45 protein-coding genes (2 of these 45 only partly in view) are annotated in these 57,671 nt (G+C 65.3%); 20 read left to right on the forward strand and 25 right to left on the reverse strand.

The features are described from left to right. The 4 genes in view from H292_RS0121170 to H292_RS0121185 are tightly spaced (each overlapping or abutting the next) and all read right to left on the reverse strand, a layout consistent with a single transcriptional unit that may run on beyond the window. On the reverse strand, positions 1-1,112 hold the 5' portion of the coding sequence (locus tag H292_RS0121170; protein ID WP_019665500.1) for an acyl-CoA carboxylase subunit beta. It extends 487 nt beyond the left edge of the window; the window shows 1,112 of its 1,599 coding nt (coding positions 1-1,112); its start codon is at positions 1,110-1,112; its stop codon lies off the left edge, out of view. Beyond that, the gene (locus tag H292_RS0121175) at positions 1,109-2,257 is read right to left on the reverse strand and encodes an acyl-CoA dehydrogenase family protein (protein WP_019665501.1); all 1,149 of its coding nucleotides are present in this window, start codon (positions 2,255-2,257) and stop codon (positions 1,109-1,111) included. The genes H292_RS0121170 and H292_RS0121175 overlap by 4 nt, the downstream gene beginning before the upstream one ends. Next, positions 2,254-3,954, reverse strand: coding sequence for an acyclic terpene utilization AtuA family protein (locus tag H292_RS0121180; protein WP_020112658.1), 1,701 nt, complete (start codon positions 3,952-3,954; stop codon positions 2,254-2,256). The genes H292_RS0121175 and H292_RS0121180 overlap by 4 nt, the downstream gene beginning before the upstream one ends. Beyond that, positions 3,951-4,748 carry a TIGR03084 family metal-binding protein gene (locus tag H292_RS0121185; RefSeq protein ID WP_019665503.1) on the reverse strand — a complete coding sequence of 266 codons (798 nt, stop codon included), beginning with the start codon at positions 4,746-4,748 and terminating at the stop codon, positions 3,951-3,953. Before H292_RS0121185 ends, H292_RS0121180 begins: the two co-directional genes overlap by 4 nt. A 92-nt stretch (positions 4,749-4,840) precedes the next feature. Here H292_RS0121185 and H292_RS0121190 point away from each other — a divergent pair, with 92 nt between their 5' ends. Beyond that, entirely contained in the window at positions 4,841-5,896 is a 1,056-nt protein-coding gene (locus H292_RS0121190) for an endonuclease/exonuclease/phosphatase family protein (protein WP_020112659.1), read from the forward strand. Between the two features lies 1 nt (position 5,897). Here H292_RS0121190 and H292_RS0121195 read toward each other — a convergent pair whose 3' ends face one another. After that, positions 5,898-6,356, reverse strand: a complete 459-nt coding sequence (locus H292_RS0121195) for a MarR family winged helix-turn-helix transcriptional regulator (RefSeq protein ID WP_020112660.1) — start codon at positions 6,354-6,356, stop codon at positions 5,898-5,900. Between the two features lie 61 nt (positions 6,357-6,417). Here H292_RS0121195 and H292_RS0121200 point away from each other — a divergent pair, with 61 nt between their 5' ends. Both H292_RS0121200 and H292_RS0121205 read left to right on the forward strand, forming a co-directional pair. Further along, on the forward strand, positions 6,418-6,822 hold the full coding sequence (locus H292_RS0121200; RefSeq protein ID WP_020112661.1) for a VOC family protein: 405 nt from the start codon (positions 6,418-6,420) through the stop codon (positions 6,820-6,822). 38 nt (positions 6,823-6,860) lie between these two features. Next, positions 6,861-7,538, forward strand: a complete 678-nt coding sequence (locus H292_RS0121205) for a haloacid dehalogenase type II (RefSeq protein WP_019665507.1) — start codon at positions 6,861-6,863, stop codon at positions 7,536-7,538. A gap of 20 nt (positions 7,539-7,558) precedes the next feature. Here H292_RS0121205 and H292_RS0121210 read toward each other — a convergent pair whose 3' ends face one another. Next, positions 7,559-8,038, reverse strand: a complete 480-nt coding sequence (locus H292_RS0121210; protein ID WP_020112662.1) for a DUF4188 domain-containing protein — start codon at positions 8,036-8,038, stop codon at positions 7,559-7,561. 84 nt (positions 8,039-8,122) lie between these two features. Here H292_RS0121210 and H292_RS0121215 point away from each other — a divergent pair, with 84 nt between their 5' ends. Together H292_RS0121215 and H292_RS0121225 are read left to right on the forward strand one after the other, a co-directional pair. Next, positions 8,123-8,776: a MerR family transcriptional regulator gene (locus H292_RS0121215; RefSeq protein ID WP_019665509.1), complete on the forward strand. Its 654-nt coding sequence runs from the start codon at positions 8,123-8,125 to the stop codon at positions 8,774-8,776. Between the two features lie 291 nt (positions 8,777-9,067). Beyond that, positions 9,068-10,804, forward strand: a complete 1,737-nt coding sequence (locus H292_RS0121225; RefSeq protein ID WP_027498962.1) for an HNH endonuclease signature motif containing protein — start codon at positions 9,068-9,070, stop codon at positions 10,802-10,804. Between the two features lie 43 nt (positions 10,805-10,847). Here the strand turns inward: H292_RS0121225 and H292_RS0121230 are convergent, their stop codons facing one another. Next, on the reverse strand, positions 10,848-12,941 hold the full coding sequence (locus tag H292_RS0121230; protein WP_442978573.1) for an ArnT family glycosyltransferase: 2,094 nt from the start codon (positions 12,939-12,941) through the stop codon (positions 10,848-10,850). Positions 12,942-13,053: 112 nt separating this feature from the next. Further along, positions 13,054-13,449, reverse strand: coding sequence for a hypothetical protein (locus tag H292_RS0121235; RefSeq protein ID WP_020112663.1), 396 nt, complete (start codon positions 13,447-13,449; stop codon positions 13,054-13,056). Positions 13,450-13,513: 64 nt separating this feature from the next. Between H292_RS0121235 and H292_RS0121240 the strand changes: the two genes are divergently transcribed. Together H292_RS0121240 and H292_RS0121245 are read left to right on the forward strand one after the other, a co-directional pair. Next, positions 13,514-13,912 carry a helix-turn-helix transcriptional regulator gene (locus H292_RS0121240; protein ID WP_230594049.1) on the forward strand — a complete coding sequence of 133 codons (399 nt, stop codon included), beginning with the start codon at positions 13,514-13,516 and terminating at the stop codon, positions 13,910-13,912. Next, positions 13,909-15,441, forward strand: a complete 1,533-nt coding sequence (locus H292_RS0121245) for an adenylate/guanylate cyclase domain-containing protein (protein ID WP_020112664.1) — start codon at positions 13,909-13,911, stop codon at positions 15,439-15,441. Before H292_RS0121240 ends, H292_RS0121245 begins: the two co-directional genes overlap by 4 nt. A 21-nt stretch (positions 15,442-15,462) precedes the next feature. On the opposite strand, the gene H292_RS0121250 is transcribed toward H292_RS0121245, so the two are convergent. Beyond that, positions 15,463-16,749 carry an MFS transporter gene (locus tag H292_RS0121250; protein WP_020112665.1) on the reverse strand — a complete coding sequence of 429 codons (1,287 nt, stop codon included), beginning with the start codon at positions 16,747-16,749 and terminating at the stop codon, positions 15,463-15,465. Between the two features lie 67 nt (positions 16,750-16,816). On the opposite strand from H292_RS0121250, the gene aroQ reads away from it, so the two are divergent. Genes aroQ through H292_RS0121265 form a run of 3 tightly spaced genes read left to right on the forward strand, consistent with a single transcriptional unit; the run spans position 16,817 to position 18,620 of the window. Then, positions 16,817-17,251 carry a type II 3-dehydroquinate dehydratase gene (gene aroQ, locus H292_RS0121255; protein WP_170947486.1) on the forward strand — a complete coding sequence of 145 codons (435 nt, stop codon included), beginning with the start codon at positions 16,817-16,819 and terminating at the stop codon, positions 17,249-17,251. A gap of 57 nt (positions 17,252-17,308) precedes the next feature. Further along, a complete protein-coding gene (locus H292_RS0121260; RefSeq protein WP_019665517.1) occupies positions 17,309-18,046 on the forward strand; it encodes a DsbA family protein in 738 nt (245 codons plus the stop codon). Positions 18,047-18,050: 4 nt separating this feature from the next. Next, positions 18,051-18,620, forward strand: coding sequence for a vitamin K epoxide reductase family protein (locus tag H292_RS0121265; RefSeq protein ID WP_019665518.1), 570 nt, complete (start codon positions 18,051-18,053; stop codon positions 18,618-18,620). Here H292_RS0121265 and H292_RS0121270 read toward each other — a convergent pair. Next, positions 18,617-19,012, reverse strand: coding sequence for a RidA family protein (locus tag H292_RS0121270; protein ID WP_019665519.1), 396 nt, complete (start codon positions 19,010-19,012; stop codon positions 18,617-18,619). The genes H292_RS0121265 and H292_RS0121270 overlap by 4 nt on opposite strands. Positions 19,013-19,220: 208 nt before the next feature. On the opposite strand from H292_RS0121270, the gene H292_RS0121275 reads away from it, so the two are divergent. Next, a complete protein-coding gene (locus tag H292_RS0121275) occupies positions 19,221-20,654 on the forward strand; it encodes a C40 family peptidase (RefSeq protein WP_020112666.1) in 1,434 nt (477 codons plus the stop codon). A gap of 28 nt (positions 20,655-20,682) precedes the next feature. After that, positions 20,683-21,477, forward strand: coding sequence for an acyl-[acyl-carrier-protein] thioesterase (locus tag H292_RS0121280; protein WP_019665521.1), 795 nt, complete (start codon positions 20,683-20,685; stop codon positions 21,475-21,477). Here the strand turns inward: H292_RS0121280 and H292_RS0121285 are convergent. The 6 genes from H292_RS0121285 to H292_RS0121310 are packed head-to-tail and all read right to left on the reverse strand — an operon-like array spanning position 21,390 to position 26,893. Further along, positions 21,390-22,799, reverse strand: a complete 1,410-nt coding sequence (locus tag H292_RS0121285; RefSeq protein ID WP_019665522.1) for an AMP-binding protein — start codon at positions 22,797-22,799, stop codon at positions 21,390-21,392. The genes H292_RS0121280 and H292_RS0121285 overlap by 88 nt on opposite strands. A 15-nt stretch (positions 22,800-22,814) precedes the next feature. Next, on the reverse strand, positions 22,815-23,414 hold the full coding sequence (locus tag H292_RS0121290) for an energy-coupling factor transporter transmembrane component T family protein (protein WP_019665523.1): 600 nt from the start codon (positions 23,412-23,414) through the stop codon (positions 22,815-22,817). After that, entirely contained in the window at positions 23,411-24,091 is a 681-nt protein-coding gene (locus H292_RS0121295; protein ID WP_019665524.1) for an energy-coupling factor ABC transporter ATP-binding protein, read from the reverse strand. Before H292_RS0121295 ends, H292_RS0121290 begins: the two co-directional genes overlap by 4 nt. Further along, positions 24,088-25,221, reverse strand: coding sequence for a thiolase family protein (locus tag H292_RS0121300; RefSeq protein ID WP_019665525.1), 1,134 nt, complete (start codon positions 25,219-25,221; stop codon positions 24,088-24,090). The genes H292_RS0121295 and H292_RS0121300 overlap by 4 nt, the downstream gene beginning before the upstream one ends. Next, complete coding sequence (locus H292_RS0121305; RefSeq protein ID WP_019665526.1) at positions 25,218-26,366, reverse strand: AMP-binding protein; 1,149 nt, start codon at positions 26,364-26,366, stop codon at positions 25,218-25,220. Before H292_RS0121305 ends, H292_RS0121300 begins: the two co-directional genes overlap by 4 nt. Then, complete coding sequence (locus H292_RS0121310; RefSeq protein WP_019665527.1) at positions 26,363-26,893, reverse strand: biotin transporter BioY; 531 nt, start codon at positions 26,891-26,893, stop codon at positions 26,363-26,365. Before H292_RS0121310 ends, H292_RS0121305 begins: the two co-directional genes overlap by 4 nt. A 152-nt stretch (positions 26,894-27,045) precedes the next feature. On the opposite strand from H292_RS0121310, the gene H292_RS0121315 reads away from it, so the two are divergent. Then, positions 27,046-27,537 (forward strand): SixA phosphatase family protein, encoded by a 492-nt coding sequence (locus H292_RS0121315; RefSeq protein ID WP_019665528.1) that lies wholly within the window; start codon positions 27,046-27,048, stop codon positions 27,535-27,537. Positions 27,538-27,543: 6 nt separating this feature from the next. Here H292_RS0121315 and H292_RS0121320 read toward each other — a convergent pair whose 3' ends face one another. Both H292_RS0121320 and H292_RS0121325 read right to left on the reverse strand, forming a co-directional pair. Next, entirely contained in the window at positions 27,544-27,747 is a 204-nt protein-coding gene (locus H292_RS0121320) for a hypothetical protein (protein WP_019665529.1), read from the reverse strand. Between the two features lie 100 nt (positions 27,748-27,847). Further along, positions 27,848-28,816 (reverse strand): MsnO8 family LLM class oxidoreductase, encoded by a 969-nt coding sequence (locus H292_RS0121325; RefSeq protein WP_026347864.1) that lies wholly within the window; start codon positions 28,814-28,816, stop codon positions 27,848-27,850. 98 nt (positions 28,817-28,914) lie between these two features. Between H292_RS0121325 and H292_RS0121330 the strand changes: the two genes are divergently transcribed. Then, positions 28,915-29,280 (forward strand): VOC family protein, encoded by a 366-nt coding sequence (locus H292_RS0121330; RefSeq protein WP_026347865.1) that lies wholly within the window; start codon positions 28,915-28,917, stop codon positions 29,278-29,280. A gap of 130 nt (positions 29,281-29,410) precedes the next feature. Next, positions 29,411-31,033, forward strand: a complete 1,623-nt coding sequence (locus H292_RS0121335) for a GMC oxidoreductase (protein ID WP_019665532.1) — start codon at positions 29,411-29,413, stop codon at positions 31,031-31,033. A gap of 23 nt (positions 31,034-31,056) precedes the next feature. Here the strand turns inward: H292_RS0121335 and H292_RS0121340 are convergent, their stop codons facing one another. Next, the gene (locus tag H292_RS0121340; protein WP_020112667.1) at positions 31,057-32,664 is read right to left on the reverse strand and encodes an alkaline phosphatase D family protein; all 1,608 of its coding nucleotides are present in this window, start codon (positions 32,662-32,664) and stop codon (positions 31,057-31,059) included. 101 nt (positions 32,665-32,765) lie between these two features. On the opposite strand from H292_RS0121340, the gene H292_RS0121345 reads away from it, so the two are divergent. After that, positions 32,766-33,182: a VOC family protein gene (locus H292_RS0121345; RefSeq protein ID WP_019665534.1), complete on the forward strand. Its 417-nt coding sequence runs from the start codon at positions 32,766-32,768 to the stop codon at positions 33,180-33,182. Between the two features lie 76 nt (positions 33,183-33,258). On the opposite strand, the gene H292_RS0121350 is transcribed toward H292_RS0121345, so the two are convergent. Then, the gene (locus H292_RS0121350) at positions 33,259-37,215 is read right to left on the reverse strand and encodes a DNA-directed RNA polymerase subunit beta' (RefSeq protein WP_019665535.1); all 3,957 of its coding nucleotides are present in this window, start codon (positions 37,213-37,215) and stop codon (positions 33,259-33,261) included. 116 nt (positions 37,216-37,331) lie between these two features. After that, positions 37,332-40,838 (reverse strand): DNA-directed RNA polymerase subunit beta, encoded by a 3,507-nt coding sequence (gene rpoB, locus H292_RS0121355; RefSeq protein WP_019665536.1) that lies wholly within the window; start codon positions 40,836-40,838, stop codon positions 37,332-37,334. Between the two features lie 1,069 nt (positions 40,839-41,907). On the opposite strand from rpoB, the gene H292_RS0121365 reads away from it, so the two are divergent. Continuing rightward, positions 41,908-48,408 carry a type I polyketide synthase gene (locus H292_RS0121365; protein WP_020112669.1) on the forward strand — a complete coding sequence of 2,167 codons (6,501 nt, stop codon included), beginning with the start codon at positions 41,908-41,910 and terminating at the stop codon, positions 48,406-48,408. A 1-nt stretch (position 48,409) separates the two neighbouring features. After that, positions 48,410-49,765 carry an aminotransferase class I/II-fold pyridoxal phosphate-dependent enzyme gene (locus H292_RS0121370; RefSeq protein ID WP_019665539.1) on the forward strand — a complete coding sequence of 452 codons (1,356 nt, stop codon included), beginning with the start codon at positions 48,410-48,412 and terminating at the stop codon, positions 49,763-49,765. Between the two features lie 10 nt (positions 49,766-49,775). Here H292_RS0121370 and H292_RS0121375 read toward each other — a convergent pair whose 3' ends face one another. Beyond that, positions 49,776-50,762, reverse strand: a complete 987-nt coding sequence (locus tag H292_RS0121375) for a 3-oxoacyl-ACP synthase III family protein (RefSeq protein ID WP_230620900.1) — start codon at positions 50,760-50,762, stop codon at positions 49,776-49,778. 356 nt (positions 50,763-51,118) lie between these two features. Here H292_RS0121375 and H292_RS0121380 point away from each other — a divergent pair, with 356 nt between their 5' ends. Beyond that, entirely contained in the window at positions 51,119-53,221 is a 2,103-nt protein-coding gene (locus tag H292_RS0121380; RefSeq protein ID WP_019665541.1) for an MMPL family transporter, read from the forward strand. Then, complete coding sequence (locus H292_RS0121385; RefSeq protein ID WP_019665542.1) at positions 53,211-53,837, forward strand: N-acetyltransferase; 627 nt, start codon at positions 53,211-53,213, stop codon at positions 53,835-53,837. Before H292_RS0121380 ends, H292_RS0121385 begins: the two co-directional genes overlap by 11 nt. Positions 53,838-53,937: 100 nt before the next feature. Here H292_RS0121385 and H292_RS0121395 read toward each other — a convergent pair whose 3' ends face one another. From H292_RS0121395 to H292_RS0121405, 3 genes are all read right to left on the reverse strand, one after another. Then, a complete protein-coding gene (locus H292_RS0121395) occupies positions 53,938-56,517 on the reverse strand; it encodes an aminotransferase class III-fold pyridoxal phosphate-dependent enzyme (RefSeq protein ID WP_019665543.1) in 2,580 nt (859 codons plus the stop codon). Positions 56,518-56,748: 231 nt separating this feature from the next. Next, positions 56,749-57,606 carry a hypothetical protein gene (locus H292_RS0121400; protein WP_019665544.1) on the reverse strand — a complete coding sequence of 286 codons (858 nt, stop codon included), beginning with the start codon at positions 57,604-57,606 and terminating at the stop codon, positions 56,749-56,751. A 52-nt stretch (positions 57,607-57,658) separates the two neighbouring features. Continuing rightward, a protein-coding gene (locus H292_RS0121405; RefSeq protein ID WP_019665545.1) for a hypothetical protein crosses the window boundary here: on the reverse strand, positions 57,659-57,671 show its end. The gene runs 734 nt beyond the window's last position; 13 of the gene's 747 nt are visible here — the last part of the coding sequence; its start codon lies off the right edge, out of view; it ends in the stop codon at positions 57,659-57,661.

Consider the following 57,671-nt stretch of genomic DNA (forward strand, 5'->3'; position numbering starts at 1 on the left):
TTGTGCAGGAACAACAACGGCGTGTTCGATCGATTGGCAAGTTGAATGAACTGGGTTGCCTTCTGCGATTCTTCGCTGAACAGGACGCCACGTGCGTTGGCGAGGATGCCGATGGGGTAGCCGTGCAGTTCGGCCCAGCCGGTCACCAGCGACCCGCCGTACATCGGCTTGAACTCGTCGAAATCGCTGCCGTCGACGATGCGTGCGATGACCTCACGGGGATCGAACGGAATCTTCAAGTCGGTCGGCACGATGCCGAGCAGGTCCTCGGGATCGGCGAGTGGTTCGATGACCTCTGCTCGCGGTTCCGGGCCCTTCTTCTTCCAGTTGAGTCTCTTGACGATGCTGCGACCGATGCGGATGGCGTCCTGCTCGTCGACCGCGAAGTAGTCGGCGAGACCGGACTTTCGGGCATGCATCTCGGCGCCGCCGAGGGATTCGTCGTCGGAGTCCTCACCGGTCGCCATCTTGACCAGTGGCGGTCCGGCCAGGAAAACCTTGGAGCGTTCCTTGATCATGACGACGTGATCCGACATGCCGGGAATGTAGGCACCGCCGGCGGTGGAGTTGCCGAAAACCAGGGCAATCGTCGGAATTCCTTTGGCGGACAATTGCGTCAGGTCACGGAACATGCGTCCGCCTGGAATGAACACCTCCTTCTGAGTCGGCAGGTCGGCACCACCGGACTCGACGAGGGAGATGACCGGCAACCGGTTCTGCGTCGCGATGTCGTTGGCCCGGAAACCCTTCTTGAGGGTCCACGGGTTGCTGGCACCGCCGCGCACCGTCGGATCGTTGGCGACGATGAGGCATTCGACACCGCTGACGACGCCGATGCCCATGACCGTGCTCGCACCGACAGGAAAGTCGCTGCCCCACGCGGCAAGTGGGCACAGCTCGAGGAACGCCGAGTCCTCGTCGATCAGTAGTTCTATTCGTTCACGCGCCAGGAGTTTGCCGCGCTTGCGGTGCCGCTCGACGTATTTCTCACCGCCACCGAGAAGCGCTTTACCGTGCTCGACGTCGATCTCCGCCAGCTTGGTGTTCATCGCCTCGGCGGCACCGGTGAATTGCTCCGACGCGGTGTCGAGGGTGGACTTCAGCACGCTCATGCCTGGTACCCCAATCGTTTTGCAGCCAGTCCGGTCAGGATCTCGGTGGTGCCTCCGCCGATACCGAGGATGCGCATGTCGCGGTACTGACGTTCGACTTCGCTCTCCCGCATGTAGCCGAGGCCGCCGAACAACTGGACGGCCTGGTTCGCGACCCATTCGCCGGATTCGACGGCAGTGTTCTTGGCAAAGCACACTTCGGCGATGAAGTCGTTGTTCTCGGTCATGGACCGTTCGACGATGCTGCGGGTGTAGACCCGCGCGATGTCGATCTTGCGCGCCATCTCGGTGACGGTGTTCTGTACGGATTGCCGTTTGATGAGCGGCTTTCCGAACGTCTCGCGGTCGCGAACCCACTGCAGCGTCAGGTCGAGGCACCGCTGAGCGCTCGAATAGGCCTGCGCGGCGAGCGCGATGCGTTCGGTCAGGAACGCCTGCGCGATCTGCGCGAAGCCCGTGTTCTCCGCGCCCACCAGATTGCTCACGGGCACCCGGGCGTCGACGAAGGAGAGCTCGGCCGTGTCCGACGCCCGCCAGCCCATCTTGTCCAGCTTGCTCGTCACCTCGAATCCAGGCGTGCCCTTCTCCACGACCAGAAGCGAGACCCCTCCGGCGCCGTCACCGCCGGTGCGGACCGCCGTCACCACGAAATCTGCGCGGCACCCCGACGTGATGTACGTCTTCGCACCGTTGACGACGTAGTGATCGCCGTCCTTGACGGCCCTCGTCCGCAGATGTCCGACGTCGGATCCGCCGCCCGGTTCGGTGATCGCGAGCGATCCGATCTTCTCGCCTGCGAGGGTAGGGCGTACCCACTTCTCGATCTGGTCCGGATCACCCGCGGCCACCAAGTGCGGCAACGCAATTCCGCTGGTGAACAGCGAAGCGAAGAGTCCTCCCGACGCGCCTGCCTGGTGCATTTCCTCGCAGATGACCACAGCGTCGGCGAGGTCTCCCCCGTCGCCGCCGACCTCCTCGGGAAAGCCCGCTCCGATGAGACCGAGAGCCGCAGCTTTACGGTGGAGATCGCGTGGGAGTTCACCGTCCGACTCCCACTGGTTCAAGTGCGGCAGGATGTCCTGTTCGACGAAACTGCGCACGGTCTTGCGGAGCTGTTCACGCTCCGGCGTGGTCCACACGGTCATATCTGTCCTTGGAATACGAGAGTTTCGGGAATGGCGATGTGCCGGGACCTGAGCCATTCGCCCAACCCCTTGGCCTGTGGATCGAATCGTGCCTGCGATGCGACGCCTTGGCCGAGGATGCCTTCGATGACGAAGTTGAGGGCCTTGAGGTGCGGCAGCACATGCCGGGTGACGGTGAGGTCTGCGGCTTCGGGGAGCAGCGACTTCAGTTCTTCGACGGTGAGAGCGTGGGCCAGCCAGGCGAATTCGTCGTCGCTGCGCACCCACACTCCGACGTTCGCGTTGCCGCCTTTGTCGCCGCTTCGTGCGGCGGCGACGGTACCGAGTGGCACTGTGATCGTCGACTCGCCAGGTCGTTTCGGTGGAAGTCCGGGCTCCGGGAGCGGTTCGAGTACTTCAGTGTCGGTGGCCGGTGGAATGTCGACCCGGGTGCCGTCGGCGAGGGTGACCGTGTGCGGTACCTCGCCTGCATCGACGTATCCGGCGGTGAAGACACCGAACGGCGCACCGTGTCCGGGCGGCGCGGTCAACGAGAAGCCGGGATAGCTGGCGAGAGCGAGCTCCACTGCTACCGATGAGAACTGGCGGCCGACGATGTTCGGATCACTGTCGCGGGCCACGCACCTCAGGAGCGCGCTTGCGGTTTCCTCGGTGGGCGCGTCGGGCTTGTCGGTCCGCACCAGCGTCCATTCGAGTTCCTTGGGTCTGGTCGGCAGCCAGGATTCGAATTGCTTCTGCGCGAGTTCGGCTTTCGCGTCGATGTCGAGACCGGTCAGAACGAGGGTGAACTCGTTGCGGAATCCGCCGAGCGAGTTGAGCGAGACCTTCAGCGTGGGCGGCGGGGCCTCGCCCTTCACCTGGGAGATCCTGACGCGGTCGCTGGACTCCTGAGTCAGTACAGCGGTGTCGATACGAGCTGTGACGTCGGGGTTCGCGTATCGCCCGCCGGTGATTTCGTAGAGCAACTGCGCGGTGACTGTTCCGACGCTGACTGCGCCGCCGGTGCCGTCGTGCTTGGTGATGACCGACGATCCGTCGGCATGGATCTCGGCGATCGGGAACCCGGGACGTCCCATGTCGGCGATCTCGGTGAAGAACGAGTAGTTGCCACCGGTCGCCTGGGTGCCGCACTCGATGACGTGACCGGCCACCACGGCACCGGCCAGAGCGTCGTAGTCGGTTCTGTTCCAACCGAAGTGGTACGCCGCGGGGCCGACGATGACCGAGGCGTCGGTGACGCGGCCGGTGACGACGACGTCGGCGCCGGACTTCAGCGCTTCGACGATTCCCCACGCGCCGAGGTACGCGTTGGCGGTGAGAGGGCTACCCAGGCCGAGCTCGTCCGCGCGGGACAGGAGATCGTCGCCGTCGACGTACGCGATCTTCGCAACGGAGTCGAGCTGGGTCAGCGCGTCGGCGAGGCCTTTCGGGTTGAGTCCGCCGGCGTTCGCGACGATCTTCACGCCCCTGTCGAGAGCGAGACCGAGGCAGTCCTCTGCCTGGCGGAGAAAGGTTTTGGCGTATCCGCGGGATGCGTCCTTCATGCGATCGCGGCCGAGGATGAGCATCGTGAGTTCGGCGAGGTAGTCGCCGGTGAGGTAGTCGAGTTCACCACCTTCGAGCATCTCCCGCATCGCGGAGAGTCGGTCACCGTAGAAACCGGAACAGTTGCCGATTCTGACGTGGGGGGTACTCATTTCTGGGATCGTCCTGGTCCTGGAGGGCCTGCGAAGGCTTGGGCGATGGTGAGCCAGTGCTGGGCGTCGGCGCCCTCGGCGTGGACGTCGAGGTCGTCGCGATGGGCGCGCTGAGTGACGAGCAGGCAGAAGTCCGCCGCCGAGCCGGTGACGCGCTGAGACGCGTCACCGGGGCCCCAGGTCCAGAGCTCACCCAAGGGGGAGGTCAGCTCGACCCGGAACGGCTCGGTCGGCGGGGTCTGTTGGTTGACGGCGTACGCGAAGTCGCGGGTTCTGACTCCGATGTGCGCGACGCCTCTGATGCGCTCGGTGGGCTCGCGGCGGACGCCGAGTGCGTCGGCGACGTCCTGTCCGTGTGCCCACGTCTCCATCAGTCGTGCCGTCGCCATCGAGGCCGCGCTCATCGGCGGTCCGAACCACGGAATCTTCACTCCGGCGGGCACCGTCGCGAGGGCATCCGTCATTGCGTGACGACGTGAGCGCCAAGTTTCGAGGAGGTCGGGCCGCCGCGCTTCCTCCTCGGCCGCGACGTCGACGAAACCGGTCGGATCGGACCAGGCCTGCTTCAGAACGATGTCGAACTCGGCTTTGGCGCGATCGTCTCCTGCGGCACCCGACGTCGTGCGCTCGGCGACATTGTCCGTCCAGGACAGATGACCTATCTGATGGGCGACGGTCCAGCCCTCGGCGGGCGTGAGCGTCGACCATTGTTGGTCGGTCAGGTCGCTGACCAGGGCGTCGAGGTCGTCACCCTCGGCGCGGAGGTCATCGATGATCGAGTCGAGGTCGGCCATGGGAACAGCTTCACACCACACCGCGTAAAAAGCAAGCATGCCTGCTTGTTAATTTACGTGTTGTTCAGACAACGTCGGTACGGTCTCCGATCGTGAAGACCGCCGGACTTGCCGCAGCCCTACTTGCCACTAGACTACTCGCCGGATGTTCGACGCCGGGAGCGAGCGACGCCGAGCCCCGTCAGGTACGCGTCGCGACGTTCAATGCAAGCCTCAACCGACCCGCCGAGGGACAACTGGCCACCGAACTGCACGGCGAGAACGCGCAGGCCCGAGCCGTCGCCGACGTGATCGACCACAATTCGCCGGATGTTCTGTTGATCAACGAATTCGACTATTCGCCCGAGGCACTGGATCTGTTTCGTGAGAACTACCTGGGTGGCGCGTACCCCTACTCCTTCACGGCACCCGTGAACACCGGCGTCGACTCCGGACTCGACCTCGATTCCGACGGTGCTACCGGAGGACCGAACGACGCATTCGGTTTCGGGCAGTTTCCCGGCCAGTACGGCATGGTCGTGCTGTCGAAGTTCCCGATCGACACCTCCGACGTCCGGACATTCCAGAACTTCCTGTGGAAGGACATGCCGGATTCGCTTCTGCCTCGCGACTACTACGGCGCGAACTCGGACGCACTGCGCTTGTCGAGCAAGTCTCACTGGGACGTGCCCGTCGACATCGACGGCAAGACCGTGCACATTCTGGCGTCGCACCCGACTCCCCCGTCGTTCGACGGACCGGAGGACCGCAACGGAAAACGCAATCACGACGAGATCCGCCTCACCGCCGACTACATCGACGGCGCTGGATACCTGTACGACGACAACGGCGTTCGCGGAGGCTTGACGCAGAACGCATCGTTCGTCGTTCTGGGCGACCAGAACAGCGATCCGGTCGACGGCGACTCGGTAGCAGGGTCGATTCAGCAATTGCTCGACAACCCCCGCATCCAGGATCCGGCGCCGACGTCGGGAGCCGACGGCAACACCGATACCGCCGACTTTTCCGACCCGACTCCCGGCGACCTACGCGTCGACTACGCATTGCCGTCGGCTGACCTGACCGTCACGGGCTCGGAGGTCTTCTGGCCGACCGATGCCTCGCACCCCTCGGATCACCGAATGGTGTGGGTGGATCTGAAGCTCTGACTCAGGATGCGTCTCCGCGGTCGTTGAGCGATCGGATCATTCCGCCGAGGAGCCGGAACGCCGTCTCGCGTTCGTCGCCGGACATACCGGCCAGCATCCGGTCCTCCACGGACCTGACCGCGGCAGTCGCCTTCTCGAGCTCCCGCCGGCCGCGTTCGGTGAGCCGGGCCGGAAGGGCCTTTCCGACGGGAGCCTCCGTCGGCCTGACGACGACCCCGTCCCGTTCGAGAGCCTGCAACAGCACGTTCATCGATTGCCTGGTGACGAAGGCGCCGCGGGCGAGTTCGGAGTTGGACAGGCCCGGCCGCTGAGCGAGCAGTTCGAGGCACGAGTAGTGCGTCACGCTCATCCCGAGCGGCCGAAGGACTTCGTCCATCGCGGCCCGCAGGACACTGGACGCTTCCTTCAGCAGGTACCCCAACGAGGTGTTCAGGTCGATCCCTCGGTCGGCTTGACTCATGTCAGCATTCTGACATAGATTCGTTCGTGTCAGATAACTGACACACGTCGAAGGAGTTTCCATGGTAGTCACCGGTCCCGATTTCATCTCCCTCCAAGTAAGCGACCTCGCCGCATCGCAGGCGTTCTACGAGAAGTACCTCGGCCTCGTGCGTTCGCCCGCCGGCCCACCCCACGCCGTGGTCTTCGAGACCACTCCCATCGCTTTCGCTCTGCGGGAGATCGTCGCCGGAACCGATCTCGCCTCCGCGGACCGGCCGGGCATCGGCGCCGCAATCTGGCTGCACGCCAACGACGTTCAATCCATCCACGACACCCTCGTAGCGGACCAGGAGCGGAGTGCGCAGAGCGACCCCGACAGCAACACTCAGGTCATCGTGTCGGAACCCATCGACGGCCCCTTCGGCCGCACCTTCACCTTCGCCGACCCCGACGGCTACCACATCACCCTCCACGATCGCGCCTGACGGTTCGGCCAGGGCTCTCGTCGGTACCATCGATGCCCATGGGGGTCTACGACGCGTATGTCTTCGACATTCAGGGCACACTGTTCGACTTCTTCGGGCCGGTAGCCGACGCCTTGTCCGAATGGGTGGACGACGAAGTCGTCGGCGATGCAGTGCGAGCCTGGCGTCAGGACTATTTCGAGCGAACGTCCACCCTGACGCAGTCGGCCGAGCATTGGCAGCCGGTGCAGAACGTCTACCGAGACGGCCTGGATTCGGTCGCGAAAAAACTCGGGCTACAGATCCCTTCTCCTGCCCGGACGGCGTTGGCCGATACATGGAAGAACCTGCGGCCGTGGCCCGATTCAGTGGACGGCCTGCGAGATCTACGACAGACCTCGGTCGTCGCGAGCTTGTCCAACACCGACATGGCGACCATGGTGCATCTGTTCAAGCGAGCCGGGATGGACTGGGACGCAGTGCTGACCGCCGAAGTGTTCGGCGCTTTCAAGCCGGCTTCTTTCCTGTACGAGCGAACGTGTCGTTACCTCGGGGTCGAACCCGACCGTGCAGCGATGGTCGCATCACACCCGTACGACCTCCGGGCCGCCAGGGCCGTCGGCATGAAGACCGTGTTCGTTCATCGCCCGTTGGAATTCGGCCGAATCGATCATTCGGTGGACGATGCGAGGGGCGAGTTCGACCACAGAATCGACAGCATTGCGGACATGCCCTGACGCAGGATGCCGTCGCACAGTCACTTCGAGATTCGCGCCCTTGCTGATTCGGTTCGTTTTCCGACGACGACGGAAGTTCCCGCGGCAGCCAAACCCATGATGGGCATGTTCGAGTAGATCGACTCGTGACTGCCGGGGCCCACCCGATAGGTCTCGTGATAAGCGCCGACGTCACCGCTACTGCCGACTCTGGTGTTGAACGCCCTCCACGACGGCAAGTGTGGATCACTCGGGTTCCGGGCGAACGCCTCGAGCCGATCGAAGCTCCGCCAGTACTGGACCACCGTTACCGTACGTCCGCCGAAGGACAGGCGAGCGCCCAAGAGCCCCTTCTCCGGATGCTTCCTCAACTCGCGCAACATTTTCGGCATGGCGACGAACGGCGGAAACCACTTGTGCACCTTCCACAGCTTGTTTATCCGCATGCCGATGAGAAAGACGACGAAATCGCCGTCCATCGAGGCCGTGTAGCGGCCGGCTTGCACTCCGTTGCGGTTCACGATGTCGAACCTCCAGACTATGGATAGAGGAACTATCTGTAATAGATAGTGATACTCTCCGTTCGTGAAGTCAAGGGTGCTCGGATGAGGATCTCCGAGCTGAGCAAGCACTCCGGCGTGTCGACAGCCTCCATCAAGTTCTACCTGCGCGAGGGCCTCCTCCCCGCAGGCAAGCAGACCGCACCCAATCAGGCCGACTACAACGACCAGCACGTACGACGGTTGCGCCTCATCCGCGCCTTGATCGACGTCGGCGGACTCTCCATTTCCGTCGCCCGCGCCACTTTGGCAACGATCGATCACGAATCAGCCTCCGCTCACGACACGTTCGGAGCCGTGATGCACGGGCTGGACGACATCGACCCCGACGACGCGGCACCGGACGTCGCCCGAACCTACGACGAAGTGCGAGAATGGATTTCCGCGCGTGATTGGCACGTGGATCCTGCGGCTCCCGCTCCCTTCAGGCTGGCAGAACTCGTGGCGACGTTGAGACGCTTCGACTTCCCGATCGACTTGAACTACTTCGACGACGTGGCCGACGCTGCCGAGGCAACTGCCTGGGGTGAGGTGAACTACGCCCGTACGCGACCGGACCGCGCCTCCGCCGTGGAGGCCATGGCCATAGGAACCGTCGTGATCGGACAGGCCGTGAACGAGATACGCCGAATTACACTCGAAGCCATCAGCTTTCGTATTCAGAACACCGGCAATGACCCTCGGCCCGTTACGCCATGACCCAGCCACCCGCAGTAGAGTTCGCCTTCCCCGGTCCGCTGCGCGACTCCCTCGTGAAGACTGTCCTCGACGGCAAGAAGACATCGACGACGACACGAAAGTAGTTCTGGAATCCTTTCGACTGATCCAGCCCCGCTAGTCGAACGGCGCCTTGTAGGCATTTTTGTCGGTGTCGTGCGCTAGTAGATCGAACTTCGAAAACGGTTGCCCCGCAAACCGAAAGGCCTTGCAGTCGAACAGAACGGGCGGTATATTCGAACATACGTTCCCATGAACCGGGGGGTTCACCACATGCCACACACCACCACGCCCAGCAGATACGCCCGCTACCTGGGCCCGCACACACCACCCACCATCGACCCAACACTCCTGACCGAACTTGCCGACGCAGCCAGAGAAGAAAACAAAGCTTGCGCACGCAAAGTCGCCCACGCCGCACGCATCTGGGAAACCTGCATCGAACAGACCGTCCACATCGGCGAACGCATCACCGACGCCGGCAACTACGCATCCTCCGAAACCGCAGCCGCACTCGGCTGCTCGAAAACAGTCGCAGACACCTACTCCGACATCGGAATGGACCTGCGCCTACGCCTCCCACACATCAAAGCAGCCTTCGACGCCGGAGACCTCGATCTACCCCGAGTACGCGCCATCCACCGCGTCACCGGCCCCTACAGCACCCCCGCCGTCGAACACGCACAAACCGACATCCTCACCGCCGCACTACACCTGTCCCCCGGACCACTCGCCACCGAAATCAACGCCATCATGCACCGCTGCGCACCCGACGAAGCCGCACAACTACGCGCGGACCTCACCCGCCTGACCACAGTGAAATACCGCGACAAAGACATGATCGCCACCATCGAAGCCGACCTCGAAGCCGCAGACGCCGCCGCCAGCTGGCAACGCATCAACGAAGTAGCCGACACCCTCTGCCCCCGCGACCCCCGTACCCGAGGACAACGCCGCGCCGCCGCGTACACCGCCCTCATGCGCAGCGAAACCCACATCGCCTGCACCTGCGAACCCGACGACGACCACCCCTGCACCGCCAACCCCGAACCCCCCGACCGCCGCCGACCCCTCACCACCGTCACCATCGACATCGACACCCTCCTGCGCCTCGCCGACCTCCCCGCCTACCTCGCCGACCACGGCACCATCGACGCCGACTACGCCCGACAACTAGCCCACAACAGCGACCTGCAGATCCTCATCACCGAAGCCCTCGACCTCGCCCACGAACTAGGCCACATCACCAACCCCAACCCCGACAACAACGCCGACGCCGCACGAGACACAGATCCCGAGCCCACACGCACACCACGCCCCACCGCACACCCGACGTTCCATCCACTCGGACGCGGCCGACGACGCCGAGGACTCGACCTCCCCACACCGCCGGCCCCACACCCCTCCCGCACACCCACCGACACCGACACCGACACCCCGGCCGGACAGTACGAAGGCCGATACACACTCATCGCCGCACTCGAATCCGCCATCGAAACCAACCCCGCATTGGCAGTCCCGCTCTACCCCGACGGCCACGGCGGACTCACCACCCCACCACCCGGCGCACTGACCTACCGACCCGGCGCCTCGCTCGCAGACCTCGTCCGACACCGCGACCGCACCTGCCGCCACCCCGGATGCGACGTCCCCGCAGCCGGCTGCGAGATCGACCACGTCATTGCCTTCGACCACCGCGACCCCACCCGCGGCGGCTGGACCATCCTCACCAACCTCCACTGCCTCTGCAGGTACCACCACTCCCTCAAGACCATGGGCGCCTGGACACCCACCATGCTCGCCGGAGCCGCCGAACACTGGCAATCGAACTCCGGTACCACCGCAGTCACCCTCCCCGGAAACACCTACGGAACAACCGACCTCGCCGCACAATCACTCATCCCCCACATACCCCGCAAACGCAGACCCATCATCACCACCAACAACAACACGGCAAACAACACCCACACCCCAACGACAAATGACACCGACGACCCCGCACCGTTCTGAACGGTGCAGGGGCTCGGACGAATCGGCGTCCATGGACTGTCGGTCAGCCTGTGTATCCGCTCATGTCGTACACGGTGACGCCATCGACGGTAGTGGCGGTGAAGTTCGCTGCGACCCACTCCGCGATGTCGGACGATGTGGACTGCGAGTTACCACCACCGGGCATGCCGCCGCCCATTCCGCCGCCTCGGCCACCGGAAATGTAGTACTTGACTTCGTGATTCGAGACGTAGGAGATGAACTGATCGAGAGTCGGCGCGGGATCACTGCTCCACCCTCCGATAGCGATGACCGCTGTGTCCGTGGCCAACTCGTAGGTCGCGGCTGTCTGCGATCCGTTCACCGCAGCGGACCACTTGGTGTCGGCCGACTCGAGCAGAGCGTTCACCTGATCACTGGAAGCGGAACCTCCACCCATACCGGGGCCACCAGCCATGACACCTGCTTCGTCTCCGGCCACCGGACTGTCCGGGACTTGGCCGGCGGCACCTGCACCGTCACCATCGGTTGTTGCGGCAGCACCGGGCATACCACCCTCTGGGATCCCACCCGAGGGAACCGCGCCGTCAGACATACCGCCACCCGGCATACCTCCACCCGGGGTACCGCCGCCCATGCCGGAGTCCGAGACGGCACCGACGGGACCCGCGGTGGGGATGGATCCGCTGTGGACGGTGGACGAGGTGGCGATGGCATACGACGCACCGCCGCCGAGACCTGCGATCGAGCCGACGAGGGCAGCGATGACGGCGAGTACACGGAACCGACCCGCACCGAGGATCGCGACAGCAGCGACGACGGTTCCGAGCAACAGGATCCACTTCAGAGCGGGCAGCCAGTCAGCGTTGCGGTGCAGCAGAACCCAGGCCCATCCGCCTGCCGCGAGCATCATCGACGCCAGACCGAGACGCGCCCACACGGATTCGCGTGCGATCCACAATGCATAGCCGCCGGTCCCGACCATGCCTGCAACAGCCGGCGCGAGGGCCACCGTGTAGTACGGGTGGATGGTTCCGGACATGTAACTGAAGATCGAACCCGTCACCAGGAACCAACCGCCCCACAGAACGAGCGAAGCGCGCAGCAGATCGGTGCGCGGTGCGCGTCCCCGAGCAATGAGCCCGAACACCAGTGCCACCAACGCGGCGGGGATCAGCCACGAGATCTGGATGCCCATCTCACTACCGAACAGCCGGTCCAGTCCCGTGCTGCCGCCGAAACTGGAACCCGCGGCCCCTCCCATTCCACCGCCGCCCATTCCGCCACCGGCATTGCCGTCGGATCCGAAGATGCGGCCGAGTCCGTTGTAGCCGAGCACCAGATCCATGACGGTGTTGTCCGTCGAACCTCCGATGTACGGGCGCGCATCGGCGGGCCAGAGCGCAACGGTCAGAACCCACCACCCGGCTCCGGCGACGAGCGCGGCGAACGCACCGACGAGATGCAGCAACCGAGCACCCAGACGCGCCTGCCCTGCAACCAGGTACGTCAACCCGAAGGCCGGGAGCACCAGCAGACCCTGGAGCATCTTGGTCAGGAACGCGAAACCCAGCGCGACGCCGGCGAACGCGAGCCACATCGCCGCTCGGCGACCGACAGACGTCTGCAGGGCGCGCACGACGAAGTATCCGCCGATCGACATCAGCAACACCAGCAGTGCATCGGGATTGTCGAACTGGAACATCAACGCCGCCCCCGGCGTCGACGCCAAGACCGCACCCGCCAGGAGCCCTGCCGTGGGCGCGGCGACCCGCTTGACTGCGGCGTAGACGACGGCGACCGCACCCACACCCATCAATGCCTGCGGCACCAGAAGGCTGGCGCTGGAGAACCCGAAGATCCGAGCCGACAATCCCATCACCCACAGCGATGCGGGCGGCTTGTCGACGGTGATGAAGTTCTCCGAGTCGAGCGAACCGAAGAACCACGCAGTCCAGTCCTTCGAACCAGCCTGCGCCGCAGCGGCATAGAAGGTGTTGGCGTATCCGCTGGCGGTCAGGTTCCACAGGTACAGCACGGCGGTCGCCGCAAGGAGCACGCCCAGCACTACGTGGTGGCGGTTCGGCGCATACCTCGCAGCCTTACGATGCCGAGGTTGCGGTTCCGCTGGTGTCGGCGGCAGAAGTGTTGTGGTCACGAAAAGGTCCTCCGTCGGTAGTGTCGAGGACCAGAGTGACCGGGCCGGGTTCGTCCCCGCTGGGAACAACCTCGAGAAATGCTGTGAAGGACCGCAGACAAGGTCGAACGCGTCAGACACCGTCCAGAGGGGTGATGACCGCGATACGGCGAGCTCCATCGGCGTCGAGCACGATCTGGTAGGCGTTGCGCTCCACGCCGACGGAGTTGCCGCCGGAATCGAGGTTCTCGAGCAGCAGATGTCCCACCCAGATCCCGTTGCCCTCGATGTCGGTCACGATGTCCTTCGCTCGGACGCCCTGGATTCCGCGGGATCGGTAGAACTGCTGCCCCTGGCTGAAGAAGTCACGCGTCTGCTGTGGATCGGTGACGGCGAGGCAGCCGCGAGGCGACACCGCGAGAGCTGGATAGTGGTAGATGTCCGCGAGGGCGTCGATGTCGCCCGAGGACAGGTAACCGGTGTAGCGGTCGAAGAAGTCCTCTATCGATTCGGTGCTGGTGGAGGTCATGAACGGAGAACCTACGGTTGATTACCGCCACGCCGGTGACGGTAATCGGAAAGAATCTCCGATTGTGCCCCGCGAAACGAGCTCCGACTCACGCGACAACCACCTGACGCTGCGACGCGTGGTGCGTCAGCAACGTCTCATCGAAATCCTGGCCGACTCGCCACTGCCCGTACCGACGGAAGATCTGGCCGAGAAACTACAGGTCAGCGCCAGAACCGTGGAACGCGACCGCCGCCGTCTCGTCGAATCCGGCGTCCCGATCGTGTCGGTACCGGGAACAGGCGGCGGCAGCCGACTTCCCAGCCACGACAAGCCTGCTCCCCTGCATTTGTCGTTCGAGGAGATCGCCGCGTTGATCGCGGCCCTCGCCGCGCTCGGGCCGACGGAAACCGACAGCGCACAGTCCGCGATGACCGCCCTCGTCGCAGCAATCACCCCGTCGCAGCCTCGGGGACTGCGGTGACCGCCCGGCAAGCCCGACGTGTCGCCGTCAAGTACGGGGCATCGCTGATCGCGTTGAACATCGCCGCTGCGGTGCAGGTGATCTTCGTCGTGGCGTTGCTCGCGAGATCCGAGACCGCGACGGTCGGCAGCATTCTGACCGACCCCGCATTCAGCGCATTCCGATGGATCGTCCCGCTCGGCATCACGGTCGGAGCCCTCGCAGGCATCGTGCTGATCCTGCCCACCCTGCGGTGGTTCGCACACGAGGACATCCCGACGGTCGAGCAATCGAAACGTGCGACACGGATTCCGCTGCACCACACCGCGTCGCACCTCGCGCTGTGGCTGGCATTCGGGTTCTCCATGGCAGCGTTGACGCACGACGCGGAACACGACGTGACGGTACTCATCGTCATCGGCACCGTGTTCGGTGCGGTCACCACCGCCGGAACCGGATACCTGTTGACCGAGAGGTCACTGCGTCCCGTCACCGTGCTGGCGTCGACGGGCACCCCGGCGCGACGTGAACTGAGCGTGCTCGCACGACTGATCCTCACCTGGTTGGTGTGCACGGCCATTCCGGTGGCAGCGATCACGCTGATCGTCATCGTGCACTCGACCGGAAAGCCCGTCGCAATCCCCGCCCCGATCGAACTGCCCATCCTCATCGTCTCCGCAATCGCACTCGGCACCGGACTCCGCGGAACCATCCTCGTCGCACGATCGGTGTCCGAGCCGGTGCGAGAAGTAAGCCAAGGGATGACGGAGATCGAGAAGGGACGGACCGACGTAGCCGTCCCGGTCTACGACTCCTCGGAGATCGGGAACCTGCAACGCGGGTTCAACAGCATGTCGCGCGGACTCACCGAACGTGAACGACTACGAGACCTCTTCGGCCGACACGTCGGCACCCAGGTCGCCTCGAGAGCACTCGAACAATCCGACTTCCCCCGCGGCGACGTCCAGTACGCCGCTGTCCTGTTCATCGATCTCGTCGGGTCGACGGCCTTCGCCGTCGACCATCCGCCCGAACGCGTCGCCGAAGTACTCAACGAATTCCTCGCCATCGTCGTCGACACCGTCGACGACAACCTCGGCTTCATCAACAAATTCGAAGGCGACGCCGCACTCGCCGTCTTCGGCGCGCCCCAACCCATCGACAATCCGGCTGCCGCCGCCTTGAAAGCTGCCCGACGCCTACGCCTCGCACTCGGATCCCTCGACACCCGCACCACCCCCGGTCACTCCGCCGGAAACCCAGCCGGCGCCGCTCCTATGGACTTCGGGATCGGCGTTGCTGCAGGTGATGTGTTCGCCGGGGACATCGGAGCACTGCAGCGATACGAGTACACCGTCATCGGAGAGCCGGTGAACTGCGCAGCGAGGTTGTCCGATCTCGCCAAACTCGCGCCGGGCAGAGTGCTGGTCAGCAGCCGACTCGTCGACGACGCAGGCGCGGACGAAGCGCGTCACTGGCAGTCGACCGGGCCGGTGGAGCTGCGCGGATATCAGACGCCGGTCGAGGTCTCGGCGGTCTCCGACGCTTAGCGGTCCCGGCGGCTCCGCGGCTCAGCGGTCCCGGAAGCGCTGGAGGATTTCGCGCATCGTGTGCGGGTAGATACCCTCGTCGGCGAGCTGCCTGCGGGTCTTGCGACGGGTCAGCACGACGCCGGTGATCGCGACGATCCACACCGGGTACTGGACGAGGAACGCGACCCGGAAGCCCTCGAACGTGTAGCCACCGAACGCGTCGAGGATCCATCCGATCGATGCGATGACCAGAAGCGACGCGGTGAATCCGCCGATGTTGACCATGCCCTGCGCGGTGCCGAGGTTGGCGCTCGGATTGAAGGTACGTGCGTAGTCGAATCCGATGACCGAACCGGGTCCGCCGACGGAGATCACGACCACCAGGACGACCAGCAGCCACAGCGGAGCAGGACCGGGAAGTGCCAGCACGACTGCCCACATCGCCGCATTGCTGATCATGATGGCGAGCACCATCCACGACCGTCGCATCGGATATCGCCCGGTGAGGATGCCGAGCCCGACGCCGGAGAACACTGCTGCCACCACCGAGATCGACAGCAGCGCGCCGGCCGTCGACGACGACAACCCCTGCGCCGACGTCAGGTACGGGATACCCCACAACAACGCGAACACGGTGATCGAGAACTGCGTACCGGTGTGGGAGAAGAACCCGAGCCGCGTCCCGGGGCGCTTCCACACCTGCGCGATGGTCGCGAACGTCTCACGCACCGACGTCGCCTTCTCGGTGATCTCGGTGCCGGGAGGTGAATCACGAACCAGGGCGAGCGTCAGGACCAAGGCGACGAGTCCCAGCGACGCAGCGCTGCCGAACGCGACCGTCCACCCCGGACCGTTGAGCAGTACGAGGAACGGCACCGCGGACAGGATCTGTCCCATCTGGCCGAGCAGACCCGTCAGCTGGGACACGATGGGAACCTGCCTCGGCGGGAACCACTGCGGGACCAGACGCAACACCGAGATGAACGTCAGAGCATCCCCGACTCCGACGAACGCACGCGCCGTCACAGCCAGGGGAAGCGAATCGGTGAATGCCAGTACCAGTTGCGCGACGGTCATCAGCAGCGCGCCGAGTGCGATCATCTTCCGAGACCCGACGCGATCCAGCACCACACCAGCGGGTATCTGCATCGCCGCGTAGACGACGACCTGAAGAACGACGAACGACGACAGCAGTGACGGACTGATCACGAACCTGTCGGCGGCGTCGAGCCCTGCGACACCGAAGGCGGTGCGGTGCAGCACGGCGACGATGTATGCGAAGACACCGACACCCCAGACCACCCACACGCTTCTCACTGCCCACATTCTGCCCGGTGCCCTGTGCAAGGATCGAATCCGACAGGACGCGACGAAGACGAAAGTGAGCAAGCCCATGGCCGACCCCATCCTGGTGTTGAACGGACCGAACCTGAACATGCTCGGAACGCGTCAGCCAGAGGTGTACGGCCACGAGACGATTGCCGACGTCGTCGCACTGTGCGAGAAGACCGCCGCCGCGCACGGACGAACCGTCCGAGCCGAGCAGTCCAACCACGAGGGCCACCTGATCGACTGGATCCACGAAGCACGGGGGCGCGTGTCGGGAATCGTCATCAACCCCGGTGGCCTCACCCACACTTCCGTCGCCCTCCGCGACGCTCTGGTGATCCCGGAAGTACCGATCATCGAGGTCCACATCAGCAACGTTCACGCGCGAGAAGAGTTCCGTCACCACTCGTTCGTCTCCCCCATCGCATCCGGGGTCATCGCCGGACTCGGAATTGCGGGCTACGGATTCGCCATCGAACGGCTCGTCTCTCTCACCTAGTCCTCAGGTTCACCTGCATATGCTGGGTCGAGCATTTCGGCTGAACGAGGGATATCGGTGAGCAAAGACAGGGCGAGCAACAACAGCAAGAAGAAGGCACAGGCAGCTGCGGCGGCACTGCAGGGCAAGAAGGACAAACAGCGCCGCACCCTGATCCAGGTCGGCGTCGCCGTCGTTCTCGTGGCGCTGATCGCCGTCATCGGCTTCAACATCGCGTCGAAGAATTCCGACGACACCACCGCAACCCCGGCTGCCACGCCGTCGGTCGTCACCGAGGACGGTGCGATCCGCATCGGTGACCCGAATGCCTCCGTCGTCGTCACCGCCGTCGAGGATTTCCAGTGCCCAGCCTGCAAGCAGTTCGAGGCGATCTCCGGCGACACCCTCTCCGAGCTCGTGGCCGACAACACCATTGCCGTCGACTACAAGCCGATCGCAATCCTGGACCGAATGTCGTCGACGAACTACTCGACGCGCGCAGCCAATGCGGGCATGTGCGTCGCGCAGGCCGACATCTCCAAGTGGCCTGCATGGCACAAGGCCATGTTCGAGCAGCAGCCCGCCGAGGGCGGCGCAGGCCTCAGCGACGACGACCTGAACGGAATCGCCCGGACACTTCAGGTCGACGTCGGCAGCTGCATCACCGACGGCACCTACACCGATTACGTCGCCAGCCAGACGCAGAACGTCATCGACTCCGGCGTCACCGGGACCCCGACCGTCTCGGTCAACGGCACCGTCGTCGACGTCCCGACGCCGGACAACCTGCGGGCCGCGATCACCGCGGCACAGTAGAGCAGTGCCCACCAGCAAGGTCACCGCCTGGGTCCTCACGGTCGGCGGCGTACTCGGACTCCTCGCGGCACTGACCCTGACGATCGAACGATTCAAACTGCTCGAGGATTCGTCCTACGTGCCGTCGTGCAGCTTGAATCCGGTGTTGTCGTGCGGTTCGGTGATGACCACCGATCAGGCCGCACTGTTCGGGTTTCCCAATCCCATCATCGGGATCGTCGCCTTCACGGTGGTACTCGTCACCGGAATCCTGACCCTCGCGAAGGTCGCACTACCGCACTGGTACTGGCTCGGACTGTCGCTGGGCACCCTGCTCGGCGAGGTGTTCATCCACTGGTTGATCGACCAGAGCCTCTACGAGATCGGCGCACTGTGCCCCTACTGCATGGTCGTCTGGGCAGTCACGATGCCGATATTCGTCGTCACGCTGTCCCAACTCGTCGACCGCGAGCGCGCAGGCACCGTCCCGAGGCTGCTGCTCGAATGGCGTTGGACGATCCTCGCGCTCTGGTACGCCGTGGTGATCGCCCTCGTCGGCATCAGGTTCTCGGACTACTGGTCGACGCTCGTCTAAAGGGCCGCGACGGCGTCGATCTCGATCAGCAACTCCGGCATCGCAAGCCGAACGATTTCGACGACGGTCTGAGCGGGCCTGGTCTCGGGAAACAACTCACCGAGAACCGCGGTGTAGGTGTCGAGGTGTGCCATGTCGACGAAGTACACGGTCAGCTTGACCACGTTCTCCAAGGCTCCACCGGCTGCATCGACGATCAGGCGAATGTTCTCGAACGCCAGACGAATCTGCGCCTCGACATCCCCGATTCCCGCGAACTGACCGTCCGCCGTGATCGCCGTCTGGCCCGACAGATACAGCGTCGTCGACGCGTTCTCCACCGCAACACACTGAGACAACAACTGAGCGCCGGGATCCCACACGCTCACGGGTGACACCACTCGCTTGTCCATTCGTGTCTCCTCTCGTCCGCACCGCCAACCTACGCACCGCCAACCTACGCACCGATGCCGCAATGGAAGATGCGACGCGTAGGTTGCGTCCGCGCATTCCGAACCACGGAGCGCCGTCGCAGGGCATGATGATGTGAGCCACCTCACGCGGGGATGAGTGGGCATGGAAGCATTTTGGGGAGAGACGCACAGCACCAGGAGTTGTTACATGGCAGGCGATCCGATCGCAGTCATCGTGGCCGTCATCGTGTCCGCAGCGGGGGCGGCAGCAGGGACCGACCTTCCCCCACCGATCCAGGACGGAGCTGCGGGCGTCGCCGAATCCGCGGAGAACGCCGCACCCGGTCTGCAACAGCAACTCGACGACCTTCTCGGGGCCCTTCCCGACGATCAGCGCGACGACGCCTCCGCCATGCTCGACGATGCCGCGGCCGCGATCGAATCCGCGGCCGACCCGATGCTTCCGGACGAGCCGGACACCGAAAAGACCGAGGAGACCGAACCGGCGGACGCGGGCGCCGCGACGGACGCACCGCCCACACCGCCTCTGGCGCAGGTGCCCGTCGCCTCGGTGACGAGCTCGCCCATCACATCGCTCGGAGCCCTGATACCGAGCGCGAGCGGCGCCCTGCAGTTCGGTACGTCGACGTATTCACTGGGCGATCTGGTGTCCCAGACTGCGTTCATGCCCGCCGCCGAGGCACTTCGGCGTGCGCTGTTCCCCGGGGTACCCGCCACGTTCACCGGAGTGTCCGCGTCGCCTATCGGTGCGATCACCGCGTTCGTTCCCTGGCTCATGAAGGCCGGGGCCATCTGCGACGGCGTGGGGGCACCCGTCATTGCCGCGCTGTACGCCGCGGAGAACGGGTTCCGGCACGGTCCGACGGCCCCGGTGTCCTCGAGTGGGGCACGTGGCCCCGGGCAGTTCATGCCGGGAACGTGGGCGACCTACGGCAAGGACGCCGACGGTGACGGTGTGGCCGACATCAACGGAATCGCGGATTCGGTGATGGCGTCGGGAAACATGTTGTGCGACATCCACAGTCAGGTCTCGCAGTGGAAGTCCGAGGGCAGGGTCAGTGGTGACACCCTCGACTTGACCATCGCCGGGTACAACGCGGGTGCGGGCGCAGTCCTTCGTTCCGGCGGGATGCCCTCCGGTACACCGGATTACGAGAACCAGACGAAGCCGTACGTCGCGAAGATCCGGGCGACGGAAATGCAGTTCTCCGCGATACTGAACCCGTTCTCCGCCCTGGACATTGCCGGTGCAGGCGCGAACGCCGTACGGTCCGCCATGAACTATCTCGGCCTGCCGTACGTGTGGGGCGGCGGCAACATCAACGGACCGTCGGGCGGCGGGTTCGACTGCTCCGGTCTGACGTCCTACGCCATCTTCAAGGCGTCCGGCGGCAAGGTGACCCTCCCGCGGACGTCGGAGACGCAGTGGAACGTCGGCACCGAAATCCCGCTCGGGCTGGCTCAGCCCGGCGACCTGCTGTTCGGCAACTGGCAGGCGGGTGGTCCCGGGCACGTCGCAATTTACGTCGGCAACGGGCAGATGGTGCACGCGCCCACCTTCGGCGACGTCGTCAAGATCGGGCCGGTGTTCGACGGAATGAAGGCGCGCCGGGTCCTGTGACACGCTCGGCCGGGTAGGTTCGTTCACCATGACCGACGGAACCAGCGCAACGCAGCGGAGCCCCGAACCTGTCGGCTTCGACGACCCTCTTGCTCCGGCGCCGGCCGACGGCGAGGGCTTCGAGACCAACTGGACCGTCCGCACCGGAGACGTCGACCCGAACAACCGCCTGCGGTTCGACGGTATGGCCCGCTACCTGCAGGACATCGGGTCGGACAATCTCGATGCCACCTCGCTCGGCGTCACGGACCCGTTCTGGATCGTGCGGCGCACGGTCATCGACGTGCACACCCCGGTCGAGTTCCCGGACCGAGTGCACATGAGACGGTGGTGCTCGTCGATGTCGACGAGGTGGTCGAACATGCGCGTGAACATCACCACCGACAAGGGCGCGTCCATCGAGACCGAGGGATTCTGGATCAACATCAGTGCCAGTACCGGTATGCCCACCCGGATCAGCGACGAGGCCTTGGCCCTGCTGGCACGCACCACCGACGAGCATCGGTTGCGGTGGAAGGCCTGGCTGACCGAGCCGGTGCCGTCACCCGCGCACACCGACGTGCAGTTTCCCTTGCGCGCCACCGACATCGACCCGTTCAACCACGTCAACAACGCCGCGTACTGGCACGCCGTCGAGGAACTGTTGGTCGATCACGCCGATCTGTTGCACGCCCCGCACCGGGCCGTCATCGAGTATCTCTCCCCCATTCTGGCGGGCGACCACGTGACCATTCGTCACCGCTTCGAGGGCGGCGCGCTCACCGTGTGGTTCGTCGTCGACGATGCGGTGCGCTCCGTCGCGAAGGTCGCCCCGAGGGCCTGACGGTCCAGCTTGCCGCGCGGTGTGCGGGGCAGGGCGGGCACCACGAGGATCCGCGTCGGCACACTGGGGGCGGGCAGGGCCTCACGCAACGACCGACGGATGCGCTCGACGGGCGGTGCGCCCGCGCTCACGACGAGTGCGAGCGCGGGTACCTCACCGAATCGTGCGTCGGGAATCGCAACGACTCCCGCTTCGAGAACACCGGAGATGCTCAGGGCTGCATGCTCGATCGGCGCGAGCTCGACATTGAGCCCTCCCCGGATCAGCGTCTCGGAATCACGACCGAACAGAGTCAGCGACGACCCGTCCACACTTCCTCTGTCTCCCACCGTCATCCAGCCGTCGACCGGTCCGCCTGCGAGTCCCCCGTCGGTCAGGTACCCGTCGAACACCATGTCACTGCGCACGTGAACGACACCGTCGACGATCCGCGCCTCGACACCGTCGAACAGTGTGCCCGCACCGGGATTCACGCCGCGATCGTAGGACACGAAGCTCAGCTCCGAGGCGCCGTAGAAGTGAACGAGCGACGCGTTCGGCAGCACGTTCTGCAGTGTTCGACGCCCCGACTCCGGCCAGCGGGCCGCACTGGAGAGCACTTCACGCACACTCCCTACCGGGCCGACATCGGCGCGCACGACGTCCCACGCGATCGTCGGCACCGAATAGAGATGCGTCGCGCCACTGTTCAGTGCGTCGACCACGGGCCGGACGTCGACGGCCGCACCCCGTGTCAGCCCGTGCAGCGCGCCGTACAGGAAATGCGTGTGGTCCAGCACCCCCGGCGTCGACACGCGATCTCCCCGCCGAACGTCGAACACGGCGTCGCTGCGGTCCAGCGTCCTGGCCCACGAACGCTGGTTCCGTACGAAGAGCTTGGGCTCACCGGTGCTTCCCGACGTGATCCCGACCAGGAGTTCACCGCCCTCGGTGGGACTCCCGTGCGGCCCCCGCCCGTCCAGACCGACGACCGGGTCGGGCCAGCCGAGCGATGCCACCCGTCGATGCTGTTGCTGCGCAGCGATCACCACGTCCGGGGCGGCGAGCTCGACGACCCTGCCGAACTGACCGGGCAGCAAGTGCCTGTGCAACAACACCACACCGATTCCCGACGCCATCGCCGCGGTCACCGCGACGAGCGAGCCGACGTCCGACGTCGGAAGAACCGCGACGCGTCGCATGCCGTTCATCCCGGCACCGGTGCGGCGGACCCGTTCCCAGAAATCGCCGTACGTCACCGATTCCCGACGGTCGACGACGGCGATCGCCTCGGGATTCTCGCGTGCGTGACCGGCGATGCGGTCGGTGAGTAGCGGGCTCACGCGCTGATCGCCCCGCTAATCGTCGACGCCACGAGCGACGAGGGCATCGCCCATCGCGTCGGCGGTGCGGAGTGCGCGAACCAGGACGGGCGTGGCGAGTGCAGTCATGGACCACTGCAATCCGCGCGCTTTGCGCGCCTCGGACACCTCGTGCACGATGGTGGCCAGCACCGGGATGCACCTGATGGCGAGGGCGAGCATCAGACCGATGCGGTCGGGGTCGACACCGAACCGCCGAAGTGGCCCGAGCGCGCGAGTGACGGTGTCCAGCATGTCCGTCACTCGGGTCGTCAACGTGACGAGTGCGGCGAGGGCAACGGAGATCACGAGCACTCCGCACACCACCACCGCGCGTTTCCAGTCGGTGATGATCACCTGGAAGACACCGATGATCAGCACCATCCACAGCACGGGACGTAGCTGCGCCGTAGCAAGTTTCAGCGGAATACGTGCCACGCCGAACAACCCGGCCACGACGAGTGCGATCACCCCGACGTCCACGGGGGTGCGCGCGAAGATCGTGGCGAGGATGATCGACGCCAGCAGGAGCAGCAGCTTGGTACCCGCAGGCAACCGATGCAGCAGAGAGTTCCCCGGCCGGTACAGCCCGATCACAGGACCAACTCCCGATATGCCGGAACCGCCGCGTCGGGGGTGCCGTCGAACGCAACAACACCGTCGTCGACGACGATGACGCGCTCGAACGACTCGAGAAGAGCGAGCTGGTGAGTGACGACGATGACCTGCTGATCGATGGAGTCCAACGCGTCGGCGACGACTCGGGCGTTGCGGAGATCGAGCAGAGTGGTCGGCTCGTCGGCGACGACGACCTCCGGCCTGCGGATCAGGACGGCTCCGATTGCCAGGAGCTGTTTCTGACCGCCGGACAGTAGATGCGCGGGGTGCTCGGCGTGTCCGTCGAGGCGGAACCTCGTCAGTATGTCCTGGACTCGCTCGGCGATCTCGGGCTTGCTCAGTCCCGATCTGCGGAGCGAGAACGCGAGATCCTCCGCGACCGTGGGCATGACGATCTGCGTGTCCGGGTCGGTGAAGACGAACCCCACCTTCTTACGGACCTGGGCGCCCTTCTTCGCTGCGTCGATGCCGTCGACGGTCACTGTCCCGGACGTCGGCGCGAGCAACCCGTTGATCGTCCGCGCCAGCGTCGACTTGCCGGATCCGTTGGACCCGATGATGCCCACACGGCGCTCGGTGATGGTGAGATCGACGCCCCGCAACACTTCTCGCTCACCGAAGGCGTGACGAACCTGCTCGAACACGATCTCGCTCATTGCACACGCTCCACGATCATTGCTACTCCCTGGCCGCCGCCGATGGCGCACGCGGCCAATCCCAGTTCCGGCCCGTCCGACGCGAACATCCGAGTCGCCAACCGCACGAGCAGGATTGCGCCCGACGCACCCCACGGGTGCCCCATCGCAATGGCACCGCCCTGCGGGCACAGCAGATCCTCGTCGATGTCCAGTTCGTCGGCGACTGCGAGTACGACGGATGCGAACGCCTCGGTGATCTCGACGACCCCGACATCGGACAGCGCAACTCCGCTACGGCGCAACACTTTCTCGATGGCGGGAACCGGGCCGAGACCGGGCAGCGACGGATCCGACCCCGCCACCGCGGATCCGAGAACACGCAGCGCTGGTAAGCCGTGTGCACCCGCCTGCGTCGCCACGGCGAGAACGGCTGCGCCGTCGGAGATTCCGCACGAGTTGCCCGCGGTCGCGGTGCCGTCCGGCGTGAATGCCGGACGGAGTCGGCTCAACCTGGCCTCGGTCATGTTCGATCGAATTCGTTGATCGCGGTCGACGCCTGCTATCGGAACGATCTCGGACGAGAACTCCGTCTGCGCGGCCAGCGCATGCGAACGTGCCGCATAGGCGTCCTGACGTTCTCGGCTGATCCCTCGAATCCTGGCGAGATCGTCCGCCGCGACTCCCATGTCGGGGTCGGGGAAACCGGGAGGAGCAAACGGGGCACGGGTGTAGCGCTCGCGCGTCTCCGGCCAGAGTCTCCACGGTGCGGTGCTGGCGGATTCGACGCCGCCGGCCAGGATCAGGTCGTCCTCGCCGCTGCGGATTCGGGCGGCGGCGAGTGCGACCGCGTCGAGGCCGGAACCGCACTGCCGGTCCACGGTCACGCCGGGCACGTCGACGCCGAGCCCGGCGGCCAGGGATGCGATTCGCGCCGGGTCGCCGCCGGGGCCGAGGCAGTTGCCGAGGACGACGTCGTCCACCTGGTCCGGTGCCCCGGCGTCGCGCAGCGTATCGAGCACGGCGGTGAGGACCGGTGCCGCGAGATCCGTCGTGGTCAGCCGGGAGAATCCGTGGCCGGCGTTGCCGATCGGTGTTCGACGTGGGGCAACGAGGACCGGCGCAGCAGCCTTGTACGCAGACCGACTCATGGCAACGAGTCTCTCACTCGGGCGCGGGCGATCTTTCCGCTGCCGGTGCGAGGTAGACGGTCGACGACAACCCATCGCCTCGGGACTGCTTCCTTCTGGAGTGCGGCGCGAGCACGGGCCTTGACGGAATCGAGGACGACCGGGTCGTCCAGTTCGAGGACGGCAGTCACCGTCGCCCCGAGGACCGTATGTGGTGTCCCGACGACCGCCGACGCGCGCACTCCGTCGATCGCGTCGAGCAGTCTTTCGACGTCCTCGGCGATGACCGTCGTGCCACCGACGTCGACGGCGGCGTCCCCTCGGCCGTGAACGACGAGTTCGCCGTCCGACCCGAGATCGGCCAGGTCCCCGACGCCGACCCATTCGTCGGCACCGAGAACGCGGTACGGCGACCTGACGTACAGCAGGCCGTCGCGGATCTCCGCGTCCACACCTGGAAGCAACCGCAGCGGCTCCGGGACCACGCGGGTAGCGACGAGCGACAGTTCGGCCGCCCCGTAGTACTCGACCACACGGAGATGTCGTCGATCGAATCGGTCGTTCCTGCCGGCTCCACTCCAGCCCTCGGCTGCCCCGGAATCGAAAGTCGTGCCTGCTACGACTGCGAGGCGCAGTTCCGGGGCGGTCTCGACGAGAGTTCGGAGGACCGCGGGCACTGCGTGAGCGACCGTCGCGCCACGCGGATCGTCGGTGACGCACGCACCGACCCACAGGGCGTGGACGGCGGCGAACAAGTGCATGGTCGCGTGCAACGGACCGGTGACGAGCACCCGGTCGGACTCGACGATTCCGGTGACGGATGTGAACTCGTCGAAGCTGTCCGTCCAGGACCGCACGGTGCGAGCAAGCGGCCGAGGCCTACCCGTCGACCCGGACGTGCCGATCAGCAACCAGGCGTCCGCAGGCACGGACTGTCGATCGGGCCTGGCTGCAGGGTCCTCGACGTGCACCGCTCGGCCCTGCCTGGCTGCCGCGAACACGCAGATCAACGCATCGGGAACAGCGAGTTCCGACGCGTCGTGTGCCGAGTGTTCGTGAAGCGGAGGTGCGGGCCAGGCTTCGACCGCGGCGTCGAACTGCGCGTAGGTCAGCCGGGTGCCTGCCCAGTCGATCGCAAGAGCGTCCGCGGAATGCGGCAACTTCACGTGTGGACGATGCCCGGGTACGCCCGGTGAACACTCTTCGCGACGACGGTGGCGATGACGACCTTGACGAGGTCGCCGGGAACGAAGGCGAAGTTGGTGGAGACCGCGGCCCACACACTCAGGTCCGTGCGCAGCAGCAAACCGATGGTTCCGAAGATGTAGACCACGACGATGCCGCCGATCGCGTTGGCGAGCAGTCCGAGCACGACGGGGTACTTCGGCAGGATCCGTACGGTCAGCAACCCGATCACGAAGACGGCAGGGATCCAGCCGACGAGGTAGCCGGCGCTCGGCCCCGCCAGCGCGGTGAGCCCGGTACGGCCGCCCGAGAGCAGCGGCAGCCCGATCAGGGTCAACGCGATGAACACCGCGACCGCGATGACGCCTTTGCGTGGTCCGAGAACGGCGCCCGCCAGGATGACACCGAGGGTCTGCAGCGTGATCGGAACACCACTGAAGCCGACCGTGATGGCCCCGGCGAGTCCGAGAGCTGCGATGAGCGCGGCGAACACGGCGACCTGCGCCATGTCTCTCGCGGAGACGTGAAACCTCGAACCCGCCACCGGTGACTCCTGTACGCCTTCGGAACCTGACATGACCACTCCTCGTGATGCAAACTTGAACGGCGTTCAAGGTAGCAGGTCCGCTTCACTGCGTGTGTCCCGATACGGTGGTATCCATGACGCGCACCCTCGTCCTGATGCGACACGGCAAGTCCGGCTACCCCGACGGTGTTCCCGACCACGATCGCCCGCTCGCCGAGCGTGGACAGCGTGAAGCGGCGCTCGGTGGTCAGTGGATCGTCTCGGACGTCGGCACGGTCGACGCAGTTCTGTGCTCGACGGCCACCCGCACCCGCGAGACCCTCGTCGCGACGGCAATCGAGGCCCCCGTGACCTTCGAGGAGCGTATCTACGGCGCATCACCGGACGAGATCATCGACGAGATCGCGCTGACCGACGACGCGGTGCACACACTCCTCGTCGTCGGGCATGCGCCTGGAATACCGTTCACTGCACTGGAATTGGCCGAAGCCGATGGTTCGGAAGCCGCCATCGAGATCGGCAGGAAGTTCCCGACGTCGGCGATCGCCGTTCTGACATTCGACACGTCGTGGGCCGAGATCGGACGTGGCACCGGGCTACTGACCCGCTACCACGTACCCCGCTAGCGCGCGTCAGCTCTTGAGCTTGGCGGCCACGAACCCGACGACGCCGAGAGCGATCAGCAACAGCAGCGCAGTGCCGAAGCCTGCCAGCCACCACACCACGGCAAACACCATGAGCGCCGGAGCTGCGGCGATCAGGGCGATGCCCGGGTTCTCGCGAACCGTCTCGAGTGCCGTCTGCGCATGAACGCGATCGATCTTCTTGCCAGCCATGGGGAACCTCCCTGTGTCGCGGACGTCCGAGGCGAGTCCGTTATGCCGTGTTCTCCACAGTAGCGCGCATCGGCTGTGCGCCGCCGCAGCACAGAAAGACCTAGCGGGACAGCGAACGCACCAGGTGGATCAGCGCCGCGTCGGCCTGCCACAGTGCATCCCTGTCGTACGTCGACGTCGACGCGAGGATCTCGTCGGCGCCCGTCCGGTCGATCAGCTTGTCCAGCTGGGACGCAACCTCGTCCGGAGTTCCGTGGACACCTGACGCGATGGACCGCTCGACGCGCTCTCGCGTCCGTGGCGGCGCCGAATCCACATCGATGTCCGACGGCGACATCAACGGTGGGAATTCTCCGGTCCGCCGGGACTGCGCCATGGCCCATGCCTCGGGCAGCACCAGTTCACGCGCCCGCTCGGCACTGTCGGCGATGGTGATGTCCAGCGAAACAACCACTGACGGTTCGGGATTGGACTCGGTCGGCCGGAAGCGACGTCGGTACACCTCGATCGCCGACGCGTCGCCCTTCAGTATCGGTCCACCCACCACCACCGGTAACCCCGCGCGAGCCGCGATCGCCAACCCCTGCCCCGTCGCGAGCACGAACACCGGAGGCGACGCGGTCGCCGGCCGTACCGTCACCGGACCCGACCCGTCGAGATATCGCCGTAGCTCGCCCAGATCGTCCTCGAACGTATCCGCAGCGCTCGTACGAAGGGCCTCGCGCACGGGACCGGTGAATCCCAACGACCGCCCGACCCCGGCGTCGACACGACCCGGATACAACGCTTCGAGCACGGCGAACTGCTCGGCCACGACGAACGGCTGATGGTTGGGCAACATCACCCCGCCCGACCCGAGTCGAATGGTCGACGTCCTGGCTCCGATCGCCGCGAGCAACACCGGAGGAGCTCCGCTCGCGATACCGGGGACACCGTGGTGCTCGGCGACCCAGAATCGGTGGAAGCCGAGCTGCTCCGCGTGGACAGCACGTTCGATCGTCGCCGTCAGCGCAGCAGCGTCCGGCGACCCCAGACGGGTTCGAGAACGATCGAGAACGGAGACGCGCACACTCACACCAACCAGTATCGCGTCGGGCATATTTCGTACGGGATTTCAGTCACCGAAGAGGACCGTTTCTGTCCGCGATCGGGTTCAGAATGATCGGCATGGACATCAAACTCGAACTCGTCATCATTCCCGTCTCCGACGTCGACCGCGCGAAGGACTTCTACGTGAAGATCGGATTCAACGCCGATCACGACTCGAGTCCCACCGAGGACATCAGGTTCGTGCAGCTGACTCCCCCGGGATCCGCCTGCTCCATCGCCGTCGGACGCGGCATCACCGACGCCGCCCCCGGCAGCGTCGAAGGACTCCAGGTGGTCGTCGCCGACGCGGAGGAAGCTCGAGCACACCTCATCGACGCCGGACTCGACATCGACCCCGTCGTCGACATGGGCTGGGGCAAGTTCGTGTTCTTCGCGGACCCCGACGGAAACAAGTGGGCCGTCCAGCAGCTGCCACAGTATTGAGGCCCCCGGCACGGCCGATCTGGAAATATCCCAAGGTCACGGACATCCGGTCGCTTTTCGGTGTCCGAATGAGGAACAATGGCCGGTGGTCGGGACGAACAGGGTTCAAGAACTGCAGGGGGCTACACACGTGAAGCGACGTCAACTGCTGCAACTGGCGGCAGCTGGAATCGCCGGATTGGCAGTACCGCCGCTCGCCTCGGCAGGTCGAGCCGGTGCCATTCCCATCGGGGTCGGGTCCATCCGTGGCCTCGTTCCCGAACTCTTCGCCGACCCCCCTCGCCCACCGGACCACTCCCCCGTCATCGTGATCGGATCCGGCTTCGGCGCCAGTGCTGCGGCGCTGCGCCTCGCCCAGTCCGGCACCAAGGTCACCGTCCTCGAACGTGGCCTGCGGTGGCCGCGAGACCCGTGGCGGGACATCTTCACCTCCGACATGACCGCCGACGGACGCGGCCTGTGGCGTCAGAGCTCGTTCACCAACATCACCGGACTACCCGTCGGGCCCGTCGATCACTTCGGTGGTGTCCTCGACACCACTCGCTTCGAGAACCTGTCGGTCTGGCGCGCCGCCGCAGTCGGCGGAGGTTCCGTCGTCTACACCGGCGTCACCATCGCACCGGATCGCCGATTCTTCGACATGTCCTTCGGTGGACGCCTGTCCTACGACGAGATGGCAGGCACCTGGTACCCGAAAGCCCGGTCGATGCTGCTGCCGTCGCCGATCCCTGCCGACATCCTGGGCAGTCCCAACTTCGCGCACTCGCGCACATGGGACGACCATGCCCGACGAGCAGGCTTCACTCCCGAGGCCGTCGACGGCAACTGGAACTGGAACGTCGTCCGCGACGAGATCGCCGGCCGATCCCGCCCGTCGGCAACCGTCGGCGCCAGCACGTTCGGCAACTCCAACGGCGCCAAGCACGACCTCACCCAGAACTACATCCCGCAGGCCGAAGCCACCGGCAATGCACTCGTCGCTCACAGCCACGAGGTCGCGTCCATCGGCACCGAATCCGGTGGCCGATACCGCGTCGAGGTACGCCGAGTCGATCCCGAGGGCAACGTACTCGAAACGCGCACCCTGACATGCGACAAGCTGGTACTCGGCGCCGGATCCATCGGCACCACCGAACTGTTGCTGCGCGCACAGGCCACCGGCGCACTGGGCAACCTCAACGAATTCGTCGGACGCGGGTGGGGGACCAACGGCGACGCCTCCATGACCCGATCTCTCGGCCCCGCGGCCGGAGTCCCCCAGGCCGCGCCGTGCGCGTCACGCATCGTCGACGATTCCGGCCTACCCCTGACCGTCGAGAACTGGTACGTGCCCGGAGTCCCGTGGGATCTCGGGTTCATCGGATCCCTCGGGATGACGATCGACCCGCTGCGCGCCAACTTCAGTTACAACTCGGCCACCGACTCGATGTCTCTGTCCTGGCCCAAGGGCGGCAGCCGAGACACCGTGGAAGCACTACGCGCAGTACAGAACCGGATGGCCGAAGCAGGCGGCACCGTCGTCTCCGCCGAGCCGTTCACCCGCGATGTCGACGACACCTTCACCGCCCACCCCCTCGGCGGCGCAGTCATCGGCGACGTCACCGACTCCTACGGCCGCGTCAAGGGACACGACGGCGTGTACGTCGTCGACGGCGCCCTCATCCCGGGCAGCACGGGCGCCGCCAACCCTTCGCTGACCATCACGGCGTTGGCCGAGCGCAACATCGCCCGGATCATCGCCGACGGGCGGTAGAGCGGCTCCGCCGCCCGTGCCGCTCAACCCAGTTGGATCTCCGGGCGACCGTCCGGAACGGTGACCGTCGTCGCCGTCCGGACGGACGCCCCCGGCGTCGACACCGCGTCGAGAACCCTTACCTCCGAACGCCATTCACCCGGAGTGAGCGTCGACCGCAGGTAACCGCGACGCGCATTGCCGTACTTCACGTGGGGCGAGCCGTTCGCGATCGCCGCACCCGTCGTGTCCACGTCGGCGCCGTCCTTGCCCGACGCGATCGACGTCGTCGCGATCTCGACACCCACCACCGGAGACGCCTGATCCTGGTAGTCCCGCCGGAGTTCCGACACGATCGTGCGATGGATGTCGCCGACGATCGACGCGACATTCGTCGTCCCGCGCTCCCGTGCGCCGTCGAGAATCCGATGACGGGACGCCTCGTATCCGCTCCACGGATCCATTCCGACCTTGCGATCGCCGTCCAAGCCCTGTGCTAGATCCGAGATGACCGTTTGGTGCGCAAGGAAATTCCACTTCGACGGCGACGCGAAACCGTCGAGAATCCACTTCTCCTGCTCGGCGCCGGTGATGGTGCGCGACGGATCGGCCGTCTCCGCGTTCTGCGCGTGTTCCTTGTCTCCGTTGGCCTGGTCGCTGCGGTACTGCCTCGTGTCCAGCACCGAGAAGTCCACGAGGTCACCGAAACTCAGACGGCGGTAGACCTTCATGTCCGGGCCCTGCGGCTTCAGATTGGCACGCACCGGAGTGTTCTCCCACCATGCCTTGAACGCATCGGCCCTCCTGTTCAGGAACAGCACCGGATCGTCGTCGTCCTGACTGATCTGCGAAGCCCAGTTGTTGTCCACTTCGTGATCGTCGAACGCCGACACGAACGGCGCCGACGCATGCGCTGCCGCCAAGTTCTCGTCGGCCTTGTACATCGCGTACCGGTCACGATAGTCGCTGAGCTGCATGGTTTCTCGGCTCGCGGACTCCGGCCTCGGTCGACCGGCCCGGGCACCCTCGTCCTTGACCGCGTACTCGTAGATGTAATCCCCGAGGAAGAACACGACGTCGAGGTTCGACGCCGCCAGATCCGCGTAGGCACCGAAGTACCCGTCCTCCCACTTCTGGCACGACGCCCACCCGAAATCGAGCCTGCTCAGCGGCTGCCCGGCGGCCGGCGCAGTCTTCGTCCTACCGACCGCACTGGCGTGCGGGCCGACCAGGAACCGGTAGAAGTACTCGCGTGCAGGCTCGAGGCCACGCACATCCACGTGGACGGACCACCCGTCGAACTCCGTCGCGAGTTCGACGCCCTGCGCCGTCACCCGGGTGAAGCGTTCGTCGGCCGCGATCTGCCACTGCACCGGCACCACACCCGGCGTCATACCACCGGCAGGCGCGAACGGATCCGTGGCGAGTCTCGTCCACAGCACCACCGAATCCGGCAGAGGATCACCGGACGCGACCCCGAGGCGGAACGGATAGCTGCTGGGCGTTCCCGACTGCGCACTCGCCGTGGCGGGGTTCAGTTCCGGAGCGAACGCCAACGCCCCGACCAGCGCACTCCACGTCAGAAACTGTCGCCTCGTCGCCCCTCCTCGCAGAGAGATGTCCCGTCCGATGTTCACGTCTCGTTGCCCCATCCTCCGAGGCTCTCTCGTGGGCACGAACTGGACTTGTCGGGCGTCCGACATTTCGATGAACGCGGACTGTCGGTGTCCGCAATACCGTGCATTCTGGACTCATGACATCACTCGATCGCACAGGATCCCAGATCGACCACTTGAACTTCGGCGTCCACGATCTCGCGGCCAGCGCGGAGTTCTACAGTGCAGCCCTCGAACCGTTGGGCATCACCGAGATCATGCGAGTGCCGGTCGGACCCGATCAGCTCGCGATGATCGCGTTCGGTTGGGCCGCGGTGAAACCGTTCTTCTGGATCGTCGACGCACCAGGCTCACGGATCGGTCCGCACACACACATGGCCTTCAGTGCACCGGACCGGGCGACGGTCGACGCGTTTCACGTGGCCGCACTCGCGGCCGGTGCCACCGAACTCAGGGCTCCCGGGTTGCAGCCGGAGTACCACGCGACCTACTACGGTTCGTTCGTACGCGATCTCAATGGCATCGATCTCGAAGCCGTCTGCCACCACGGCTGAGAACTCGGCTGGGAACTCGGCTGGGAACACGCAAAAGCCCCGCACCCAATCGGATGCGGGGCTCTTGCTGTGAGTCCTAGCGGTATTCGTTGGAGAAACCGTAGTCGTCGAGCGGCACTGCGGCGCCGGTGTTCTGGCCGAAGCCGTCCGGGCTGTAGTACTGATCGTCGTACGACGGCACTGCGTATGCCGCAGCGCGTGCCTCCTCGGTGGGCTGCACCTGAATGTTCCGGTACCGGTTGATGCCGGTACCAGCCGGGATGAGCTTACCGATGATGACGTTCTCCTTGAGACCGATGAGCTTGTCGCTGCGGGTGTTGATAGCCGCATCGGTGAGCACACGAGTGGTCTCCTGGAAGGACGCTGCCGACAGCCACGAGTCGGTGGCCAGCGACGCCTTGGTGATACCCATCAGAACCGGACGTCCGGCTGCGGGCTCGCCACCCTCGGCGACGACACGACGGTTCGACGCCTCGAACTCGCTGCGCTCGGTCAGAGAACCGGGCAGGAATTCGGTGGAGCCGGAGTCGATGATCGTCACGCGACGGAGCATCTGGCGCACGATCGTCTCGACGTGCTTGTCGTGGATCGACACGCCCTGACTGCGGTAGACCTCCTGGACCTCGTTCACCAAGTGAATCTGGACCTGGCGAGGACCCATCACGCGCAGCACCTCGTGCGGATCGGCAGCACCTTCCATGAGCTGCTGGCCGACCTCGACGTGGTCACCGTCCGCCAGAAGGCGCTCGGTGCCGTCGTCGTGCTTGAAGACGCGCAGACGCTGACGCTTGGAGAGCTTGTCGTAGACAACCTCTTCGCCGCCGTCGTCCGGGATGATGGTGATCTTGTAGAAACGATCGCCGTCCTCGAGCTGGATGCGTCCCGACACGTCCGCGATAGGAGCCTTGCCCTTCGGCACACGTGCCTCGAACAGCTCCGTCACACGAGGCAGACCACCGGTGATGTCATCTCCGGCGACACCACCCTGGTGGAAGGTACGCATGGTCAGCTGGGTACCGGGCTCACCGATCGACTGTGCGGCGACGATACCGACGGCCTCACCGATGTCGACGAGCTTGCCGGTGGCCATCGAACGGCCGTAGCAGGTAGCGCAGACGCCGGTGCCGGTGGTGCAGGTGAGCACCGAACGGACCTTGACCTCGGTGATGCCGGCCTCGATCAGAGCATCGATGGCAGGATCGCCGACGTCGTGTCCACGAGCGACGATGATGTTGCCGTTCTCGTCGACCGCATCCGTGGCCAGCGTGCGAGCACGTGTGCTGGTCTCCACGTGTGCGTCGCGGATCATCGTGCCGTCGGCGAGCTTCTCGGCGATGGTCGTGACGATTCCGCGCTCGGTGCCACAGTCGACCTCGCGAACGATGACGTCCTGCGACACGTCGACGAGACGACGCGTCAGGTAACCCGAGTCGGCGGTACGAAGCGCCGTGTCGGCCAGACCCTTACGAGCACCGTGCGTGTTGATGAAGTACTCGAGGACCGTCAGGCCTTCCTTGAAGGAAGACTTGATCGGACGCGGGATGAACTCACCCTTCGGGTTGGTCACCAGACCCTTCATGCCGGCGAGCGACCGCACCTGAGTCATGTTTCCGGCTGCGCCGGACTTCACGATCATCGGGATGGGGTTGTCGTCGGGGAAGTGCGCCTCCATGGCCTTACCGACCTGCTCGGTCGCGTCCTGCCAGATCTTGACCAACGCAGAGTTGCGCTCGACCTTGTCGAGTGCGCCACGCTGGTACTTCTTCTCGATCTGATCGGCCTGAGCCTCGAAGGTCTCCATGATCTGCGGCTTCTCCGGCGGCACGAGGACGTCGGAGATCGAGATGGTGACACCCGAACGCGTGGCCCAGTAGAAGCCTGCGTCCTTCAGCTTGTCGACAGTCTGTGCGACGACGATCATCGGGTAACGCTCGGCGAGATCGTTGATGATGGTCGACTGACGCTTCTTCGGCATCTGCTCGTTGACGAACGGGTAGTCCGCCGGGAGCAGCTCGTTGAAGATGACGCGTCCCAGAGTGGTTTCCGCGGTCCATGCATCGCCGCGGTTCCAGCCGTTCGGGAACAGCTCGGCCTCGAGGTCCAGCGGCGGACGCTGGTTCGTCAGACGAACCTTGATCTGCGACTGCACCCGAAGAGCGCCACGGTCCACTGCCATCTGAGCCTCGGCAGGCGACGAGTACGCACCGAACTCCGGCTCGTCGGTCTTGGCATCGACGCGCTCGCCCACGGCACCCGCGTCGAGACGCGTGAGGTGGTACAGACCCGTCACCATGTCCAGACGCGGCATGGCGAGCGGACGGCCCGAGGCCGGCGAGAGGATGTTGTTCGAGGACAGCATCAGGATGCGTGCCTCGGCCTGAGCCTCGGCCGACAGCGGAAGGTGGACAGCCATCTGGTCACCGTCGAAGTCGGCGTTGAACGCCTCACACACGAGCGGGTGGAGCTGGATGGCCTTGCCCTCGACGAGCTGCGGCTCGAACGCCTGGATGCCCAACCGGTGCAGGGTAGGTGCACGGTTCAGCAGCACGGGGTGCTCGCCGATGACCTCTTCGAGAACGTCCCACACCTGCGGACGCTGACGCTCGACCATGCGCTTGGCCGACTTGATGTTCTGCGCGTGGTTGAGATCCACCAGACGCTTCATCACGAACGGCTTGAACAGCTCGAGAGCCATGAGCTTCGGCAGACCACACTGGTGCAGCTTCAGCTGCGGGCCGACGACGATGACCGAACGGCCCGAGTAGTCGACACGCTTACCGAGGAGGTTCTGGCGGAAACGACCCTGCTTGCCCTTGAGCAGATCGGACAGCGACTTCAGCGGACGGTTACCCGGTCCGGTGACCGGACGTCCACGACGGCCGTTGTCGAACAGGGCGTCGACCGACTCCTGCAGCATCCGCTTCTCGTTGTTGACGATGATCTCGGGAGCACCGAGGTCGATCAGTCGCTTGAGTCGGTTGTTGCGGTTGATGACACGGCGGTACAGGTCGTTGAGGTCGGACGTCGCGAAACGTCCACCGTCGAGCTGCACCATCGGACGAAGCTCCGGCGGGATGACCGGGACGGCGTCGAGAACCATGCCCATCGGCGAGTTGCGGCCGGCCTGGAACGCGGCGACGACCTTCAGACGCTTCAGAGCGCGCAACTTCTTCTGGCCCTTGCCGCTGCGGATGGTCTCGCGCAGGTTCTCGGCCTCGGCGTCGACGTCGAAGTTCTGCATGAGCTTCTGGATCGACTCGGCACCCATGGCACCGGTGAAGTACTCGCCGTACCGGTCGATGAGCTCGCGGTAGATGAGCTCGTCGACGATCAGCTGCTTCGGAGCCAGCTTGGTGAAGGTGTTCCAGATCTCCTCGAGACGATCCAGCTCACGCTGCGCGCGGTCACGGAGCTGACGCATCTCGCGCTCGCCGCCGTCCTTGACCTTGCGACGGACGTCGGACTTGGCGCCCTCCGCCTCGAGCTCGGCGATGTCGGCTTCGAGCTTCTGAGCGCGTGCCTCGAGGTCGGCGTCACGCTGATCGGCGACAGCCTTCTTCTCGACCTCCATCTCGGCCTCGAGCGTCGAGAGCTCGTTGTGGCGGAGCTCGTCGTCGACCGTGGTGATGACGTAGGCAGCGAAGTAGATGATCTTCTCGAGATCCTTCGGTGCCAGGTCGAGCAGGTAACCGAGGCGTGACGGAACACCCTTGAAGTACCAGATGTGGGTGACCGGAGCGGCCAGTTCGATGTGGCCCATGCGCTCACGACGCACCTTGGCGCGAGTGACCTCGACGCCGCAGCGCTCACAGATGATGCCCTTGAAGCGGACGCGCTTGTACTTGCCGCAGTAGCACTCCCAGTCCCGGGTGGGGCCGAAGATCTTCTCGCAGAAGAGGCCGTCCTTCTCGGGCTTGAGCGTGCGGTAGTTGATGGTCTCCGGCTTCTTGACCTCGCCGTAGGACCAATTGCGGATGTCCTCCGCGGTCGCGAGACCGATGCGGAGTTCATCGAAGAAGTTGACGTCGAGCACGTAACTTCCTTTCCCCGTGATGGGTGTTGTGCTGTGCGAATCAGATCAAGTCGATCGCCCCGTGGGCCCACCTGCTGCGTGTCGGCAGTGCGGTGAGGCCCACGGGACCGAGAAATCTACTGCGCGAGGTCGTCGACGGTGGCAGCTTCGTTGCGGGAGAGGTTGATTCCCAGGTTGGCTGCGGCACGCTCGAGGTCCTCGTCGTCACCGTCGGCCATCGTGATGGCTGCGCCGTCCGAGGACAGCACCTCCACGTTGAGGCACAGCGACTGGAGCTCCTTGAGGAGCACCTTGAAGGACTCGGGAATACCGGGCTCCGGGATGTTCTCGCCCTTGACGATGGCCTCGTACACCTTCACGCGGCCGACGACGTCGTCCGACTTGATGGTGAGGAGCTCCTGCAGCGTGTAGGCAGCGCCGTACGCCTGCATTGCCCAGCACTCCATCTCACCGAAGCGCTGACCACCGAACTGAGCCTTACCACCGAGGGGCTGCTGCGTGATCATCGAGTACGGCCCGGTCGAACGAGCGTGGATCTTGTCGTCGACCAAGTGGTGCAGCTTGATGATGTACATGTAGCCCACCGACACCGGGTACGGGAACGGCTCGCCGGAACGACCGTCGAACAACGTGGCCTTTCCGTCCGGTCCGACCATCTGTACGCCGTCACGGTTGGGGATGGTGCTCTCGAGCAGACCAGCGAGCTGATGCTCCTTGGCGCCGTCGAACACCGGGGTGGCGATGTTGCTGTCGGCAGGAGCAGCCAGCATCTCCTCCGGCAGACGCTCGGCCCAATCGGGCTTCGTGCCGTCGGTGGCGACCTGGACGTTCCATCCGGTCTTCCCGATCCATCCCAGGTGCGTCTCGAGAACCTGACCGATGTTCATACGACGCGGAACACCGTGGGTGTTCAGGATGATGTCGATCGGGGTGCCGTCGGGCAGGAACGGCATGTCCTCCTGCGGGAGGATCTTGCCGATGACGCCCTTGTTTCCGTGGCGGCCGGCGAGCTTGTCGCCGTCCTGGATCTTGCGCTTCTGCGCGACGTACACGCGAACGAGCTCGTTGACGCCGGGAGGCAGATCGTCGTCGTCCTCGCGTGAGAACACGCGAATGCCGATGACCTTTCCGCTCTCGCCGTGAGGAACCTTGAGCGACGTGTCGCGAACCTCGCGCGCCTTCTCACCGAAGATCGCGCGCAGCAGGCGCTCTTCCGGGGTCAGCTCGGTCTCGCCCTTCGGCGTGACCTTTCCGACGAGGACGTCACCGTCACGAACCTCGGCACCGATACGGATGATGCCGCGCTCGTCGAGGTCGGCGAGGACCTCGTCGGAGACGTTGGGGATGTCGCGAGTGATCTCCTCGGCACCGAGCTTGGTGTCGCGGGCATCGATCTCGTGCTCCTCGATGTGGATCGAGGTGAGGACGTCCTCTTCCACGAGGCGCTGCGACAGGATGATCGCGTCCTCGTAGTTGTGGCCTTCCCACGGCATGATCGCGAGCAGCAGGTTCTTGCCGAGCGCCATCTCACCGTTCTCGGTGCACGGGCCGTCGGCGAGGACCTGACCGGACTCGACGCGCTGACCCTCGTCCACGATCGGACGCTGGTTGGCGCACGTGCCCTGGTTGGAGCGCGCGAACTTACGCATGCGGTAGGTCTTGCGGCTTCCGTCGTCGGCCATGACCGTGACGTAGTCCGCGGAGACCTCTTCGACGACACCGGTCTTCTCGGTGATGACGACGTCACCGGCGTCGACGGCAGCACGCAGTTCCATGCCCGTTCCGACGATCGGCGACTCGCTCCGCACCAGCGGAACAGCCTGACGCTGCATGTTCGCGCCCATCAGGGCACGGTTGGCGTCGTCGTGCTCGAGGAACGGAATCATCGCGGTCGCGACCGACACCATCTGACGAGGCGACACGTCCATGTAGTCGATGTCCGAGGACGAGACGAACTCGACCTCTCCACCCTTACGACGGACCAGAATCTTGTCCTCGGTGAAGTGGCCGCCTGCATCGACAGGCGAGTTGGCCTGCGCGAGCGTGTGGCGATCCTCTTCGTCCGCGGTCAGGTAGTCGACCTCGTCGGTGACCTGTCCGTCGACGACCTTGCGGTACGGCGTCTCGATGAAACCGAACGGGTTGACCCGTGCGTACACCGACAGCGAACCGATCAGGCCGATGTTCGGGCCTTCAGGGGTCTCGATGGGGCACATACGGCCGTAGTGCGACGGGTGAACGTCACGAACCTCGAGGCCTGCGCGCTCTCGCGAGAGACCACCGGGGCCGAGGGCCGACAGACGACGCTTGTGCGTCAGACCCGACAGCGGGTTGTTCTGGTCCATGAACTGCGACAGCTGGGAGGTTCCGAAGAACTCCTTGATCGCGGCGACGACGGGACGAATGTTGATCAGGGTCTGCGGCGTGATCGCCTCGACGTCCTGAGTGGTCATACGTTCACGAACGACGCGCTCCATGCGGGACAGGCCCACGCGGATCTGGTTCTGGATCAGCTCGCCGACGGTACGGAGACGACGGTTGCCGAAGTGGTCGATGTCGTCGACCTCGACGGGAACCTCGACGCCGTCCGGCGCCGTCATCGAGGTGTCACCTGCGTGCAGACGCACCAGGTACTCGATGGTGGCGACGATGTCTTCCTCGGTGAGGGTCGACGCAACGATCGGCTGGCCCGAGTTCAGGCCCAGCTTCTTGTTGATCTTGTAGCGGCCCACGCGAGCGAGGTCGTAGCGCTTGTCCTTGAAGAACAAGTTCTCCAGCAGAGTCTGCGCCGACTCCTTCGTGGGCGGCTCGCCCGGACGCAACTTGCGGTAGATGTCGAGGAGAGCCTCGTCGGTACCGGCGGTGTTGTCCTTCTCGAGCGTCGCCATGAGGATCTCGGAGAAGCCGAAGCGCTCCGTGATCTGCTCGGTGGACCAGCCGAGAGCCTTCAGCAGCACCGTGACGGGCTGGCGACGCTTGCGGTCGATACGAACACCGACCGTGTCGCGCTTGTCGACGTCGAACTCGAGCCATGCACCGCGGCCAGGAATGACCTTGACGCTGTGCAGGTCCTTCTCCGTCGTCTTGTCGATCGAGTGATCGAAGTAGACGCCGGGCGAACGGACGAGCTGCGAGACGACGACGCGCTCGGTTCCGTTGATGATGAAGGTGCCCTTGTCGGTCATCATGGGGAAATCACCCATGAACACCGTCTGGCTCTTGATCTCGCCGGTGTTGTTGTTGATGAACTCGGCAGTGACGAACAGCGGAGCCGCGTACGTCATGTCCTTGTCCTTGCACTCGTCCTGCGAGGCCTTGACCTCGTCGAACCGTGGGTCGGAGAAGGAAAGAGACATCGAACCCGAGAAATCCTCGATCGGAGAAAGTTCGGTGAGGATGTCTTCGAGACCACCGGAGACATTGCTGTCCCCGCGCGCGGCGGCACGGTCACGCCAACTCTGCGCGCCTACCAGCCATTCGAAAGAGTCCGTCTGTACATCGAGGAGACCGGGTACCTCCAACGGTTCGCGAATGTTCGCGAACGAAACCCTCCTCGGGGCTCCCGGTGTTCCGACAACTGCCTTGGTCTGGCTAGAGACTGCCAAGATGCGTCCTTCCAGCACCTCACGCGGGCCGCTCGTGCAGTGCGACCGCCGCTGTATCTGCTTGCTTCAATGTGGGGCGAATTCGCTGGTCACAACCAGACCGAATCCCCACTGCAATCTCTTCGAAGTAACACTTCGCAGACACGGCAATCGAGAGGTGGACAGGAGGCAGCCAGCGCAACGTCCAAAGGTACCCCAAATGTGCGCAGGGCGCAACAGGGGCATCAAAAGTAGCACCCGAGCCAAGAACCGGCGTCGCCTTCGAACACGGCGTGTCGCGGTCGAGCAATCGTCTTCCACGATCGCTTCGGGGTGCCTTCGTCAGGACAAGAGTGACCCCTGCGCGCCCCGGCGTCAAGAGGAACAACCGTCGACTTTCGCACCCACTGCCCGTTTCACAACCATCCCGATCGGTCCGTTCACACCCTCGCCCGCCCCCCGCCCAGCCCCGCCCGCCGACGCCTGACCGAACGTGACGTTCGGTCACTCCAAGTGACCGAACGCCACGTTCGCTCCCCCGGGGGCACGAGTCGGACTCGTCGGAAATGCCGACCCGGCCACCTGCCGCCGACACATGCACACCATCCGACCGACACTCCCCGCTCGATCACGCGGCACATGTGCACCCTCGGAGTGACCGAACGTGCCGTTCAGTCACTCCAAGTGACCGAACGCCACGTTCGGTCCGGAAAACCAGGGCGCCGGGGCACGCGGAGGGGAAAGCTGGAAATCCACTGAACGACAGATGGTTCCGCGCCCAGTTATCGAAAAATGCTCACCATCACAAGTTTTCGTCGTTCGCGACCGTAGAACACTCCCGACCGGGGTTCGGGACACACTGTTGAAAACTGGACCTTGTCATCGGTCATTGAGACAGCGAAGACCGCGCGCTCGCAATTGATTTCCCTATGGCGGTTGTCGGTGGAGTCTGCTTATATTTCACCCAGCACGGAGATCGGACCGCACATCGACGGCGTTCTCCGTGCTCGACGGCGTTTCGGGGGGCGTCTGTTCGGGGGTGCGGGTGTTGTCCGTGCGCTCTCGGGAGCCGTCCATGGTCTGGTCGACACTGTATCGGGGGAGAATCATGGTCGAGATTGCGATTGTCGGTATCGGTTGCAGGTTCCCGGGCGGAGTTCACGATGGGCAGAGTTTCTGGGACTTCATGGTCTCCAAGGGCGACGGCATCGTGGACATTCCTGCGGACAGGTGGAATGCGGACAGGTTCTACGACCCCGATCCGGATGCTCCAGGCCGCATGTACACGCGCAAGGGCGGTTTTCTGACGCAGTCGCTGTGGGATTTCGATCCGGAGTTCTTCGGCATCTCTCCGCGTGAGGCTGCGGTCACCGATCCGCAGCAACGGTTGCTGCTCGAGGTCGCGTGGGAGGCTCTCGACGACGCCGGCCATGCCGGACGGGTGTCGGGTGAATCGATCGGTGTGTACGTCGGCGGTTTCACCAACGACTCTGCGGGACTGCGGGGTTCGCAGATGGGCAGAGCCTTCATCAATGCACACAGCGCGACCAGTTCGTCGCACACGCTGTTGTCCAACCGTATTTCCTACGCGCTGGATCTGGTGGGACCGTCGATGACGATCGACACCGCGTGTTCGTCGTCGCTGGTCGCGGTGCACGAGGCCGTGCGCGCGCTCGACCGTGGTGAATGCACGATGGCTCTCGTCGGCGGCGCCAACACGATGATCAGGCCGGAAACGTTCATTTCGATGTGCAAGGGCAGATTCCTCGCGTTCGACGGCCGTTCCAAATCGTTCGACGCCGCCGCGGACGGTTACGGCCGCGGCGAGGGCGCGGGCATGGTGCTGCTCCGCCCGCTCGCCGACGCGATCGCCGACGGCGACCGAATCTACTCGGTCATTCGGGGATCGGGCGTCAACCAGGACGGTCGCACCATCGCCATTCCCGTCCCCAATCCCGTGTCCCAGCGGGCACTGGCCGAGCGGGTCTGCGCCGAAGCAGGCATCGACCCAGCACAGGTCGGATACGTCGAGGCGCACGGAACCGGCACGTCCGTCGGTGATCCGCTCGAGATCGAAGCACTCGGTGGTGCGTACGGGTCGGTTCCCGGTCGGACGACGCCACTGGTCGTCGGGTCCGTCAAGGCGTCGATCGGGCACACGGAGGCCGCAGCGGGCATCGCCGGTCTCATCAAGAGTGCACTGTCCCTGCACCACGGCACCATCGTTCCTCAAGCGTGGCTGGACACACTGAATCCGGCAATTCCGTTCGACGAACTGGCAATTCGTATCCCCACCGAGGCCGAGCCGTTTCCCGAGGAGTACGACCGCCGCATCGTCGCGATCAACGGTTTCGGCTACGGCGGGACCAATGCTCACGTGCTGATGGACGCCGCTCCCGCCGCCCCGTCGGCCGCCCCATCGACCCGGACCGCGTCTCGCCCGGTCCGGATCTTTCCGCTCTCGGCGCGCACCGATGCCGCAGTCCGTGCCGTCGCGGCCTCCCTCGCCGACGCTCTGGACCGACGCGACGGCTCCGACGACGCGCTCGAGGCGTTCACCGCGGCTGCCTGGACCAGGCGTGCCCACCATCCCGTCCGCACCTCGGTGCACTACACCGACGCGCAGGATCTGACGACGAAGCTTCGGGACGTCGCGTCCGGGACCGGGCAGACGTCCCACGTCGTGGATGCCGGCGGACGCGCGCCGGTCTTCGTGTTCAGCGGTATGGGTCCGCAGTGGTGGGGCATGGCTCGTGAACTACTGCTGGCAGGCGGAGAGTTCGCGCGCACGGCGAGCATCGTCGACGACGCGTTCATCGAGATCGCGGGGTGGTCGATCATCGAGGAGCTGAGCCGCGACGAGGAACACTCACGGGTGACCAACACCGAGGTAGCGCAGCCCGCCAACTTCCTCGTCCAGGTGTCTCTGGTCGCGGAGCTGAGAGCGTCGGGTATCGAACCGGAGACGGTCGTCGGGCACAGCGTGGGCGAGGTGAGTGCGGCATACGTCAGCGGTGCCCTCAGCCTGCACGACGCGTTGCTGGTCAGCTGCCATCGCGCCAGGCTGCAGGCGACGACCGCAGGGACGGGGTCGATGTTGGCGGTCGGCCTGTCCGAGGCCGACGCGTTGGCCTACCTCGCCGAAGCAGGCAAGGACATGGTGGAGCACGTGTCGATCGCAGCGATCAACAGTCCTACCGCGGTGACGTTGGCCGGTGACGCCGAGCACCTGACCGAGTTGGCCGAAAGCCTCACCGAGGGAGGGTTCTTCGCCAAACGTCTGCAGGTCGAGGTGCCGTACCACAGTCATCTGATGGATCCGATTCTCGACGACGTCGCCGGCAGCCTGGCGTCGATCGACCCGCGGCAACCCGACCTGACGCTGTTCTCCACCGTCACTGCCGGCGAGGTCACCGACGCGAGCTGGGACGCCGGGTACTGGGTGGACAACGTGCGCAAGCCGGTGCGGTTCGCCGACACAGTAACTGCGTTGATCGGTCGGGGCCACCGGGTGTTCCTCGAGGTCGGTCCGCATCCAGTCCTGTCCGGCAACATCCGCGAGATCCTGATCCGCACCGGTGATCCCGGCACGTCCATCGGCACGCTCGTTCGCAAGCAGAGCGACGCCGAGTCGATGATCACGGCGGTGTCCGCGCTGTACGCGGCCGGCTCGTTCGTCGGCGGCAGGACCGAACCGTCGCCGCACGTGCCGCTTCCCGCCTACCCGTGGCAGAAGTCGCGCGTCTGGCACGAGGACGAGAAGACCGTCGCGGACCGGATGGGAACCGACACTCTGTATCCGATGCTCGGTGACCGGACCTCGGCACTGTCGTCGGAATGGCACGCGGAACTCGCCGTGTCGCAACTGCCGTGGCTACAGGACCACGTCGTCGACGGACTCGTGCTTCTCCCGGGTACCGCCTACCTCGACGCGGCGATGAGCGCCGCCGCAGTCCGGTCCGGGCGTCAGGAAGTCGGCCTCGAACACGTCGAGTTCGTCGCGCCACTCGTCGTCGACAAGCACGACGTGCCCGTGCTCGAAGTGGCCGTCGAGAACAGCACCAGGCGCTTCGTCATTCGGTCCAGGTCGGCGACCGACTCGGCGTGGACGATCAACGCAACCGGGCGGCTCGTCGAAGGGCACTTCGACGCTCCGTTCGTGGCGTCGGAGATCGAGGAGACCGCTACCGAGATCACCGGCGACGTGCTGTATCCGCTGCTTGCGTCGGCGGGGCTGCGGTACGGGCCGGCATTCCAGGGAATCAGGTCCGCGCGCATCGGCAAGGACACCGTCGTCGCCTCCATCGACGCCGGGCGCCACGCAGGCTCGGGCCACCTCGTGCATCCCGCCGTCCTGGACACCGCGCTGCAGTGCGTCGCGACGCTGGCCACTGGGCCGTCGGGGGCCGTCGTCCCGTTCTCGGTGGGAACGGTCAGGCGATACGGGCCGGTTCCGGACGACGCGACCGTCGTCGTCACGAGGACCAGCACGGAGCCCATGCGTGCCGACATCGCCGTGACCGACTCCGAGGGACGCGCGGCCGTCACGCTCGGCAACGTCGAGTTCCGGCCCATCGCTCCCCCGCAGTCGCTGCATGCTCGCCTGTCGAAGGTGTTCTACGAGCCGGTGTGGGAGTTGCGGGACAACCGGGACTCGGCGGCGATCCGCAACGAGGCGGCGCGCGATTTCGCCCTCGTCCTCACCCTCGGTGACCCCACCGAGACAACCCGCACGCGCGCCGACGCGATCGCCGCATCCCGACCGTCGTCGATCGTTCTCGACGCCGCAGTGACGCCGGTGGATGACATCGTGGCCGCTCTCCGCGCAGGGTTGGCCACACCGGGCGTCGACCGGGCCACCGTCGTCGCGGTCGCGGGGGCGTTCACCGATCCGGCATCCGCCGTCGGCTCGGCACTCGTCGCGGCTCGCGCCGTGCACATCGCGATCTACGGCGACGAGACCGGTCCTGCGACGGATCCCGGATCGGTGTCGGCCGTCATCGTCACCGAGCGAGCGTTCTGCATGCCGGGCGACACCGAGGGCGCCGATCTCGCGCACGCGGGACTCGTCGGGGCACGCAGGTCGCTGCGCAACGAACAGTCGCCGGCAGCATGGCGTTTCGTCGACACCGAGCCGTCGACACCGTTGTCGGACATCACGACCGAGACGTTCGCGTTCGGTCCGTTCCAGAACGACGTCGTCGACGAGGTCGCTCTCCGGCAAGGGTCACGATGGGTGGTGACTCTGAAGAGCAACGCCGACGAGCATCTCGCAGTTCGCGATCAGCCGACGGTCGTGCGCGATCCGGAGCAATCGTTCGCAATCGAGGTGCCTGCGTCGAAACTGCTGTCCGACCTCACTTTCCGTGCCCATGCTCGTCGCGATCCCGGTCCAGGTGAGATCGAGGTCAGGATGGAAGCGGTCGGGGTGAACTACAAGGATCCGCTGAAGGTCATGGGCGTCCTCACCGACAAGGAACTGGCCGGAACGTACTTCGGGACCACGCTCGGGCTCGAAGGCGCAGGCATCGTCACCCGGGTCGGGCCTGGAGTCACCGAGGTGTCCCCGGGCGACCACATGGGTGTGTGCGCTCGAAACATGATGCGTCGGTACGTCACCGTCGGCATCGACGAAGGCGGGACGATGCCCATTCCGTCGGACTGGGAAACCGGCTGGTGCTCGTCGATACTGCCGTTCCTGTGCGCACAATACGGATTGGTGCACCTTGCACGCGTTCTGCCCGGTGAGACGGTGCTCGTCCACGGCGCGTCGGGCGGAATGGGGCTCGCCGCCGTCCAGGTCGCGAAACTGATGGGAGCCCGCGTGATCGCCACGGCGGGCACCGAGGAGCGCCGCGCGGTCGCACGGGATGCCGGCGCCGACGACGTGTTGGCGTCGAGATCCCTGAACTATTCGGACGAGGTCATGGCCCTCACCGACGGCCGGGGTGTCGACGTGGTCTTCAACTCCTCCCCCGGCGAGATCATGGCGCAGAACCTGAACGTGGCAGGTGAATTCGCCCGGATCGTGGAGATCGGCAAGGCCGACATCTACTTCGGTGGCGTCATGGATCTGAAACCGTTCGACCGGAACCTGACCTTCTACGCCGTCGACATGGACCGGATGTTCGAGCACAAACCCGACCTGGCCCGGCAGGTGACCCGCGAGGTTCTGGACAAGATGTCGGCCGGTGACTACGCACCGTTGCCGTACACGACGTTCCCGATGGACCGAGTCGGCGACGCCTTCGAGTCGGTCGTCCGGTCCTCGCACACCGGACGTGTGGTGTTGTCGCTGGACGACGATGCGCCCGTCGTACGGCCGCAGATCCCCACCGTCGACATCGATCCGGCGGCGTCGTACGTGATCACCGGCGGCTTCGGAGCCTTCGGAACCGCCGTGGCCAGATGGCTCGTCGCCGAGGGCGCACGTGATCTGGTGCTCGTCGGCCGCAGCGGTGCCACCACCGCCCGCGCCAAGCAGACGCTCGCCGAGTTCGCCGCGCAGGGCGTGACGGTCGGGGAAGAACTGCTCGACATCTCCGACTACGCCTCGGTTCTCGGACTGATCGAACGAGTACACGCACGCGGTGTCGCGATCGCGGGTGTCTTCCACACGGCAGGCCTCGTCGACAACTACGCCGTCAACGACATCACCGACGACTCCCTGCGCAGCATCTTCCTGCCCAAGGTGACCGGCGCCGTGAACCTCGACCGCGCACTGGACGAGGCAGGCGCCGACCCGTCGGTGTTCGTCATGTTCTCGTCGATGAGCAGCCTCACCGGTGGTGCGCCGCAGGTGTCGTACTCGGCCGCCAACTCGGTGCTCGACGCGTTGGCGTGGACTCGGCGCCGGCGCGGAAAGGCGGCGTTCACCGTCAGCTGGGGATCGATGGCGGGCGGTGGCATGGCCGAGGCCAAACAGGAAGTGGTGCGGTATCTGGACATGCTGGGCTTCAAGAACATCGACATGGACGACGCGACGCTCCTGCTACGCGAGGCTCTGACGTTCGACGTTCCGCACGTCGCTCTCGTCGGAATCGACTGGGAGCAGTGGGGAATCGCCAATCCGGCGTCGGTGACCATTCCGCGTTTCGCGGCGCACATCGCCGCAGCGAGCACCGGCGGGTCGGGCATCACCGCGCTGCACGCCGAAATTCTCGCGCTACCCGAGGACCAACGCGCCGACGTGCTGACGTTCATCCTGGCCGAGCAACTGGCGTTGGTGATGGGCATCGACGCCGAGGCAGTCGACGTGCAGACACCGTTGCCCGAGCTCGGGCTCGATTCGCTGATGGCCGTCGAGTTCGCGGCCCGCGTGGGCAAGACCGTCGGGCTGGAACTGTCGGTACTGGAGTTCGGTCGTGGGCTCGGCCTCGCCGCCATCGGAGGAAAGCTCGCCGCAGGACTGACCGCACGAGCCCACGGCGAGGACCGGACTGTTGCACACCCGGTTGCAACAGCCCCTGCCGAGGCGGACCCCACCGTCGTCCAAGTAGGCGTCCCGGACCACGCACGCGGAACGGACACGGTGGTCACCGACGTGATCCCCGCGCCTGCCGATGCCGAACCCGTACTGGCCACGACCGACACGTCCGGAGCCGTCTGACATGACCGAAGAAGCACGGGAGATTGCACGTCAACTTCTCTCTCGCAGTGGGTATTCGACGGTCCAGGTCGACGACGCCTCCAGCCCGGCTCCCCCGCAGCGACCGACGGCGCCACGTCCTGCCACGCCGGCACCGAAGGTTCGTGGACGCGGATTGCTCGACCATCCGGACATCGTGTCCACGGTTGCGCAGTTCGACGGAGTGGACTCGATGTTCGAGTCGTTGGGTGTCACCAATCCGCTGTACCTGGAACACCACGGCAAGAGCGGCGCGACCATTCGGCAGCAGGGTCGCGACATGATCAACTTCGGAGCGTTCAATTACCTGGGCCTCGGAAACGACGACCGAGTGGCGGAGGCGGCGAAGGCCGCGATCGACGAGTACGGCACGTCGGTGTCCGCCAGCCGGATCGTGTCCGGCCAGATCCCGCTGTACGCGGACTTCGAGTCGAGGATCGCGAACATCTACGACGTCGACGACGCGGTGATCACCACCAGCGGATACCTGACGAACGCGGCAGCGGTGGGGTATTTGCTCGGGAAGGGCGACCTGGCCGTGTGCGATGCCCTCGTGCACAGCAGCATCGTCTCCGGCACCGAGTGGGCAGGAACCCGACGGATAACGTTCCGCCACAACGATCCAGCGGCGCTCGAAGCGATCCTGAAGATGTCGAGGAACAGCTTCGAGCGTGCCCTGGTGATTCTCGAAAGTCACTACAGCATGGACGGTGACGTCGCGCTTCTTCCGCAACTCGTCGACGTCGCGCGCAAATACGACTGCGGGGTCATGATCGACGAGGCACACGCATTCGGTGTGCTCGGGGAGCACGGTCACGGCATCCGGGACCTGTACGGTTTGCCGGGCGACGCCGTCGACGTGTGGATGGGGACGATGTCCAAGGCGCTCGGCAGCGTCGGCGGGTTCCTCGCCGGCAGCCGAGAACTGATCCGCGCATTCAAGTACTCGGCCCCCGGGCTGAGCATGTTCGCCACGGCACCAGCCCCGGCCTCGATTGCCGCGGCGTCCGCGGCCCTCGACGTCATCGATGCCGAACCCGAACGCATTGCTCGCCTGCATGCGCGCGCACGGTATGCCTTCGATCACGCACAGCGCCTGGGTCTTCGCACCGGGCTCGCCGAGGGAACGCCGATTCTGCCGATCATCGTCGGAGACACTCAGAAGGCAGTTCTGGCCGGAGTGTCGCTTCTCGAGGCAGGAGTCAACGTCAACTCGATCACGTACCCATCGGTGCCGCTGGGAGAGGAGAGGCTGCGTCTGTTCGTCTCCAGCGAGCACACCGAGCAGCAGATCGACACCGCGTTGACAACGGTGGCGTCCGTACTCGACAGGATGTGACCGAAGCAGCTCAGTGGACGACGACCATCGCACCCCAGATGAACCCGGCCCCGATCGTCGCGATGACGGTCGTGTGGCCGGGTAGCGTCCGTCCCTCCCGCTCGAGATACGCCAGCACGGTGAAAATACTGGCGGCACCGGTGTTTCCGAGCCGATCAAGTGTGATCGGCGCGCGTGATCGGTCGACCCCGAGGGTGTCCATGACGTCGTGCACGATGTTCCGATTCGCTTGATGAAAGCAAAAATTGTCGATGTCGGACAACGGCATTCCCGCGTCGGACACTGCCTGCCGCACCACCTCGGGTAGCAGTGTCGTGGCCAGTTTCCAGACCCGGGGCCCGTCCATGTAGATGTACTGCTCACCGCGCATCATTGCACCGGCGTCGGCCGGACGGCGCGAACCACCCGCGCGTATCCCGACGGACATGTCGAGTTCGGACGACAGAACCACCGACCTGATACCGCGTTCCGACGCCGGGGCCGCGGTCACCACGGCAGCTCCGGCGGCGTCGCCGAAGAATATTCGGGTGGTTCGGTCGTTCGGGTCGGTCTGCCGGGAGAACACCTCCACGGCGAGCACGAGGATGGTGCGGTAGCGGAGTCCGATCATCGACGACGCGACTTCGATGGCCAGCAGTCCACCGGAGCACGCGGCTGCGGTGAGGTCGATCGGCACGGCCCGAGTTGCTCCCAGTGCCTGCGCGACGGTCAGGGCCGTGGAGGGGAACGGTTGATCCGGGTTGGCGGTCGCCAGCACGATTGCGTCGATGTCTGCGGCCGCCGATCCGCTGGAGCGCAGCGCCTTTCGGGCAGCATCGAGGGCGAGATCGGATGCGGCGAGCGAGGAGTCGAGGAATCGCCTGGACAGGATTCCGGTGCGCTCTTCGATCCACCCCGCGTCGGTGTCGAGCGTGGCGCACAGTTCGGCATTGTCGACGATGCGCGGCGGCACTGCGTCGGCGAAATGACCGACGGTGACGCTGACGACTGGGTGCATGTTCACGAGTGTCCGTTCGCTCGACAGAAGTTGAATTCTTGACCAGAGATGGCGCCGAAAATACAAGCGGGGGAACGACTTCAGCGGCTCCCATGCGCCGAAGAGTCGAGCGGTATCCTAACCTCGCGTGCGTCGATCCGACAGTCTCGACGGAGCAGAACTATCGGTGTAGGGTCACGGCAACATCGAAGAAGATCCTCTGCTGTGATCGAACACGTCTTTCATCCATTCGCTTCGCGTTCTCGCATCGAACAGGACGGCCGTTGACCCAGGATTCATCGAACCGTGAGAGCCCGCGAAGCGCCCCTTCGGCTCGTAAACCTTTGCTGGAGTTCGTTATCGGTCACGCCAGAGCAGTGGTTGCCACGTGTGTCGTCGTGATCGTCGCCGCCGGCGTCTGGGGTATCGGCGTCATCGAGGACCTCAGCCTCGGTGGATACTCGGATCCGTCGAGCGAGGCGGCCCGCGTCGACGGCATCGTGGACGCGCAGTTCGGACGAACGATTCCCGACGTCGTCGTTCTGTACACCCCACGAGACGGGCGGTCGATCGACGAGATCGGCGACGACGTCGCGGCCGACCTCGCCGCCATCGACCCGGCTCTGCTGACACGCCCTCCCACGACGTACTGGAACATCGCGCCGGCCTTCCAGCAGGGCCTGAGGTCGTTCGACCGAAACTCGGCAATCGCCGTGCTGACGCTGAACGGCAGCGAGGATCACCGCGTCAAGACGTACCTGAGCATCAAGGATGAACGCGCGATCGACGGCGTGGAGATTCAGTTCGGCGGCTTCTCGACCATCATCGACGCCTACAACGCCGAGGCTCGCGCCGACCTCATCCGTGCCGAGCTCATCACTTTCCCGGTGCTGATGGTGCTGTTGTTGATCATCTTCGGCGGGGTGACGGCGGCGGCTGTTCCGCTGTGCATCGGCGGTCTGGGCATCCTCGCATCGCTGGCCGCGATGCGCATTCTGACGTCCTTCACCGAGGTGAGCGTGTTCGCCACCAACATCGCCACCCTCGTGAGTCTGGGTATGGCGGTGGACTACAGCCTGTTCGTACTCACTCGCTTCCGGGAAGAGCTGCGGCGCGGGTCGACCACCCCGGACGCGGTCCGAGCGACCATGTCCACCGCCGGTCGGACCGTCGCCTTCTCCGGTTTGCTGCTGGTGTGTGGATTCGTCGGGATGCTGATATTTCCGCAGGCGATGATCAGGTCGCTCGGTTTCGGAGGCATGGCAGCCGTGGCCGCCGCTGCGTTCGTCTCGCTCACCGCACTTCCTGCCGCGCTTGCGCTTCTCGGTCCTCGGATCGACTCGTTGAGTTGGCGGACGGGTGCCGTCGAACGCGGAGACGAACGCGCCGAACGGTTCTGGGGCGCGGTGGCGACCTCGGTCATGAAGCGGCCGGTGATCGTCGCCGGCACCATCCTCGCGTTGCTCGCCCTGCTCAGCGCGCCGGTCTTCGGTGTCGCCCTGGGCGATCTCGACCACCGGGGGCTTCCGTCGGATTCACCGGCGCGGATCGCGACCGACGCTCTGTTCACGGAATTCCCGCTCGCCAACTCCGGGGTCACCGTGATGGTCCGGTCCACCGACGGCGGCGCGCCCGACCCTCGTGCGGTCCAACGGATCACGAACGACATCGGCGCGCTCGACGGATTCGCGGCCGCGGCCCCAGGGGGTTCGACCGGAGACTACGCAGTCGTGCGAGCCATCCTGTCCTCCCCCGACCGAACGGAGGGTGCACTCGCCGCGGTGGAGTCACTGCGCGACCTTCCCGTGCCGGACGGTACCCGAATATTCCTCGGCGGCCCCACCGCGCTGAGTCAGGACGGTATCGCCGCCATCGAGGACACGATCCCCTGGATGTTCGCGATCATGATCGCGTCGACCTTCGTCGTCACCACCGCCGCGTTCCGCTCGATCGTACTGTCCGTCAAAGCGATCGCCATGGCGATGGTCAGCCTTGCCGCGACGTTCGGTGTCCTGACCTGGATCTTCCACGACGGTCACGGCGCAGAACTTCTCGGCGTCACACCAGGACCCCTGCAGGCAACGATGAGCATTCTCGTTCTCGCAGTCGTCTTCGGGCTCTCGACAGACTACGAGATATTTCTGCTCTCCCGCATGGTCGAAGCACACGATCGAGGCGAGTCCACCCGTGACGCGGTCCGTATCGGCACTGCACGCACCGGCCGAGTGGTCACGGCCGCCGCCCTGCTGCTCATCACCGTCACCGCGGCGTTCTCGCTGTCGGAACTGTCGATGATGCGACTGCTCGGAATAGGCGTCATCGTCGGGCTGATCATCGATGCGACGGTCGTTCGCATGCTCCTGGTCCCCGCCCTCGTTGCGTTGATGGGTGAGGCGAACTGGTGGCTGCACCCGAAACCTCCTCCGCGCGACACTCCCCCGGACACACCACTGGAAAAGGACATCGAACATGCCGGTTGAAGTCAGCACGGTCGAGATCAGAGCCGCACAGAGAACCGACATTCGCGAGATGTCCGACCTGATGGCACGCGCCTTCCAATCCGACGACCCTGTGAGCAGTTACTTCTTCCCGAAGGACGCTCGGCGGCCGAAGATGCAGCGACGGATGATGTCGGCGCTGATCAGGCACCGCTACCTACCCTCGGGAGGTGCAGAGCTTGCAGTGCTCGGCGGGAAGATAGTCGGGGTCAGCTTGTGGCATCCGCACGACGCGTCGCCCGAGTGGTGGCGAAACCTGATTGCCGGTCCACAATTGTTGTGGGCCATGCGCAGTGGTGTCCGAGCAGGAATGCACATGGACAAGATGCTCGACGCCGGGGCGCCCGACGACGACGCGGTGCTGTGGGTGTATCTCGGGGTCGAGCCGACGCTCCACCGATCCGGGCTGGGCGCGGCACTGTCGCGATCCTTCTTCGAGCGGGTCGACCGCGAGGGCCGAACGACATTCGGGATCTGCAAACAGGGCAACATCCACTTCTGGACAGCGATGGGGTTCGAGGAAGTCGGAACGGACACCATCGGTCCGGGCGGGCCTGAAGTCCACCGCATGAATCGCCGTCCGAGCGCACGGCCGTAGCCGCGTCCGCCGTGACGCCGCCAGGGCCTGCGGAACTCCGTCACCGGGTTCCGCAGGCTCCTGCCGGGACGTCAGTACCGAGTCCGGTGCCAGTGCCCGGTCACTGCCCTTCGCGCCACCGCGTGGACTCCGCGAGTTCGAACCCGTACCGATCCGCCAGCACGCCCAGACGTCGAACGTTCGCGCCGTTCAACGCTGTTCCGATACTTCGCAGTTCGAATTCGCCGGACAACGACAGCAGCATCGTCTCCGCCATGCACGCGTAGGTCAGCCCCGGCGCGAGGCCGAACGTCAGACCGAAATCCGACCCCGCGGGCATCGAGACGATGCCACCGTCGAAGACCGTCACATCGGGCCGAGTGAGGCCGACGTCGTGCGGGATGTTCGGGGGCTGCGCCACATCGCAGACGATGGCGTCGGGTCCCAGATCGGCGGCATCGATCAACGAGTGCGGCGCCGACGTCGCAGCGATGACCACCTGCGCACGAGCAACCCCGGCGGCCGGATCGTCGAAGAACTCGATGTGCCCGCCGGCCACGAGATCGTCCACGCTCCGCCCGTCCGCCGCCGCGGCGAGCGCACCTGCCCCACCTCGAGCGGCGTCGACTATCTCCCCCGCTGCGTCCCACAGTTTCGGCGCGACGCGCCCCTGCTCACCGGGCCGCCCGACCAGGGCGATCGCGCCGACGTCGGGCGCCAAGGCACGCGCGATGGTCCTACCGATGGCACCGGCCGCCCCCAGAACGGTCACCCGAACCACCCCGAGATCGATACCGCGTTCCGCGCACACTCGGTGCACCGCACGGATACTGGCTGCCGCCGTGAACGAATTTCCGGTGGTGAGAACGCCCGCCATCGAGCCGAGCGCCAGCCCGTTCGCCGTGACCACCGACGAGTATCCGCCCAGCCCGACGACGGTGGCACCTCGCTCGAACGCGAGGTTCGCCGCAGCACCGACTGCTGCTACCGCAGCGTGTGGCGGCAGCGTCAGCAGTCCCTTCGACGTGAAGGGAAGCCCGATCAAGTTGCCGTGGGCTGCGCCGTCGTGCTCGGTCACGATCCTCCCGCTACCGATGATGTACGACGCAGGCTTCAGTTCCGATGTCGCCGAGGAGAACCTCTCCAGGAGCTCCGCACGTTCGGGGTGCGAGAACTCGGCGAGCGACGGATCGAAGGCCTCGAAGATGCTCAGATCCAGCGGATGAGCGACGAACCCGAACCGGCTGTCACCGGACTGCACCGGAGTGTGCGGGAGCCGTGCGCCCACGGTACTTCCGGAGCGACCCGCTTCGGTCCGTGCCACAGAACCACCGGACCGATTCCGTCCGACCAGATGACCGATCAGACCGGCGAGGTCCCCTGCCGCCGCGAACGCGCACGCGCGACCGAGTGCCTCGACCAGACGCATGCATTCGGACTCGGTGACCGTCAGCGGCGGTTCCACCCGCAGCACCCGCGCCCCGAACATCGTGGGCGCCAGCCGAATACCCTCCACCTGCGACAGGTACGAGGACATCATCACCGCCAGGTTCTCCTGATCCGCAACCGAACCCAGAATGGATTGCCTCCCCACGAAGTTGATGTCGTCGGTGAGCTCGACACCCAACAGCAAGCCACGACCACGCACATCCGACACCACCGTCGGATACTCGGCAGCGAGCCTCCTCAGTTCACGAGCAAGCAGATCCCCCACTTCCTGCACTCGCGAGATCACAGCACCGCCGTCCGCGGCGAGCTCGTCGAGCACCGCGATGCCGACCCTCGCCGTCAACGCGTTGCCCGCGAACGTCGACGTGTGCCGCAGAGCGAAGCTTTCCCCCATCCACTCGGGCTTGCTCAACACCGCCCCGCTCGGCAGCACTCCACCCCCCAGCGCTTTGGCCAGAGCGAGAACATCGGGTACGACGCCTTCTCGCTCACACGCGAACATCGTGCCCGTACGGCCCAAACCGGTCTGCACCTCGTCGAGTGCCAGTAGAACCCCGTGCTCGGTGCAGATCTCGCGCACACGCGTCAGGTAACCGTCGGGAGGCACGACGACGCCGCCCTCACCTTGAATGGGCTCGACGACGAACGCCGCGAACTGCCCTGGTGCAGCGACCAGTGCGGCCTCGAGCGCGTCCGCGTCACCGAACGGAACGGAGTCGAATCCCTGGACCGGAGCACCGAATCCAGCCTGGTACTTGATGTTTCCCGTGGCGGAAAGTGCGCCGAGCGTCTTGCCGTGGAAGCTGTTCGTCGTGCTGAGGATACCCAGGCGTCCCGTCGCGGCGCGCGCGATCTTGATGACCACCTCCATCGCCTCGGCGCCGCTGTTGACGAACGTCACCCGCGTCAGACCGGCGGGTGCGACGGAGACGAGGCGGCGGGCGAGTTCGCCCGCTGGATACAACACCGACGGTTGGACGAACACTGCTTCCCCGGAATGTCGCACGGCATCCATTGCTCGCCAGATGTTCTCGGGGTTGTGCCCGAACGGGAGGGCTCCGTACGCGCCGGCGAAATCGAGGTGCGTACGACCCGACGCGTCGAGCAGCTCGGTCCCTTTACCGGACACGTACTCGATGTCCACGTCCACCGCCGACAGGAGTCGGTACAACTCGGGGTTGACGTTCTCCGCAAACCCGTCGCGGCCGGTCGCCTGACGCGTGGTGGACGGACGAAAAGAAAGGTCGGTCATGTGAGCTCCGTGTTCTCGCGAAACCGCCTCCGGTGGCACGAGCTGCCGGGAGGCGTTCTCGCGCAACCAGAGCTCGCCCCGTGGTGGGACGCAAGCGCGATGGTAGCTGCCGAGAGGACCGAAGTTAGCCTGTGAAAATACCCTTACTACTGATTCGAAACGAAAAACCGCATCTACAGTCGGTTTATCTGCGTGGCCGACTCAGCGTCGTGTCGGCCAAATCACACCGGATCACTTGTCCTGCGTCGCCGACAACAGCCACTGCCCGTCGATCTTCTCCATATTGGCGATGAGCGGGAACACGACGTTCCCCGACGCGACACCGGCACTCGTCGCACTCACGTTGACGTTGGCGAAGAGCTCGGCCTTGTCGTCCTGCAGACGCACGACACCGATGTCGAGAACGTCGACGTCCGTTGCCGTCTGCGTCTCGTTCGCCGTCGACTTGATCTCCTCGATGAACTTCTGCGACTCCTCGCGGAACGCTGGCGTCATCTTCTCGAGCCCGGCCGCGATATCGGCGTCGATCGTCGCGAAGTTGTACCTGTACAACCCGACCAGAGCGTCCGACGCCGCTCGCGTCACCTCGGATGTCTCGCCCTGATCGACCCACGCGGCGTTGTCCACCTCGGTACCGGGCTTCAGCGCGGCAACCGCCGCGAACGCAACCAACAACGCAGCAACAGCACCGACCACGATCGTCGGCAGCCAGTTGGTCCGACCGGCCGGCTGTCCCCCAAGTGAGCCTGTCTGGGGTGAGCCTTCCTGGGGTGAGCCTTCCTCGGATACCTCAGCTCCAGGCGCCTTCGATGATTCGGGCGTCTCGGCTCCAGGAGTATCAGCTACCGAAGCCTTCTGCTTCGACGGCTTCGAGATGGAGACTGTCGCAGGCTCAGCAGACGAGGGGCCTTCGGGATGCGCAGTGTCGGGCGCACTCGAATCCACCGCACTCGAATCCACAGCACCCGAGTCGACAGCACTCGAGTCCGGTGCGCTGGAATCGGCGGGCATGCGGTTGGTTCCCGCAACCTTCTTACGGACCTTGCTGGTGGTGACGGGTGGGACTATCTTGCGACGTTGTGGGGGCACTGAAGTACTCCTGACTCGAACATGTGCGGGCGGGCGGAAGGTGCAGCCTCGGCTACGGACCTTCG

This window comes from Rhodococcus sp. 114MFTsu3.1, from assembly GCF_000383555.1.
Lineage (GTDB): Bacteria > Actinomycetota > Actinomycetes > Mycobacteriales > Mycobacteriaceae > Rhodococcoides > Rhodococcoides fascians_E.

What these genes read in the sequence shown, in the direction of transcription:
- H292_RS0121175 (WP_019665501.1), bottom strand. Translation starts at nt 2,257, where the DNA reads ATGACCGTGTGGACCACGCCGGAGCGTGAACAGCTCCGCAAGACCGTG.
- H292_RS0121385 (WP_019665542.1), top strand. Translation starts at nt 53,211, where the DNA reads ATGCCGGTTGAAGTCAGCACGGTCGAGATCAGAGCCGCACAGAGAACC.
- H292_RS0121365 (WP_020112669.1), top strand. Translation starts at nt 41,908, where the DNA reads ATGGTCGAGATTGCGATTGTCGGTATCGGTTGCAGGTTCCCGGGCGGA.
- H292_RS0121315 (WP_019665528.1), top strand. Translation starts at nt 27,046, where the DNA reads ATGACGCGCACCCTCGTCCTGATGCGACACGGCAAGTCCGGCTACCCC.
- aroQ (WP_170947486.1), top strand. Translation starts at nt 16,817, where the DNA reads ATGGCCGACCCCATCCTGGTGTTGAACGGACCGAACCTGAACATGCTC.
- H292_RS0121235 (WP_020112663.1), bottom strand. Translation starts at nt 13,449, where the DNA reads ATGACCTCCACCAGCACCGAATCGATAGAGGACTTCTTCGACCGCTAC.
- H292_RS0121330 (WP_026347865.1), top strand. Translation starts at nt 28,915, where the DNA reads ATGGACATCAAACTCGAACTCGTCATCATTCCCGTCTCCGACGTCGAC.
- H292_RS0121295 (WP_019665524.1), bottom strand. Translation starts at nt 24,091, where the DNA reads ATGAGCGAGATCGTGTTCGAGCAGGTTCGTCACGCCTTCGGTGAGCGA.
- H292_RS0121195 (WP_020112660.1), bottom strand. Translation starts at nt 6,356, where the DNA reads ATGAGTCAAGCCGACCGAGGGATCGACCTGAACACCTCGTTGGGGTAC.
- H292_RS0121205 (WP_019665507.1), top strand. Translation starts at nt 6,861, where the DNA reads ATGGGGGTCTACGACGCGTATGTCTTCGACATTCAGGGCACACTGTTC.
- H292_RS0121180 (WP_020112658.1), bottom strand. Translation starts at nt 3,954, where the DNA reads ATGAGTACCCCCCACGTCAGAATCGGCAACTGTTCCGGTTTCTACGGT.
- H292_RS0121270 (WP_019665519.1), bottom strand. Translation starts at nt 19,012, where the DNA reads ATGGACAAGCGAGTGGTGTCACCCGTGAGCGTGTGGGATCCCGGCGCT.
- H292_RS0121250 (WP_020112665.1), bottom strand. Translation starts at nt 16,749, where the DNA reads ATGTGGGCAGTGAGAAGCGTGTGGGTGGTCTGGGGTGTCGGTGTCTTC.
- H292_RS0121300 (WP_019665525.1), bottom strand. Translation starts at nt 25,221, where the DNA reads ATGAGTCGGTCTGCGTACAAGGCTGCTGCGCCGGTCCTCGTTGCCCCA.
- H292_RS0121320 (WP_019665529.1), bottom strand. Translation starts at nt 27,747, where the DNA reads ATGGCTGGCAAGAAGATCGATCGCGTTCATGCGCAGACGGCACTCGAG.
- H292_RS0121395 (WP_019665543.1), bottom strand. Translation starts at nt 56,517, where the DNA reads ATGACCGACCTTTCTTTTCGTCCGTCCACCACGCGTCAGGCGACCGGC.
- H292_RS0121375 (WP_230620900.1), bottom strand. Translation starts at nt 50,762, where the DNA reads ATGCACCCAGTCGTCAGCGTCACCGTCGGTCATTTCGCCGACGCAGTG.
- H292_RS0121345 (WP_019665534.1), top strand. Translation starts at nt 32,766, where the DNA reads ATGACATCACTCGATCGCACAGGATCCCAGATCGACCACTTGAACTTC.
- H292_RS0121340 (WP_020112667.1), bottom strand. Translation starts at nt 32,664, where the DNA reads ATGGGGCAACGAGACGTGAACATCGGACGGGACATCTCTCTGCGAGGA.
- H292_RS0121280 (WP_019665521.1), top strand. Translation starts at nt 20,683, where the DNA reads ATGACCGACGGAACCAGCGCAACGCAGCGGAGCCCCGAACCTGTCGGC.
- H292_RS0121275 (WP_020112666.1), top strand. Translation starts at nt 19,221, where the DNA reads ATGGCAGGCGATCCGATCGCAGTCATCGTGGCCGTCATCGTGTCCGCA.
- H292_RS0121310 (WP_019665527.1), bottom strand. Translation starts at nt 26,893, where the DNA reads ATGGCGCAGGTCGCCGTGTTCGCCGCGCTCATCGCAGCTCTCGGACTC.
- H292_RS0121185 (WP_019665503.1), bottom strand. Translation starts at nt 4,748, where the DNA reads ATGGCCGACCTCGACTCGATCATCGATGACCTCCGCGCCGAGGGTGAC.
- H292_RS0121370 (WP_019665539.1), top strand. Translation starts at nt 48,410, where the DNA reads ATGACCGAAGAAGCACGGGAGATTGCACGTCAACTTCTCTCTCGCAGT.
- H292_RS0121225 (WP_027498962.1), top strand. Translation starts at nt 9,068, where the DNA reads ATGCCACACACCACCACGCCCAGCAGATACGCCCGCTACCTGGGCCCG.
- H292_RS0121215 (WP_019665509.1), top strand. Translation starts at nt 8,123, where the DNA reads ATGAGGATCTCCGAGCTGAGCAAGCACTCCGGCGTGTCGACAGCCTCC.
- H292_RS0121200 (WP_020112661.1), top strand. Translation starts at nt 6,418, where the DNA reads ATGGTAGTCACCGGTCCCGATTTCATCTCCCTCCAAGTAAGCGACCTC.